54 protein-coding genes (1 of these 54 only partly in view) are annotated in these 57,003 nt (G+C 60.7%); 37 read left to right on the plus strand and 17 right to left on the minus strand.

Annotated features, from left to right (window positions below; translation table 11 throughout):
- Positions 1-563 precede the first annotated feature (563 nt).
- From P5205_16265 to P5205_16285, 5 genes are all read right to left on the minus strand, one after another.
- A complete protein-coding gene (locus tag P5205_16265) occupies positions 564-3,683 on the minus strand; it encodes a PA14 domain-containing protein (GenBank protein ID HSA11916.1) in 3,120 nt (1,039 codons plus the stop codon).
- Positions 3,684-4,561: 878 nt separating this feature from the next.
- Entirely contained in the window at positions 4,562-6,982 is a 2,421-nt protein-coding gene (locus P5205_16270; protein ID HSA11917.1) for a tetratricopeptide repeat protein, read from the minus strand.
- Between the two features lie 12 nt (positions 6,983-6,994).
- Positions 6,995-8,734, minus strand: a complete 1,740-nt coding sequence (locus P5205_16275; GenBank protein HSA11918.1) for a tetratricopeptide repeat protein — start codon at positions 8,732-8,734, stop codon at positions 6,995-6,997.
- Positions 8,735-8,839: 105 nt separating this feature from the next.
- The gene (locus tag P5205_16280; protein HSA11919.1) at positions 8,840-11,239 is read right to left on the minus strand and encodes a tetratricopeptide repeat protein; all 2,400 of its coding nucleotides are present in this window, start codon (positions 11,237-11,239) and stop codon (positions 8,840-8,842) included.
- A gap of 10 nt (positions 11,240-11,249) precedes the next feature.
- Positions 11,250-13,676 (minus strand): tetratricopeptide repeat protein, encoded by a 2,427-nt coding sequence (locus P5205_16285; protein ID HSA11920.1) that lies wholly within the window; start codon positions 13,674-13,676, stop codon positions 11,250-11,252.
- A 370-nt stretch (positions 13,677-14,046) separates the two neighbouring features.
- Here P5205_16285 and P5205_16290 point away from each other — a divergent pair, with 370 nt between their 5' ends.
- The 5 genes from P5205_16290 to P5205_16310 all read left to right on the plus strand — a co-directional run bounded on the left by P5205_16290 (position 14,047) and on the right by P5205_16310 (position 20,321).
- Positions 14,047-15,105: an SGNH/GDSL hydrolase family protein gene (locus P5205_16290; protein ID HSA11921.1), complete on the plus strand. Its 1,059-nt coding sequence runs from the start codon at positions 14,047-14,049 to the stop codon at positions 15,103-15,105.
- Between the two features lie 363 nt (positions 15,106-15,468).
- Positions 15,469-15,957 carry a transcription termination/antitermination NusG family protein gene (locus P5205_16295; protein HSA11922.1) on the plus strand — a complete coding sequence of 163 codons (489 nt, stop codon included), beginning with the start codon at positions 15,469-15,471 and terminating at the stop codon, positions 15,955-15,957.
- Between the two features lie 91 nt (positions 15,958-16,048).
- Positions 16,049-17,509: a replicative DNA helicase gene (gene dnaB, locus P5205_16300; protein HSA11923.1), complete on the plus strand. Its 1,461-nt coding sequence runs from the start codon at positions 16,049-16,051 to the stop codon at positions 17,507-17,509.
- A gap of 10 nt (positions 17,510-17,519) precedes the next feature.
- The gene (bamA, locus tag P5205_16305) at positions 17,520-19,958 is read left to right on the plus strand and encodes an outer membrane protein assembly factor BamA (protein HSA11924.1); all 2,439 of its coding nucleotides are present in this window, start codon (positions 17,520-17,522) and stop codon (positions 19,956-19,958) included.
- A gap of 189 nt (positions 19,959-20,147) precedes the next feature.
- A complete protein-coding gene (locus P5205_16310; protein HSA11925.1) occupies positions 20,148-20,321 on the plus strand; it encodes a hypothetical protein in 174 nt (57 codons plus the stop codon).
- Between the two features lie 190 nt (positions 20,322-20,511).
- Here the strand turns inward: P5205_16310 and P5205_16315 are convergent, their stop codons facing one another.
- Entirely contained in the window at positions 20,512-20,898 is a 387-nt protein-coding gene (locus tag P5205_16315; GenBank protein HSA11926.1) for an NADH-quinone oxidoreductase subunit A, read from the minus strand.
- Between the two features lie 112 nt (positions 20,899-21,010).
- Here P5205_16315 and P5205_16320 point away from each other — a divergent pair, with 112 nt between their 5' ends.
- Both P5205_16320 and P5205_16325 read left to right on the plus strand, forming a co-directional pair.
- Positions 21,011-21,853 carry a hypothetical protein gene (locus tag P5205_16320; protein HSA11927.1) on the plus strand — a complete coding sequence of 281 codons (843 nt, stop codon included), beginning with the start codon at positions 21,011-21,013 and terminating at the stop codon, positions 21,851-21,853.
- Between the two features lie 94 nt (positions 21,854-21,947).
- Positions 21,948-25,181: a glycoside hydrolase family 2 TIM barrel-domain containing protein gene (locus tag P5205_16325; GenBank protein HSA11928.1), complete on the plus strand. Its 3,234-nt coding sequence runs from the start codon at positions 21,948-21,950 to the stop codon at positions 25,179-25,181.
- A gap of 56 nt (positions 25,182-25,237) precedes the next feature.
- On the opposite strand, the gene P5205_16330 is transcribed toward P5205_16325, so the two are convergent.
- From P5205_16330 to P5205_16340, 3 genes are all read right to left on the minus strand, one after another.
- A complete protein-coding gene (locus P5205_16330) occupies positions 25,238-26,641 on the minus strand; it encodes a hypothetical protein (protein HSA11929.1) in 1,404 nt (467 codons plus the stop codon).
- 555 nt (positions 26,642-27,196) lie between these two features.
- Positions 27,197-28,066: an ABC-2 family transporter protein gene (locus tag P5205_16335; protein HSA11930.1), complete on the minus strand. Its 870-nt coding sequence runs from the start codon at positions 28,064-28,066 to the stop codon at positions 27,197-27,199.
- Between the two features lies 1 nt (position 28,067).
- Complete coding sequence (locus P5205_16340) at positions 28,068-28,874, minus strand: ABC-2 family transporter protein (protein HSA11931.1); 807 nt, start codon at positions 28,872-28,874, stop codon at positions 28,068-28,070.
- Between the two features lie 162 nt (positions 28,875-29,036).
- Between P5205_16340 and P5205_16345 the strand changes: the two genes are divergently transcribed.
- From P5205_16345 to P5205_16355, 3 genes are read left to right on the plus strand one after another with little or no spacing between them, the layout of a single operon-like run.
- Positions 29,037-29,513: a hypothetical protein gene (locus tag P5205_16345; protein ID HSA11932.1), complete on the plus strand. Its 477-nt coding sequence runs from the start codon at positions 29,037-29,039 to the stop codon at positions 29,511-29,513.
- 43 nt (positions 29,514-29,556) lie between these two features.
- On the plus strand, positions 29,557-30,627 hold the full coding sequence (locus P5205_16350; GenBank protein HSA11933.1) for an NUDIX domain-containing protein: 1,071 nt from the start codon (positions 29,557-29,559) through the stop codon (positions 30,625-30,627).
- A gap of 10 nt (positions 30,628-30,637) precedes the next feature.
- Positions 30,638-30,994, plus strand: a complete 357-nt coding sequence (locus P5205_16355) for a dihydroneopterin aldolase (GenBank protein ID HSA11934.1) — start codon at positions 30,638-30,640, stop codon at positions 30,992-30,994.
- 12 nt (positions 30,995-31,006) lie between these two features.
- Here the strand turns inward: P5205_16355 and P5205_16360 are convergent, their stop codons facing one another.
- From P5205_16360 to P5205_16375, 4 genes are all read right to left on the minus strand, one after another.
- Positions 31,007-31,453, minus strand: a complete 447-nt coding sequence (locus P5205_16360; GenBank protein HSA11935.1) for a CBS domain-containing protein — start codon at positions 31,451-31,453, stop codon at positions 31,007-31,009.
- Positions 31,454-31,507: 54 nt separating this feature from the next.
- On the minus strand, positions 31,508-32,284 hold the full coding sequence (locus P5205_16365) for a sulfite exporter TauE/SafE family protein (protein HSA11936.1): 777 nt from the start codon (positions 32,282-32,284) through the stop codon (positions 31,508-31,510).
- 182 nt (positions 32,285-32,466) lie between these two features.
- Positions 32,467-33,267 (minus strand): SDR family NAD(P)-dependent oxidoreductase, encoded by an 801-nt coding sequence (locus P5205_16370; protein ID HSA11937.1) that lies wholly within the window; start codon positions 33,265-33,267, stop codon positions 32,467-32,469.
- 30 nt (positions 33,268-33,297) lie between these two features.
- Positions 33,298-33,618, minus strand: coding sequence for a hypothetical protein (locus P5205_16375; GenBank protein ID HSA11938.1), 321 nt, complete (start codon positions 33,616-33,618; stop codon positions 33,298-33,300).
- Between the two features lie 268 nt (positions 33,619-33,886).
- Between P5205_16375 and P5205_16380 the strand changes: the two genes are divergently transcribed.
- Positions 33,887-36,136, plus strand: a complete 2,250-nt coding sequence (locus P5205_16380) for a DUF1343 domain-containing protein (GenBank protein ID HSA11939.1) — start codon at positions 33,887-33,889, stop codon at positions 36,134-36,136.
- Positions 36,137-36,336: 200 nt separating this feature from the next.
- Here the strand turns inward: P5205_16380 and P5205_16385 are convergent, their stop codons facing one another.
- Positions 36,337-36,894, minus strand: a complete 558-nt coding sequence (locus tag P5205_16385) for a hypothetical protein (protein HSA11940.1) — start codon at positions 36,892-36,894, stop codon at positions 36,337-36,339.
- Between the two features lie 778 nt (positions 36,895-37,672).
- Between P5205_16385 and rplB the strand changes: the two genes are divergently transcribed.
- The 25 genes from rplB to rplQ all read left to right on the plus strand — a co-directional run bounded on the left by rplB (position 37,673) and on the right by rplQ (position 51,059).
- Positions 37,673-38,527 (plus strand): 50S ribosomal protein L2, encoded by an 855-nt coding sequence (rplB, locus tag P5205_16390; protein HSA11941.1) that lies wholly within the window; start codon positions 37,673-37,675, stop codon positions 38,525-38,527.
- A 12-nt stretch (positions 38,528-38,539) separates the two neighbouring features.
- The gene (gene rpsS, locus P5205_16395) at positions 38,540-38,821 is read left to right on the plus strand and encodes a 30S ribosomal protein S19 (GenBank protein ID HSA11942.1); all 282 of its coding nucleotides are present in this window, start codon (positions 38,540-38,542) and stop codon (positions 38,819-38,821) included.
- Between the two features lie 4 nt (positions 38,822-38,825).
- Positions 38,826-39,179, plus strand: a complete 354-nt coding sequence (gene rplV / locus P5205_16400) for a 50S ribosomal protein L22 (GenBank protein HSA11943.1) — start codon at positions 38,826-38,828, stop codon at positions 39,177-39,179.
- Positions 39,180-39,182: 3 nt separating this feature from the next.
- Positions 39,183-39,848, plus strand: coding sequence for a 30S ribosomal protein S3 (gene rpsC / locus P5205_16405; protein HSA11944.1), 666 nt, complete (start codon positions 39,183-39,185; stop codon positions 39,846-39,848).
- Between the two features lie 25 nt (positions 39,849-39,873).
- On the plus strand, positions 39,874-40,296 hold the full coding sequence (gene rplP / locus P5205_16410; protein HSA11945.1) for a 50S ribosomal protein L16: 423 nt from the start codon (positions 39,874-39,876) through the stop codon (positions 40,294-40,296).
- A 22-nt stretch (positions 40,297-40,318) separates the two neighbouring features.
- A complete protein-coding gene (gene rpmC / locus P5205_16415; GenBank protein ID HSA11946.1) occupies positions 40,319-40,525 on the plus strand; it encodes a 50S ribosomal protein L29 in 207 nt (68 codons plus the stop codon).
- Between the two features lie 9 nt (positions 40,526-40,534).
- Positions 40,535-40,837, plus strand: coding sequence for a 30S ribosomal protein S17 (gene rpsQ / locus P5205_16420; GenBank protein ID HSA11947.1), 303 nt, complete (start codon positions 40,535-40,537; stop codon positions 40,835-40,837).
- A 42-nt stretch (positions 40,838-40,879) separates the two neighbouring features.
- Positions 40,880-41,245: a 50S ribosomal protein L14 gene (gene rplN, locus P5205_16425; protein HSA11948.1), complete on the plus strand. Its 366-nt coding sequence runs from the start codon at positions 40,880-40,882 to the stop codon at positions 41,243-41,245.
- Positions 41,246-41,262: 17 nt separating this feature from the next.
- Entirely contained in the window at positions 41,263-41,541 is a 279-nt protein-coding gene (locus P5205_16430; protein HSA11949.1) for a 50S ribosomal protein L24, read from the plus strand.
- Between the two features lie 24 nt (positions 41,542-41,565).
- The gene (gene rplE / locus P5205_16435) at positions 41,566-42,174 is read left to right on the plus strand and encodes a 50S ribosomal protein L5 (protein ID HSA11950.1); all 609 of its coding nucleotides are present in this window, start codon (positions 41,566-41,568) and stop codon (positions 42,172-42,174) included.
- Positions 42,175-42,180: 6 nt separating this feature from the next.
- The gene (rpsN, locus tag P5205_16440) at positions 42,181-42,450 is read left to right on the plus strand and encodes a 30S ribosomal protein S14 (protein HSA11951.1); all 270 of its coding nucleotides are present in this window, start codon (positions 42,181-42,183) and stop codon (positions 42,448-42,450) included.
- 5 nt (positions 42,451-42,455) lie between these two features.
- Positions 42,456-42,842, plus strand: coding sequence for a 30S ribosomal protein S8 (rpsH, locus tag P5205_16445; GenBank protein HSA11952.1), 387 nt, complete (start codon positions 42,456-42,458; stop codon positions 42,840-42,842).
- Between the two features lie 62 nt (positions 42,843-42,904).
- Entirely contained in the window at positions 42,905-43,441 is a 537-nt protein-coding gene (rplF, locus tag P5205_16450) for a 50S ribosomal protein L6 (protein ID HSA11953.1), read from the plus strand.
- 46 nt (positions 43,442-43,487) lie between these two features.
- Positions 43,488-43,853 carry a 50S ribosomal protein L18 gene (gene rplR, locus P5205_16455; GenBank protein ID HSA11954.1) on the plus strand — a complete coding sequence of 122 codons (366 nt, stop codon included), beginning with the start codon at positions 43,488-43,490 and terminating at the stop codon, positions 43,851-43,853.
- A gap of 21 nt (positions 43,854-43,874) precedes the next feature.
- Positions 43,875-44,525: a 30S ribosomal protein S5 gene (rpsE, locus tag P5205_16460; GenBank protein ID HSA11955.1), complete on the plus strand. Its 651-nt coding sequence runs from the start codon at positions 43,875-43,877 to the stop codon at positions 44,523-44,525.
- Between the two features lie 6 nt (positions 44,526-44,531).
- Complete coding sequence (gene rplO, locus P5205_16465) at positions 44,532-45,020, plus strand: 50S ribosomal protein L15 (protein HSA11956.1); 489 nt, start codon at positions 44,532-44,534, stop codon at positions 45,018-45,020.
- A 72-nt stretch (positions 45,021-45,092) separates the two neighbouring features.
- A complete protein-coding gene (gene secY, locus P5205_16470) occupies positions 45,093-46,484 on the plus strand; it encodes a preprotein translocase subunit SecY (protein ID HSA11957.1) in 1,392 nt (463 codons plus the stop codon).
- Positions 46,484-47,260, plus strand: a complete 777-nt coding sequence (map, locus tag P5205_16475; GenBank protein ID HSA11958.1) for a type I methionyl aminopeptidase — start codon at positions 46,484-46,486, stop codon at positions 47,258-47,260. The genes secY and map overlap by 1 nt, the downstream gene beginning before the upstream one ends.
- Complete coding sequence (infA, locus tag P5205_16480) at positions 47,221-47,451, plus strand: translation initiation factor IF-1 (GenBank protein ID HSA11959.1); 231 nt, start codon at positions 47,221-47,223, stop codon at positions 47,449-47,451. The genes map and infA overlap by 40 nt, the downstream gene beginning before the upstream one ends.
- Positions 47,448-47,561: a 50S ribosomal protein L36 gene (gene rpmJ / locus P5205_16485; GenBank protein HSA11960.1), complete on the plus strand. Its 114-nt coding sequence runs from the start codon at positions 47,448-47,450 to the stop codon at positions 47,559-47,561. The genes infA and rpmJ overlap by 4 nt, the downstream gene beginning before the upstream one ends.
- A gap of 39 nt (positions 47,562-47,600) precedes the next feature.
- Positions 47,601-47,996 carry a 30S ribosomal protein S13 gene (rpsM, locus tag P5205_16490; protein HSA11961.1) on the plus strand — a complete coding sequence of 132 codons (396 nt, stop codon included), beginning with the start codon at positions 47,601-47,603 and terminating at the stop codon, positions 47,994-47,996.
- 47 nt (positions 47,997-48,043) lie between these two features.
- Positions 48,044-48,706, plus strand: coding sequence for a 30S ribosomal protein S11 (gene rpsK / locus P5205_16495; protein ID HSA11962.1), 663 nt, complete (start codon positions 48,044-48,046; stop codon positions 48,704-48,706).
- 37 nt (positions 48,707-48,743) lie between these two features.
- Positions 48,744-49,352: a 30S ribosomal protein S4 gene (rpsD, locus tag P5205_16500; GenBank protein HSA11963.1), complete on the plus strand. Its 609-nt coding sequence runs from the start codon at positions 48,744-48,746 to the stop codon at positions 49,350-49,352.
- A 169-nt stretch (positions 49,353-49,521) separates the two neighbouring features.
- Positions 49,522-50,550 (plus strand): DNA-directed RNA polymerase subunit alpha, encoded by a 1,029-nt coding sequence (locus P5205_16505; GenBank protein HSA11964.1) that lies wholly within the window; start codon positions 49,522-49,524, stop codon positions 50,548-50,550.
- 59 nt (positions 50,551-50,609) lie between these two features.
- Positions 50,610-51,059 (plus strand): 50S ribosomal protein L17, encoded by a 450-nt coding sequence (gene rplQ, locus P5205_16510; protein ID HSA11965.1) that lies wholly within the window; start codon positions 50,610-50,612, stop codon positions 51,057-51,059.
- A 428-nt stretch (positions 51,060-51,487) separates the two neighbouring features.
- Here the strand turns inward: rplQ and P5205_16515 are convergent, their stop codons facing one another.
- Complete coding sequence (locus P5205_16515) at positions 51,488-52,819, minus strand: hypothetical protein (GenBank protein ID HSA11966.1); 1,332 nt, start codon at positions 52,817-52,819, stop codon at positions 51,488-51,490.
- Positions 52,820-54,147: 1,328 nt separating this feature from the next.
- Positions 54,148-55,512: an IS1380 family transposase gene (locus tag P5205_16520; protein HSA11967.1), complete on the minus strand. Its 1,365-nt coding sequence runs from the start codon at positions 55,510-55,512 to the stop codon at positions 54,148-54,150.
- 223 nt (positions 55,513-55,735) lie between these two features.
- Here P5205_16520 and P5205_16525 point away from each other — a divergent pair, with 223 nt between their 5' ends.
- Positions 55,736-56,476 carry a hypothetical protein gene (locus P5205_16525; GenBank protein HSA11968.1) on the plus strand — a complete coding sequence of 247 codons (741 nt, stop codon included), beginning with the start codon at positions 55,736-55,738 and terminating at the stop codon, positions 56,474-56,476.
- A gap of 72 nt (positions 56,477-56,548) precedes the next feature.
- Here P5205_16525 and P5205_16530 read toward each other — a convergent pair whose 3' ends face one another.
- Positions 56,549-57,003: the 3' end of a M64 family metallopeptidase gene (locus P5205_16530; protein ID HSA11969.1), read on the minus strand. 1,009 nt of this gene lie beyond the right edge of the window; 455 of the gene's 1,464 nt are visible here — the last part of the coding sequence; the start codon falls outside the window, past its right edge — the gene reads right to left on this strand; it ends in the stop codon at positions 56,549-56,551.

Consider the following 57,003-nt stretch of genomic DNA (forward strand, 5'->3'; position numbering starts at 1 on the left):
CGTCCGGTGGTGTGGGAGGACGGTGAGGTTCTAACCCTCACCTCCTACCCGATTTGGACTTGCTGTATTCCGAGCCGCCGGCGGAGATCCACCAGCAGGGCGGGTCCCAGGTGCTCCCGCTCGAAGAGCTCTTTCGCGCGCTATAGACGTGGGAAACCTGCGCTGGAGCGGAGGCGATGCTCCAGGCGAGGAGTCCAAGTGCGAATAGCGAAGTTTTGAGGGTAAGCGGGGGCCATTCTGTTTTCATAGTGGAGCAACGCAATGATGGATTTCAGGGTTATAGCCATGTGTTTGCGGGCAACCGAAGTCCAGCATGGCCGGCCGCGGATTGCTCCCGCACTGTTGCACGGCGAGGGATCTTAGGCCGCCGCAGCCACGGCACAAGGAATTTCTGAGCGAAGTTGAGGCCGTGGGCCGCGTGGCTGCGACGAGGCTTCGGGCAGATGGCCGGAAGCTCGGGGAAGGGGAGGGCGCGCTGGCGATGGGGGATGATGCCAGGAGACAAGAAGGGCCGGGTCTGGCGACCCGGCCCTTTGAATTGGCTTCGTTAGCGAAGCTGCGGGTTAGTTGCTACGAATGGTGTAGAACTCGTTGTCGCCCGCCGGCGTGAAGATAAAGCTTCCCGGCGTGTCGGACTGGTCGGTGCCGACCGCAGTCCAACTATCCTTCCCAGGGGTCGGGATGGTGGCGGACTTGAGCAGGGTGAACGACGCGCCGCCGCCACCGGTGTAGCTGATGGTGACGGTGCCGTCGCCGTTCTTAACGATGCCAATGATGGTGACCGCCGCCTTCGGGTTGGCAACGACTGTCACCGAGCTAGGGCTGGAGGTCTCCCTCGAGCTTTCGTTATACACCACCTTGGCGGTGACGGAATGATTGCCAGCCGGCGCCGCCCACGAGTAGGAGTAGGGCGCGGTGGTATCCGTATTCAGCAAGGTTGTGCCGTTGTAGAACTCGACTGCTTTCACAATGCCGTTGTTGGCCGTGACGGCAGCCGACAGCGGGACCGGATCGGGCAGCGTGACGTTGGCCGGCGCGGTGATGGCAACGGCGGGCGGTGTCCAGGTGGCCAGGTTGGCGTACAACTGCTGGGGCGGAATAAGGCTGGTGGGAATAGACCCGCCATTGTTGGCCCAGTAGAGTTTCGCCGTGGCGGACCCGTTACTCTCGAAGAACTCCAGCAGAATGTCATGCTTGCTGGTGTTGAGAGCGACGGGGGTCGCCACGCTGGAGCTGGCGTACCTGTTAGTCCAGGCGTCAATGACCAGCACATTGTCAATCCAGAGCCGGCAGCCATCGCCGGTGTAGACGGAGAACGTGTAGGTGTCGGCGACGAGAGGCTGGACCTGTCCGTACCAGCGGACGCCGAAGTAATCGGCATTGACTCCCGGTGCGGGCGAGGCGCCGAGCCACTCGAAGTTGACCTCGAGGTCCTTGCGGTTGTTAGCAGGCGTGCCGGCCCAGGACGGGTTGTTGGCGAAGTCCCCGCCGATGGCTGGATTCCAGGACGCCAGGTTGAAGTAGTTGCCGCGGAGACCGTCGCCGGTGCCAATGACCACTTCGCCGGAGACAACCAGCAACGAGACAATGCTGCTGGTGGTGGAGCCGTAGCTGCCCTGGACGATCACGCGGTAGTTAGCGGTGTCGGTCGTTTGAGCACTGGTAATGGACTCGCTGAGGCACGGGGCGGTCGTCTGGGCAAACCAAGTCGGCTCGCCGGCGACGTATTTCTCCCACGTGTAGTATTGGATGGCGTCACCGCCCGCCGGGGCGTTGGTGGCGCCGACGCAGATGTTGGCCGGCTGGCCGGCCTGGACGACCGTGCTGACCGGCTGGTTGGTGATGATGGGCACCGCGGGGGCGAGGTGCAGCATGACGGGAGTCGCGCTAAAGGTGCACGTGCCGTCGCTGATGGTCACGGTGTAGGGGCCATCCGTTTCCTGGTCGGGCAGACCGGTCTTGGTGTAAGTCCGGGTTTGGACGCCTATGGCGCTGCCCTGGTAGTACCACTCATAGGTGTAGGTTCCACTGCCTTCCACATCGGCTCCCAGCGTGACATCGCCAAATCGGTAGAGCGGAGTCGTGTTGGTGATGCCTTTAATGGAGCCGTTGAACTTGTGGGCTTCCTCAACGAACGGAGGCAGGACCAGCACGCTCATGGTGACGGCCTGGGTGGTGCTCACCTGCGGATAGATCAGCGGGGCCTTGTTCATGAGGAGCCGCGCCCAGCGGATATTGGCATTATCCACGAACTGCCATTGCACACGCAGCGAGTTGGTTCCCAGGTAGGCTTCGTTTTGGGAGATCGCGGCGGACATGGGCGAGCTGAGGAAGTAGCCCGAGGGCGGGGTCGCCGTGGCGTTGGCGTTGGCGAAGTTGACATTGGGCGTGCCGTTATCGTAGCCCTCGAAGTCGGCGAGGATATTGGTCCCCTGCACGATCGAGTCAATGTAGATGTCGTAAGGGCCGCTGTCGAGGTCGGCGCCGTCTATGCCAATGGCGATGGATTCCAGCACGGCAAACGGGTGCGTTTCGTCATAGTCGAGGTTGCCGAGCCAGGCGCGGCATGGGTCAGTCTGCCAGTTGAAAGATATGGTTTGCCAGCAGCCGTTGGGGGTGAGTTCCCAGCCGCCGACAGGGGCGGTGGCGGAGAGGTTGCCGGCCGTCTGATCGGCCTTAACCCAGTAGAGGGTGTCGGTTCCGGGGCTGGGGGTGGCTGTGCCGATGGGGCCGGCGAGGTTAAGATTCTTCTGACAGCCGAGCGAGATGACCATTTTGGGACCACCGCTGCCGACGCCCGGGCCGGAGGGCGGTTGCGTGCCCTGGCAGGGGATTCCCTCCGGGTTGAGCACGAGCTGTGAGGCGGTGATGAGCTGGCCTCTTTGGAGCAGGACGCCGGGGTTCAGGGCCACCACCACGCGCGCGTCGGCGCCCGAGGGAGAGAAGCCGGCGGCGTTATTCGTGCTGGCGATGACGGTGTTTTGGTTGGCATAAACCGTGATGTTGGTGGCGGTGAGCTTGATGCCCGTAACGGTCACGTAATTGCTGCCGTCGGCCAGCGGGCCGGTGATGCCGGGCTGAGTCGCAACGCCCGCGCACGGTTCAATGCGTTGGAAGCGCACTTCGTCAAAGTAGGTGCGGCCAGTACCGCCAGCCACGCGCTCGAACCTGATTCGGGGATTCGCCACAGTGTTACTGATGATGGCGACAGGGTACCACTGGTTCAAGTAAGGCTGTGCGAGGTAAGGCGTGTCAATTTGTGTTTGGGCGACGCCGTTGGTGTCATAGAGGGTGCAGCCACTGACAGCGGTGACTCGCACAACGAGGTCCGCGGGGCAAGAGCCGGTGGTGCCCTTGGTCACATAGACCCTATAGCCCGGGTTGTTGTCGGTGGCCAGCGCGCTTGGGTTACCCGCAGTAGGTTGGACTTCCCAATTGGCGTTGGCGGCGGTGGTATAGATGGACTTACGCGGGGCGACGCCGGCGGGCTGCGCCGTTGAGTAGGTTGAGGAAGTTGTGGCTGCGCTAGCGCACGAAGGCGGACAGCTTCTCAGAGTGCCTCCTAGGTCTGTGGTGGCGGTAATGACGACATCTTCGGCGTGGAGTGACACGGCGCCGAAGGCGAGCAAAGCCAGGACTGCGAGGAGCAGGCCGAGCAGTGGAGGGGATTTGGTTTTATGCATAGGAGTTGGTACTGTTTTGTTTTTCATGTTTGCGATTAAAGAGTCGGGTGACTCATACGACTTTGGCCATTTTGAGTAGAACGGCGTCTGGGGTCAACACTTTTCTTTGGGGGGGGGTCACATATCAATGTGAAGGTTTTGCGGGAGAATTGCGCTTGTTTGGGTGGGCAAGGGAGACATGGGTCGCTGTGTGGTTGTTACGATCATGGCTCCGAAGTGCTGGCACCCCTCCGGGGTGCGTTGCGTTCGTGCGTCGCTCCGGTGGTCGGCACCCTTCGCCCCGGCCGACCACCGGCTACCTTCTGCCAACCCTGCGGGTTGGCTTCCGGTGGTGGGGTACGGGCAAAGTGTCCGAACTCCAACGAGCTTCCGAGCCGCCCTGGAGTCTGGCAGTGCTGGGTTGGTCAACCCGAAGGGTTGCCAGAGGGTAGCCGGAGGTCGCCGGGGATTTGGAGGCCGGCGACCTCCGGGTAACGGCGCAGCAAGAGTCCCGTACCCCGGGAGGGGTGCCAGACTCGTCGCCGCGGAGCCTGATCGCGATTGGCGTTGTCACAAAGAACCGAACTGGCACCCCTTCGGGGTGCGCGACCATCCGATGCGCTTTCCCGGTGGTCGGCCCCCCTTTGGCCCGGCCGACCACCGGCTACCTTCTACCAACCCTGCGGGTTGGCCTCCGTCGGTGAGTTCCGGGCAAAGTGGCCAAACTCTAACGGGCTTCCGAGCCTGCCCTGGAGTCTGGCAGTGCTGGGTAAGTCAACCCGAAGGGTTGCCAGAGGGTAGCCGGAGGTTGCCGGGGATTTGGGGGCCGGCGACCTCCGGGTAACGGCGCAGCAAGAGTCCCGCACCCCGGGAGGGGTGCCAGACTCTTCTCTGCCGGCCTACGGCTCGCGGAAAGGTTGGCCGGAGCGGTAGAGGTCAAGGCGGCGTTGGAAGCGGTCAGCGAGGTTGGTCTGCTCTTGCGTCGTGGCCAGGCCACAGACCTTCTGCTGGGTGGCGACCGCATCGGGAAACCGACCTGCCTCCGCGTAGGCCGCCGCGAGTGTGGAGAGGAACCAGAGGTTGGTTGAAGCGGTCAACTGGCAGGCGCGTTCGGCCAAAGTTACGGCTTTGACCCCGTCCCGCAATTCCGCGCTGGGCTGGGTGGCGAGCAGCCAGGCCAGGTTGTTGAGGACTTCGGGCCAGTCGGGCGCATGGCGGAGGGCGGCCTCGTATTCCGAGCGGGCTTCGCGGAAACGGTTCTGGCTCTTGCAGATCGCGGCCAGCACCTGGTGCGCGTCGGGGCTGCCGGGTTGCAGGCGCAACGCCTCGGTCACCTGGGCTTCGGCCTCCGCGAATCGCCTCAGGCCGGCGAGGGCTTTGCCCAGGCCGAGCCGGAGCGCGGGCGAGTTTGGCGCCGTCTTTAAGCCCGCCTGGTAGTGGGCCGCGGCGGATTCGAGTTTGCCTTGGAGGAACAGAGCGTTGGCCACCACAAGATGGGTTTCCGCCGAGTTGGAGCTGAGGCAGAGCGCAGCCAGGCCGCGTTCCACGGCCGGCTGCAGCCTCCCTTGCGCCAGCAGCAGGCGCGCCAGGTCGCTGTGCGCCTGGAATCGGTCGGGTTGGAGGCGGATGGCTTCAAGGTAGTGAGCGATGGCATCGTCCGCCCGGCCCTGGCTGGCGAGGGCTGCCGCCAGGTTGGAGTGAATTTCGGGATCCCGGGGCCGGCGTTGGAGGGCCTTTTGGAACCAGTCGGCAGCGGCGGCGAAGTCACCTTCGTTGAACGCGAGTTTGGCTATATTGGAATAGGGGTGAGCGAAGTCCGGTTTGAGTGTTATGGCGGCGGCGAATTCGGCGCGGGCTGGTTCTCGTTTGCCCTGTTCGGCCAGCGCGTCGCCCAGGTTGTCGTGCGCCACATAGTTGCCGGTGGTTACCGCCAGGGAGTGCCGGAACAGGGTCTCGCTGTCCTTCCAGTAGCCGGCCTGCATGCGGGCCAGACCGAGGCACAAGGCCACCACAGCCACGCCTGCCGCTGTCAGGGCGGTTGGGCCCAGCCGCCAGCGGCTCAACGAATCCGCCAGCAGCCAGGTCACCAGCACAAACAAGCCGATCAGCGGGATATAGGTGTAGCGATCAGCCATGGCCTGGGGTCCGACCTGCACCAAACCGATCACCGGCAGCAGGGTTGCCAGAAACCAGCACCAGCCCACCGCGACGTAAGGCCGGCTGCGGGCCCACCGCAATGCCAACACGGTTATCCCCACCAGCGCCAACAGCGCTAACAGGACAAGGGCCAGCGGCCAGCCTCCCGGATATGGATAGGGCAGGGCCAGGTGGCTGGGCCAGAACAGCTTGCCCATATACCGAAGGCAGGCCACCAGCGCATTGGAGAGTCGCGGCCAAAGCGGCAGGGATTCGACCGACAGCAGTGCCTGGCCCTGCTTCTGGGCCAGCACGGTGATGAGACTCGAGAGGGCGGCGAGGGCGAGGAAGGGCAGTTTCTCCAAGACCAGGCGGGGGAGAGGCTGGCGGCTGGAGGCTGGAGGCTGGAGTTGGAGGCGGTGGAGGGGCCAGTAGTCGAGGAGGAGCAGAAGGAAGGGGAGCGTGACCAGCATCGGCTTGCTCATCAGGCTCAGGGCGAAGAGGCAGAGGGAGAGGAGGTAGTTGAGCCAGGCTGGAGGCTGGAGGCTGGAGGCCGGAGGCTGGAGGTTAGGGGGTGAGGTGGTGCGTGGTGCGTGGTGCGTGGCGGGGAGACCCGCGACCCTGGGCCCGGGAGACTCGCTGCGCAGTGGTGACGCCGTAGAGGGTTGGACCCCAGACTTCCGAGCGTAGGCGGCATACGCCCAGATTGCCAGCAGACCGAAGAAGGTGCTGAGCACGTCCTTGCGCTCGGATACCCAGGCGACGGATTCCACGTGCAGCGGATGCAGCGCAAAGAGCGCCGCGACAAAGGCGCTACGCCACCGAGCTCCGGCCATTGTTTCGAACAGCAGGAACAGCAGAAGGGTGTTCGCGGCATGGAAGATCAGGTTCATCAGGTGATGGGGGCCGGGGTGTGGCCCGAAGATCTGCACGTCGAGCATGTGGGAGAGCCAGGTCAGCGGATGCCAGTTGGCCGAATGGGCTGTTGTGAACGCCCAGACGATCCCGGGCCAGGTCACACCCGACAGGACGTAGTTGTTCTGGGTGACATAGTCCGGGTCGTCGAAATTAATGAAGGCAAAGCGTGTCACCGGCCAATACACGGCGACCGTGACCGCCAGCAAGCCGAGGCAAATCCACAGCCTGGTTCGCCGATGAGTGACTTCAAGGTCGGTGACAAGCATTCTCGAAAGAGCCTACTTCAACCGGCGGCGCGCCAGGGCCGCCTCCAAATTTGTGCGGGCGGGGTGGTACCGTGGGTTCAGACGGAGCGCGCTTTCGTATTGGGCAATCGCTTCGTCCCAATTACCTTGCCGAGCCGCCACTGAGCCGAGCCGGCAGCGGATCGCCACGTTGTCGGGAGTGACTTCCAGGATCTGCCTGAGCACGGCCGCAGCCACGTCCAGTCGTCCTTCGGCGCAGAGGGCTTCGGCCATATTCGCCAAAGGTTTAGCGAAGGCCGGCCGGAGGGTCAAGGCGCGCGAGAACTCGGCCAGGGCATCCGCCAGCCTTTCCTCGTTCATCAACGCCATCCCAAGGCCGGCGTGCGCCACGGCATTGTCGGCGGTCACCCGCAGCGTGTGCTCGAACAGAGTCACACTGTTGCTCCAGCAGCCGGCCTGAACTCTCGCCAGACCCGCGCACGCCAGAACCGCGGCTGAGCCTACCGTCGCCAGCGCGGTCCGGCCATGCCGCCGGCTCTTCAACCAGTCCGGCACGAGCCAGGCGAGCAGCACAAACAAGCCGATCGAAGGAACGTAGGTGTAACGGTCCGCCAAAGCCTGCGAACCAACCTGCACCAAACCGATCACCGGCACCAGCGTCCCCACGAACCAGAACCACCCCACGGTCAAGGCCGGCTGCCGGCGCACCCGCCACAAGGTGACGACGGACACGCCCACCAACACCAGCCCCGCGGCCAGCACTGCGACCATCGGCCAGGATTCCGGATACGGGTAGGGCAACGCCAAGTGGCTGGGCCAGACCATCTTGGCCAAATACCGAAGATAGGACACCAGCGCGTTGCCGATCCGCGCGCCGAGCGGCAGGGCATCCACTGTGAGGAGCGCATGGGCGGCTCGCTGGACCAGAATGGTGATCACGCTGGAAACGACGGACAACAGCAGAAACGGCAGCTTCTCGCCAAGAGTTGCGAGTCGAGCGTTTAGGGTGGAGGGTCGGAGGCGGTTGAGCGGCCAGTAGTCCAGGAGCAGCAAGAGGAACGGGAGCGTCACCAGCATGGGCTTGCTCATCAGACTGAGGGCGAACAGCAGCAGTGACAGGAGGTAGCAAGGCCAGCCTGGAGGTTGGAGGCCGGAGGCTGGAGGGGTGAGAGCAGAGGAAGGTGAGTGGGGAGTTGGAACCTTGAACCCTGAACGCTGAACGTTGAACCTTGAACCCTGACCGCCGGACTTTGGGCTTTGGGCTTTGGACCGCTGCACGTAGCGAACATATGCCCCGAGGGCGAGCAGGCCGAAGAAGGTGCTGAGCACATCCTTGCGCTCTGAGACCCAGGCGACTGATTCCACGTGCAGGGGATGCAAAGCAAAGAGCGCGGCGACAAAGGCGCTTTGCCATAGGGCGCGGGTCATCCGGTCGAAAAGCAGGAACACGAGGATGGTGTTGGCAGCATGGAACAGGAGGTTGACCAGGTGGTGCAGCCCGGGCGTGAGCCCGAAGAACTGAACATCGAGCATGTGGGACAGCCAGGTCAACGGGTGCCAGTTGCCGGCGTGGCCCGTTTGGAGCGCCCAAACCACCCCCGGCCAGGTCAATCCCTGCAGGACCGGCTGGTTTTCGATGACATAGTCCATGTCGTCGAAGGTGATGAAGTCGGCGCGCGTCACTGGCCAATAGACCGCAAAGGCGGCAGCCGCCAGAGCCAGGCAAATCCACAGTCGTGCTCGCAGGAAAGTGGCTTGATGGGTGAAGGGCATGGCCGGAGCGCGGCAGTTCAAGCCGGCGATGCCAAACCTCCGCGTGGGGGCCTAATCGTTGAGCGGCAGCCAAAGGGTGCTCGCGGGTTTGGGGCCGGCATGGGATTATCTGACGCGGGTCTCACTCAGATCCCGGAAAGGTTGTTGCGAACGGTACAGCTCGAGCCGGTATGGGGCGAACGGCGGCTGGCCGGTCAGATGATACGCCGCCGCCAGGTCACAAGCCAATTGCTGATAGCTGACGGCTTCGGTGAACATGCCAGCTTCGGCGTAGGCGGCGGCGAGGGTTGCCACATAAGTTGCGTTGGTGCTGCCGGTCAGATTGCAGGCGCGCGTGGCGAGTTCCACCGCCTGGGCGGCGTCCCGTAAGGCCGAGTTGGCATGGGTCGCGCGAATCCAGGCAAGGTGGTTGAGCCCATCCGCCCAGTCTGGGTCCAGGTCCAATGCAGCGGTGTATTCGTTGACCGCCTCGCCGGCCCGATTGGAGGCCGAGTAGATGGCCGCAAGGAGCTGATGCGGCTCGGCGTTGGCGGGTTGCAGGCGGGCCACTTCCTTGAGTTGAGATTCGGCTTCCTGGAGTTTGTTCTGGCTTACGAGTGCCTTGGCCAGGTTCAACCGGGCGTCGAGATTTCCCGGATCAAGCTTCGCGGCGGTGGCGTAATGAGACGCGGCGTCGGCGAATTTTTCCTGGAGGAACAATGCGTTGCCGGCGTTGAAGTGGGCCTGGGGGAAGTCCGGTTTGAGGCGCAGGGCGGCCAAGGCATGAGGGAGCGCAGCCGCGGGGTTGCCCTGGGCGAGGAAAAGGCTGGACAGGTTGTTATGGGCCGGCGCCAGGTTGGGATCGAGGCGCAGCGCCTCAGAGTATTCAGCCATGGCTTCAGTGACTCGTTGCTGATCCGTCAAGGCAACCGCCAGGTTATAATGGGCCGTGGCGTCCTGAGGGCGCGACCGGACCGCTTGCTGATACAGTCGCAAAGAGGCCTCGGAGGTGGTGTTCGTGCTCAGGCGGCTGGCCAGCGAGTTCAGCACCGGAAGGTAGCCTGGGTTGATCTTGACCGCTTCGGCGAACTGAGCCTCGGCTTCCGACAGGCGGCCGCTGGCGGCCAGTTCTTCGCCCAGTTTGCCGTGCGCGAGGAAATTGTCCTTCGTCACAGCGAGCGCGTGCCGGAACAACGTCTCCGTGTTCTGCCAGTGCGCGAGCTGCCGTCGGCTGAGGCCGGCGGACAGCAGCAGGAGAATGACGGCGCCAAATGCGAGCATCCTGGCCGGGCGCGGCCCCCGGCGGGACCATTCGGCCGCCGTCCAGACCAAGCCGAGGAACAGGCCCACCAGCGGGAGGTAGGCGAAGCGGTCCGCCAGGGCTTGCGCGCCGGCCTGGATCAGCCCGATGGTCGGCACCAGCAAGCCCGTGAACCAGAACCAGCCAACGAAGAGATAGGGACGGCTTCGCGCGGTTCGGACCACCAGCGCCGTCAGCGCCAGCAGCAGCAGGCCGGAAGCGGCGACAGTCCAGAGGGGCCAGGCGGCCGGGAACGGGTAGAAGACTGCGAGCTTCGCCGGCCAGAGCGCGTTTCCCAGATAACGAGCATAGGATACCAGGGCGTTTTCGAGACGAAATCCCAGCGACGGACCGGAGCCCGGATCCAGCATCCCCAGGCCGCGATGGGCTTGAACCGTAATCACGCACGAAGCAGCCGCCAACAGTAGAAAGGGGAGCTTTTCGAGGACCAAACGGCGGATCGGGGCGCGGGGTAGTGGAACCTGGGCGTGCTGGAAATTGGGGAAGCCCCGGCGGTTAAGGGGCCAGTAGTCGAGCAGCAGCAACGCGAAGGGCAGCGCCACGAGCATCGGCTTGCTCATCAGGCTCAGGGCGAAGAGGCAGAGCGAGAGAAGATAGAGGATGGAGAATGGAAGATAGGAGGTGGAAGGGCCGGGCGAAAACCTCAAACCTTGAGCCTTGAACTCCGAATTTCGAGCGTCGGATTTCGGATTTGGCGGCGACTTCTGGCCCTGGTTCCTGGACCTTGTCACATAAGCCGCATAGGCCCAGATCGCCAGCAGTCCGAAAAGGGTGGCCAGCAGATTCTTCCGTTCGGCCACCCAGGCGACGGTGTCCACTTGCAGCGGGTGGAGGGCGAAGAGCCCCGCCAGCACTGCGCACCGCCAGAAGGCTCCGGTCATCCGCAGGAACACGAGGAAAAGCAGCGTGGTGTTGAGCAGGTGGAACAACACGTTCATGAGATGATGGCCGGCGGGTTTGAGGCCGAACACCTGGCAATCCACCATGTGCGAAATCCAGGTCAGCGGATGCCAGTAGGTCCGCTCTCCGTGGAGTCGGCCGAAGGCCCAATTCACTCCCGCCCAGCTCAGTCCTTTGGAGACGTGTTGGTTTTCAGTGACATAGGAAAGGTCGTCATAATTGATGAATGCGTGGCGGCTGACCGGCCAGTAGACCGCAACGATGGCAGCCGCCAGCGCCAGGCAGAGCCACGGTTTCGCCGACATGGAATTGACTTTACGGACGGTGGTACGCATGTCCAGAACGATACACTTCAAGCCGCTGGCGGAGCGACTCGGCCTGAGCGGTATGGCCTTGAGCGATCGCGAGGTCACAGACTTTTTGTTGCGTGCTCACCGCATCGGCAACTCTTCCAGCCTCGGCATAAGCGGCCGCCAGCGTGGATAGCATCGATAAATTGGTGCCCCGCGTCAACCGGCAGGCGCGCTCCGCGAGGGGAACGGCCTGAGCGCCGTTGCGCACCTGCGGATCAGAGTGGGTCGCGAGGAGCCAAGCCAGGTTGTTTTGCACTTCCGGCCATTCCGGATTCAAACGCAGGAGTTCCGCATACTCCCGGGCCTGCTCGCGGGGGCGGTTTTGAACGGAATACAGCGCCGCCAATACACGATGGGCTTCGATGCAGTCAGGCCTTAAACGCAGGACTTTGCGAAGGTGCGTTTCCGCTGTGTCGTGCTGCCCCAGGTCTTGAAGGACCTGTGCGCAGTTCAGATGTGCCTCCCAGAAATCCGGGCTGACGGCGGTAGCGGCCTGATAGTGGGCGACTGCTTGTGCCGGCTTGCCCAGAAGTGTCAGGGCTTTGGCTGCATTAAAATGCCCCATGGGCGAATTCGGATCGAGGCGGAGAGCCGCCAGACCGTGCGTCAATCCCACATCCGGTTTACCGCAAGCGATGAGATGCGCTGCCAAGTCATTCCGGGTGTCCAGGCAGTCGGGATCGATGGCAATAGCTGCCTCGAAGTGCCTCGTGGCGTCATTCGATTCGCCCTTTCTGGCCAGAATCCCGGCGAGCAGATAATGAGCGGGCGAGGTTTGCGGATTCTGCGCGAGGGTTCGCTCGAAGAAGGCGGCTGCTTCTTCGTCTTTTCCGGTCTTCACGAGAAGCCTGCCCATGTCTACGAGCGCCGGGAGGGCATCCGGGTGGATTTGCAGAGCGGTGGCAAGCTCGGCTCTGGCCTCGTCGTGCCTGCCTTGAGTCAACAGGCCAGAACCAAGCATGCTGTGGGCCAGGAAATTCCCGGAGGTGACTCGCAGCGCATGCCGGCAAAGCGCTTCGGTACTGCGCCAATGGCTGAGTTGGCGCAGGGTTGCCGTGAGGCAGGCGAGGAGAGCGATTGAACCCAGCACAGCAAGAATGGCTTGCCGACCGCGCCACCGATGTAGGAGTTCGGATGCCCCCCAGACAACGGCGCAAAACAGCCCTACCAGCGGAAGGTAACCGTAACGGTCTGCCATAGCTTGAGTGCCGGCCTGGACCAATCCAATTGTCGGCACCAATGTTCCCAGAAACCCAAACCAGCCTACAGCGCAAAAGGGCCGTCGGCGGACTGATATCAGCGCCACTACCGACAATGCTAACAAGAGCAGGCCTGCCGACAGTACTGCGCCAGTGCTCCAGTCCTGGCGATAGGGATAGAACATGGTCAGGGAGTGGGGCCAGAATGTCTTGCCCAGGTAGGAGAGATACGCCATCACCGCGTTGCTGATGCGTTCAAGCATTGGAAACTCCTCCGAAGAGCCAACCGCGCCTCCCCGGCGCTGGGCGATGAGGGTGACGGTGCACGAGAATGCCGACAGTGCGAAGTAGGGCAGTTTCTCAAGAACCAAGCGCAGTAATAGAGTGGAGGCAGGAGGAGTGTCGCGTGTTGCTTGTTGGGTGTTGAGTTGGAGGCGGTTGAGAGGCCAGTGATCGAACAATAGCAGAAGGAAGGGGAGTGTTACGAGCATCGGCTTGCTCATCAGGCTCAGGGCGAATGAGAGGAGGGAGAGAAGGTAGTAAGGCCAGGCTGGAGGCTGGAGGCTGGAGACTGCAGGCTGGAGGATAGGGGATGAGGTGGTGCGTGGTGCGTGGTGCGTGGCCGGGACTCCCGTGGTTTTGGAATTGGGAGTCTCGCCGCGTGCTGGCGACACTGCGGCGGGGTGGACCCCGCACTTCCGGGCGTAGGCGGCATACGTCCAGACTGCCAGCAGACCGAAGAAGGTGCTCAGGACATCTTTGCGTTCGGACACCCAGGCGACGGATTCGACATGGAGGGGGTGGAGGGCGAAGAGGGCGGCCACAAGCGCGCTGCGCCACAATGCTCCGGTCATTCCCTTGAGCAACAGGAAGAGCAAGAGCGCGTTGGCGGCGTGAATGCCAAGGCTGACGAGGTGGTGCGGCCCGGGTTTTAGTCCGAAAAGCTGCACGTCAAGCATGTGGGAGAGCCAGGTGAGCGGATGCCAGTTGGCGGCATGGTCCGTTGTGAAAGCCCAGAGCATGCCTGCCGGCGTCACCCCGCGACGAACGTGAGCATTCCGGGTGACATAGTCCGGATCGTCCAAGTTGATGAACCCGTGCTGTGTCACCGGCCAGTAGACCACGAAAGTCACGCCAACCAGCAAAGCGCAGACAAGAGCCGGTTGGAAATGTCGGTTTCCGCCCGCCATACTCAAGCGCAGTCATAATGCAAGGGCGACGGACCCTGCGCAAGAGGGGAAGGTCTCCTGCTGCTTCCCGCGGGAGCACTCTTCAGCGCATGATCCTGTGACGGCGCTGCCAAGCTGGCTTTGCAACGGAGGCCTATTACCCGAGAGCAATGAATGGGCAGCAATTGAGTCCGGGTGCTGATCACGGAGGCTCAGCGCGTATGCAAGAAGCTGCCGAAGGCGCGCGGGCATCCTGCCCGCTTATCTGGCCCGCAACCCGCGAAGCGGGCAAGGCCCGCGCGCCTTCACGCATACGCGCTGAAGGAGGCTAGATGAGGGCCGATTGGATTTGACCCCGTCCCGCGCGTCCCAATAGCTTGCGCTTGCCAGCATGAATGTCACCGAACATTGGGGAGATAACCTGATCTACGCGATATTCCTGTCGCTGCCGCTGTTAAGCGGAGGGTTGCTGCTTTGCCAGGTGCGTTCTTGGGTGCGCGCTGGACGTCCGAGGAAGGGGCCCGTGGTGATCCTGGGCAACTTGACATTGCTGGTTTTCCTGTCGGCACTCACTCTTGCCGTTGCGGAAACCTGGCACCGGTTCGGGGTGGATACAACGGACTCGTTTGGTCGCACCCGGATTAACATGCGGTGGTTCGAACGGCACTGGAGGTTGAATCAGATGGGATACCGTGACAGCGTGACGGCCTACCTCCTCCAGCGTCCGCCGGGCAAAAGGCGGCTCAGTTTCCTGGGCGATTCCTTCACTGCTGGCCATGGGGTGGCTGAGGTTGAGGATCGTTTCGCCAACCTGATTCGTAACCGGGGTGGCGACGAGGTCCACGTTTGGGCCGACCTGGGCTACGACACGGGCCACGCAATCGAACTGGTCCAGAGTCTCATCACCAACAGTTACCAATTTGACCGGGTGATACTGGTGTACACTTTGAATGACATAGGCGATCTTTCACCGGAGTGGAGAGCAATGGCCGAGGCGATTCGTTCCGCGCCGCCGCCACCATTCCTGGTCAGGCACAGCTTTTTCCTGGACACGTGGTATTATCGGCTCCAGGGGCGGCTCAATCCCGACATTTCCAACTACTGCCAGTCTATGCTTCAGTATTACGATGGTCCGCTTTGGGCGCAGCAAGAGCAGCGGCTCCAGACTTTGCGCCAACTGGTGGAAACCCACGGCGGGCAGTTTTTGGTGGTGACCTTTCCATTCCTCCAACATCTGGGGCCGGCGTATGAGTTCCGCTCCGTCCACGCCCGGCTGGGAGCCTGCTGGCACGCGCTCGGAGTGCCGCACCTCGACCTCCTGCCCCTTTACGATGCGCACCGCGGCGAGAGATTGACCGTTAACGGTCATGACGCTCATCCGAATGAGCGCGCCCACGCTTTGGCGGCTGATGCCATCAAGGAATTCATTGAGCGGAACAGCCGGCAGTAGGGCGCGCCGTTGTGTGCGCGTTTGAGCACTTCCCGAACCCCGCAGTCCAATTTCGCAGCTCGGCGACGAAGCTGGACCAGTCCAGTTGGACGCAGAAGGCCAGGTTTTCGCGCAAATTAGGATGAGCCACCAGGCACCGGCCATTACGGTACTGCTCCACGGCGGCAAGCAAATCGTGCCTTTTGAGGAGGAATAGCTGCCGGGCAGTTCGGGCGGAATCCGCCCGTGCCCCACCAGCAAAGGACACAGGGCGCCAGCTCCAATTGGTGCGCAGGCAAACAGGACATCAGCGTGCGCGTTCAATTGCGTCGCGGTCGTAGCTTCGGATTGACATCTTTGGTTTGGGCCAGAATCCTCCGCTCCATGACGGAACTCCGGTGGTTCGTGGCGCATACCAAGCCCAGAAGAGAGAAGAAGCTGGTGGAGCATTGCCGGCGGCAGTCTATTGCCGCCACCTTGCCTTGCTACGATTCGGCGCACAAGTATCGGGGCAAGACCGTTGTGTTCCAGAAGCCGCTTTTCCCCGGTTACGTCTTTCTGCAGCTGGAGCCGCAGAAGAAGGACTCGGTGCGTCAGAACGATCACGTGGCCAACCTGCTCGAGGTTTTCGACCAGGAGACCTTTCAACGGCAGTTGCAGGACATTCTGCAGGCCCTGGACGCGAAGGTCGGCGTGCGGCTGGCGCCCGCCATCGGCGAGGGCATGCGCGTGCGCATCAAGACCGGTCCGCTGCAAGGCATCGAGGGCTGGGTCGAGCAACGCTATGGCATGACCACTGTGCTGTTGCGACTGGACTTCATCAACCAGGCGGCTGCTGTCAAGATTGATGCGGACTCGCTCGAGCCGATTTGAGCGCGCACCCCATTCTGCTTGTTAAGAACGTGTCACTAAGATTCAATAACTCCGAATTGCTCACTGAAGAAGAATCCCGTTTGGTCGTGGCATGATTGACTCGGTCTCAGACAGCGCCGGCGCGGCGCCGGATTTGAAACGCGCTCCACGACGGAAGCTGCCGGTCGTCCAGGCCGCGAGGGTGGATCGGTTGCCGCCGCACGCGCCCGAAGCCGAGCAGGGCGTCCTGGGCTGCGTACTGCTCTCGCCCAACGAATGCATGGGCGAGTGCATCGAGAAATTCAAGCACGGCGCCGAAGTCTTCTACGACCTGCGCCACCAGACTATTTTTACCACGCTGGTGGAGATGTACGACAGCCGTGAAGCGATAGATGTCATTACTCTCCAACAGCGGCTCAAGAACAAGCAGCGGCTCGAGGAAGTCGGCGGCATCCCGTATCTGGCCTCTCTGCCCGACACGGTGCCTTCGTCGGCCAACCTGAGTTACTACCTGGACATTGTGCAGGAGAAGTTTCTGCTGCGGAAGATGATCCATACCTGCACGGAGGTCGTCGGGCGGGTCTATGACTATGAAGGGGACGTGGACGCGCTGATGGATGAGGTGGAGCGCGACATCCTGCGCATCAGTGAATCGCGGGTGCAGAGCCAGACCACGACGATCAAGGACCTGGTGAAGAAGGCGATCGGCACCATTGAGGATTTTCACCAGCGCCAGGGGGTCCTCACCGGGGTGGCCACGGGTTTTGTGGACCTGGACAAGATGACCAACGGGTTGCACGGCGGGGAGATGGTGGTGATTGCCGCGCGTCCGAGCATGGGCAAGACGTCGCTGGCGATGAACATCGCCGAGCATGCCGCCATCGAGCAGCGGTTGCCGGTCGGCGTGTTCAGCCTGGAGATGACCTCCGATTCGCTCGTGCTGCGCATGCTGTGCTCGCGCTCGCGGGTGAACCTGCGCAACGTGCGCGAGGGGTTTCTGGCCGAACGCGACTTCCCCAAGCTCACCGGCTCGGCCGGCAAGCTGGCCAACGCTCCGCTGTTCATTGACGACTCTTCCGCCCTATCGATCCTCCAGCTCCGCGCCAAGGCGCGCCGGATGGCCCAGCAGCACGGCATCAAGCTTTTCGTGGTTGACTACCTGCAGTTGCTCCACTCTACTTCGCGCCGTGCGGAAAACCGGCAGCAGGAGATCGCCGATATTTCCAGCGGCATCAAGTCCCTGGCCAAGGAATTGAATGTGCCGGTTATCGTGCTGAGCCAATTGAACCGGGAGATTGAGCGGGAGAAAGGCCGCCCGCCGCGGCTGTCGGACCTGCGGGAATCGGGCGCGATTGAGCAGGACGCCGATGTGGTGGGGTTGCTGTACCGGCCCAAGGCCGACGACGACGAAGACGGGTCCGCCGGCGTGGCAGATGAAGACGCGATTCCGATGAACCTGCTGCTCGCCAAGCAGCGCAATGGCCCGACTGGCGATGTGAATTTGACGTTCCTTAAATCCTATACACGGTTCGAGAGCGCCGCCAAAGTGGGTGACGAAGATGTGCCAAACTAACCGGGCGACGATGCGACTGCGGCTTTGCTATTGCGGGCTGCTGCTGCTCCTGCTGGCATGGGTGCCGGCCGGCTGGGCGCAGTACGCTGGTCCCAAGGTCGTGCGGATTGAGATCCAGCACCAGGGCCCGCCGGCGACCAGCGATGAATTGGTCCGCTCCAATCTCCGTCTCAAGCCGGGTGAGCCCTACCTCCCGGCCGCCGTGGACGATGACGTGCGCAACCTGTATGCGACCGGCTTCTTCTACAACATCCAGGTGGCGGCTGAAGAAACCCAGGATGGGATAGTGCTGATTTACAAGGTCCAGGGCAAACCCAGCCTGATCGACATCAGGTTTCAAGGGAACACCAAGTTCAAGAGCAAGAAGTTGCTGAAGAAAATAACGTCAAAGGTGGGAGACCCGCTGGATGAGCAGAAGCTCTTTACTGATGCGCAGGAGCTCCAGAAGCTGTATCAGAAGAAGGGTTATCCGCGAACGACGGCTAAGTACATCCTCAACATTGACGAGCAGGCGGGCCGGGGGACGGCCACGTTTCAGATCGCGGAGAGCCCCAAGGTGAAGATTCTCGAGGTGGATTTCATCGGCGCCAAGGCGTTTCCGGTCAAAAAGCTCCGCCGGGTTATCAAGACCCGGAAGCGCTGGATGTTTTCCTGGCTCACGGGCAGCGGTTATTTCAAGGAAGACAAGTACGAAGCGGATAGAGAAAAGCTGACGCAGTTCTACCGCGACAAAGGCTACATTGACTTCGAGATCAAAGACGTGCAGTTCGTCAATCCGACGCCGCGGACGATGGTGATCCGCTTCGTCATATACGAAGGAACGCAGTACAAGGTCGGCTCGGTCAAGTTTGCCGGGAACAAGTTGTTCAGCACGCCGGAGCTGGTGGCCGGGCTGCAGTCGCTGCACGAGCGCAACCGCGGCACGGGCAGCGTCGGGCCAAACGGCCTGCCCATGGACGCGGGCGACATCTTCACTCCCGGGGGCCTGGCCAAGGATATTGAGGCCGTGGAGGATTTTTATGGCACGAAGGGCTACATTGATGTCAGGAGCAGCTCGGAAAATTTGAGGGTGCGCAAGGTTCCGAATACCGAGACGGGCACGATGGACCTCGAGTTTCTAGTCGAGGAAGGTCAGAAGTCTTACATCGAGAAGATCGAAATCAAGGGCAACTCCAGGACCAAGGACAAAGTCATTCGCCGTGAATTGGCCGTGTCGCCCGGCGAACTGTTCGACATGGTGCGCGTCAAACGCAGCAGAGTCCGCCTGGAGGGGCTGGACTATTTCGAGCGGGTGGAAATGCAGCCGGAAACGACGGATTTGCCCAACCGCAAGAACCTCGTGGTGGACGTGGAAGAGAAACAGACTGGCTATGCGTCGCTGGGAGCCGGATTCAGCAGCGTGGACTCGCTGGTTGGCATTGTGGAATTCAACGAGGGCAACTTTCAGTGCCCCTGGTTCCGCGGCGGCGGCCAGAAGCTCCGCCTGGTGGCGACCGTTGGATTCGAGCGGCAGGACTATGAGGTCATCTTCACCGAACCCTGGTTTCTCGGGCGCAAGCTGACTTTCACCGCGGATTTCTTCTACCGCACCTACTCCTTCTTGAGCCCGGAGGACCTGTATGATCTGCGTCGCGGCGGAGGCAGGGTCAGCCTGGAGCGCGCTTTGGGGAGCGACTTTCTTCGCGGAGGGGTCACCATGACTCTTGAAGACGTGGATATTGACCTGACCAGCGAAGCGGTATTGCCCTACACCGATCCGGGCCCGCCCCCCGTACTCATGCCGGGGAACGTGCCGCCCGACATCCGCGACGAAACCGGCGGCCACGTGCTGGCGCGTTTCGGCGCATCGCTGGCCTACGATACCCGGAACAGTGTCCGTTTGCCTGACAAGGGCCAGCGGACCTCCATCGAGGGTGAGATCGTGACGCTCGACGAGCAATTCTATCGGCTGGAGCTGAAGAGCGGATGGTATTTCAAGGGGCTGGCCAAAGGCCATGTGTTGGAGCTGGTTGGACGCACCGGGGTGATGCAGGCGTTGGACTCTTCCGACGACGTGCCGTTCTTCGAGCGTCATTACCTGGGCGGGCCGTGGTCCCTGCGCGGCTTCGACTTCCGTGAAGTCAGCCCGCGGCAGCCGGGCTACAAGGAACCTGTCGGCGGTGACACCTTCTGGTTTGGCTCAGCGGAATACAGCATCCCAATTTTCGAAAAGGAGGGTGGCGTCGGGGTGCGGATCGCGCTCTTCTATGACATTGGCAGCGTAGGGAGCAGCCCGTACAACTTCAACGTGGATAATTATAGCGATAACTGGGGTATTGGCCTGCGCCTCAACCTCCCGCGCCCCTTTGGCCCCATGCGACTCGATTATGGCATTCCCATCACTCACGACGAGTACAACAACGGGTCTGGCGAGTTCCACTTTAGCGCGGGTTGGACGCGACAATTCTAACATCCATCCAGCTCGGTGATCCGTTGGCAGGGACAGCTCGTTGAGGCGTCTGAATCCGCGCAAAGATAGATGCTTCGGGGGAGCATCCCCACCCAACCGAAGACCTTGATCCGGCCGGAAAACCGCTTGGACCCAAAGAAAAGGCTTGCCAGAAAGTGGTGAAACTCGTAAAAGCTAAGTTACCGGGCTATGGTAACGTTAGTTCAACCGCTGCTGGCCGATGCCGTGATCAACGGCATGGCAGTATTTTCAATTGCCTTTGTAGGCTACCTGTTCTGGCTGCGTTTTCGAGAAGGGCGTGAGCAGCGCAAGCTGCTGCGAGATCGGGCGCGCTTCCGCCGCAACCACTGGGGTTACGAGTAGGACGGGTAGTTCGTGGCACTTCGATTCAGGTTGCGGAAGCGTCTGACCAGGTAAATTTTGCTTGGCAATGAATCGCGCCGCTGGCTAAGTTCCTAGACCGTTGTTCATTTGTCCGGGTGGCCTACAGCCTTTGCCTCCCAAGGGGTTCCCCACCCCCATACCTGCCAAGGCGTAGGCTGCCCGGACTTCCTTAATTCTTCCAGTCGAACGCCCGCTTCTTAACGGCGTAGAGGTAGCCGACTAACAGCACGCCCAGGAAGGACACCATCGCCCCGAGGATCATCCCGGCGCTATCCTTGAGCATATCCCGGTAGATCACCGCCCAGGGATACAGAAAGACCACCTCGATATCGAACAGGATGAACAGCATCGCCACGAGGTAGAACTTGACCGAAAGCCGCGTGCCGCCTTCGCCCACCGGCACCATGCCGCATTCGTAGGGAGTGTCCTTGACGGAAGTGCGTTTTCCGCGCTGGCCCACGACCACCGACATCACCAACATGCCAAACGAAAACACCACCGCCAGCACCCCGAGCATCAGCACCGGGAGATACTCCACCAGTTGTGATTGTGCCATGAATCGAATCTAGAACGCCGACGCCTTATGGCAAGTTCAATTCCCTCGCCTCGGCCGTTGCGGCCATTTTGGAAGTGCATTCTTCCTGCCGCTGCGCTAGATTCATGCGGGTATGGATCCACTGGTCGTGACTAAAGATCCAACTGCTGTTGCGGTGGAGGTGCAAGCCGCTTACCGGGCGATGTTTTCACGGTCGGACCCCTTGTTCGTGCCCCGGGTCTTCGGCTGGGCCATCGAGTGTTTTACCGGCAACTTCCACGACTATCAGTCGCTGGATGTGCTTTACCACGATTTCGAACATACGCTCCAGGGCACTCTTTGCCTGGCCCGCCTGCTGCATGGACGGCACCGGGCCGGAGCCCAGCCTCGCCTGACGGAGCGCATGTTCCAACTCAGCCTTGCGGCCATCCTGCTCCACGACACCGGTTACCTTAAGAAACGCGATGATACCGAGGGCACCGGAGCGAAGTACACGCTGGTTCACGTTCGGCGCAGCGCCGAGTTGGCGGGTGACCTTCTTCACGAGAAGGGTTTAAGCCCCGCGGAAATCAAGTCGGTCCAAAACATGATCCTCTGCACAGGTGTCCATGCCGCCCTGAGTGTCATTCCCTTCCAGAGCGAGCTGGAGAAAGTGGCCGGTTTCGCCCTGGGCACCGCCGATTTGCTGGGGCAAATGGCTGCGGCTGATTACGTGGACAAACTGCCCATTCTGTATGCGGAGTTCGCGGAGGCGGCGAGTTTCTCCAAGGACGGCGCCGGTTTTGTCGCCATGTTCAGCAGCGCTGAAGATTTATTGCGCAAGACGCCGGATTTCTGGGAGAAATCCGTGCGGGCGAAGCTGGACCACGATTACGGCGGCGTGCATGTTTTCCTGAACGATCCCTATCCGTCCGGCCCGAATCCTTATGTTGAGCGCATCGAGGCCAACCTCGGTCGCCTCCGCCAGCGCATCTGAACAATTCCGGTCGGGCGGCAGTCGCCTCAAATGGCGCTGATCAGGCTGTCCGAGACTTGCATCGGGGATGCGGCTCAACCAATCTGGCGGCGAAATGACATCATTCACGTTGCCGCGCAGCCAGGGGATTGCGGTGGCCCTGGCGCTCTTGGGCGTTGCTTCAGGGACCTCCGCGCCCGGTGAACAGCTCAAGGACTGGCAGGACCCGAAGCTCACCGGCCTGGGCCAGCAGCCGCCTCACGCCACCATTGTGCATTGTCCCGATGCGCGCACGGCCCGCCGCATTGAGTTTGCGGTCAACGGTGAGCGAGTTAAATCGCCGTTCTACCGCTCGCTCAATGGCGATTGGAAATACCATTACGCGGCCAACCACACCGGGCGCGTCCCCGCGTTCTGGGAACCCGGTTTCGATGACCGGAACTGGGCGACCATCCCGGTGCCGTCCAATGTCGAGCTTTGTGGTTACGGGATCCCCATCTACGTCAACATCCGCTACCCGTGGAGACAGGACGGGTTGAAGCCCAACCCGCCCTTCGTGCCGGAGGACGATCCCAACAACACGGTCAACTCCTACCGCCGCAAATTTGCGGTGCCCCAAGATTGGTCGGGCCGCCGTGTGCTCCTGACCTTCGACGGTGTGAACTCCTTCTTCTACCTCTGGATCAACGGCCAGAAAGTGGGTTTTGGCAAGGATAGCCGGACGCCGGTCGAGTTTGACATCACGCGCTATCTTGCGCCTGGCGAGAACTTGCTCGCGGTGGAGAATTTCCGGTGGTGCGACGGCTCGTATCTGGAGGACCAGGACATGTGGCGCATGAGCGGCATTTTCCGGGATGTCTATCTCTGGTCCCCGCCCGATGTGCATATACGAGATCTGGAGGTGAGGACGGATTTGGATGCCGAGTATCGCGACGCCACACTCGGCGTACGGGTCGAGCTGGAGAACGCCGGCCCGCAAGCGGCGGCGGTCAGCTTGGAAGGCGCGCTGCTGGATGGCGCCGGCCGGCGCGTGGCGGCGCCGGGGTTGGAGGCGCGCCTGGAGGTGGACGGCGTCGCCGCGGAAGCGAGGCTCGCAGCCTCTATCCCCAACCCGCTCAAATGGTCGGCTGAAGCGCCCAACCTCTACAAACTGCTGCTCACCCTCAAAGACGCGCGGGGCGCCGTGCTCGAGGTGATTCCCGTCAACGTCGGCTTCCGCAAGGTCGAGATTCGCGAGGGCAGCCTGCTGGTCAACGGCCGGCGTGTGCTCTTCAAAGGGGTCAACCGCCACGAGAGCGACCCGGACCGGGGACAGGCCATCACGGTTGCCAGCATGGAGAAAGACATCCGGGTGATGAAGCAATTCAACGTCAACGCCGTGCGGTGCTCGCATTACCCGAATCAAACCGCATGGTACGACCTGTGCGACCGCTACGGCATTTACCTTATTGACGAGGCCAACATTGAAAGCCACGGCATGGGCTATGGCCCGGAGACGCTGGCCAGGGACCCGGATTGGGCCGCGGCCCACATGGACCGCACAGTCCGCATGGTCGAGCGCGACAAGAACCATCCCTCCGTGATCATCTGGTCGCTCGGCAACGAGGCCGGCGACGGCCCGAATTTCGAGGCGACTTCAAAGTGGATTCGTCAGCGCGATCCCAGCCGTCCTGTCCACTATGAACAGGCCAAGCGCAATCCGCACACCGACATCGTCTGCCCGATGTATCCGCGCCCGCGCGTGCTGGAGGCATACTCCGCCGAGGCGCAGACGCGCCCGTTCATCATGTGCGAGTACGAGCACGCCATGGGCAACAGCTCGGGCGACTTCTGGTCTTATTGGGGCCAGATCTACAGCAAGCCCCACCTCCAGGGCGGGTTCATTTGGGATTGGGTGGACCAGGGCTTGCGGCAACGGCAACAGCCGCTTCCGCTGGCGCGCTTCCAGCAGGTCAAGCCGGGCGACAAGACGTTCTGGGCCTACGGCGGCGACTTCGGCCCGGCGGGCACGCCGAGCGACGACAATTTCTGCTGCAACGGCCTGGTCACGCCCGACCGCGAGCCGCATCCCGGCCTGCACCAGGTTAAGCATGTCTATCAATACATACACTGCCGGCCCGGCGATCTCGCCAGCCGCACCGTTGAGGTCAAAAACTGGCATGACTTCACGAACCTGAAGGACTTTGCGGCCGGCCAGTGGCGGCTCAAGGCGGACGGCCGAGTGATCCAGAGCGGACGCCTGCCCGAGTTGGACCTCCCCGCGGGGGCCAGCACACGCCTCACCATTCCCACAAAGGCGTTCCATCCCCAGCCGGGCGTGGAGTACTACCTCGAACTGACCTTTTCGCTCCGCCACGATCAACCCTGGGCCAAGGCGGGCCATGAAATCGCCTGGGACGAGTTTAAGCTGCCGGACTTCGCGCCGCCCCGACCGGCGCCGGCGGAGAAATTGGTGGCGCCTGAACTGGCGGAGAGCGGGGCGACCATCACCGTCAGCGGCCGGGACTTCGAGATCGTATTCGACAGGCGGGCCGGCGGGCTCGTGTCCTGGCGCTTTCGGGGGCGGCAGTTGATCCACAGCCCTCTGCGGCCCGATTTCTGGCGCGCCCAGATTGACAATGACCGCGGGCGCGACATGGTCAAGTCTCAAGGCATCTGGCGCGGCGCCCACCAGGGCGCGCAAGTCCGCTCGGTGACCGTCCGGGAGCAGCCGGAGGCGCGCGCGGTGGTGGTGAAGGTGGCGACGGCGCTGCCGAAGGTGGACGCTGATTGGGAGACCGACTATACGGTCTCCGGGAATGGCGATGTGCTGGTCGAGGCCCGATTCAAGCCGCACAATCTTGATTTGCCCAAGCTCGTGCGCCTCGGCATGCAGATCTCCCTGCCGGCCGGTTTCGAGCGCATCACCTGGCTGGGCCCGGGGCCGCAGGAGACTTACTGCGACCGCAAGGATGCGAAGTTCGGGCTTTATACGGGAACGGTGGAAGGCCAGTTCTACCGGGATTACAGCGAGCCGGGCGAGACCGGCAACAAGGTGGATGTGCGGTGGCTTGCGCTGGCCGACGGCAAGGTCGGCTTGCTGGCAATTGCCGGGCGCCCCGGGCTGCTCAGCGCCAACGCGCTCCATTATGGCACCGCGGATCTGAATGCCGGCAAGCACGCCTTCGAATTGCCGCGCCGTGAGTTCATCACCCTGAACCTCGACCTCAAGCAGCAGGGGGTCGGCGGGGACAACAGTTGGGGCACCTGGCCGCACGACGAATTCCTTATCCCGTGCCAGGAATACAGTTACAGCTTTCGCCTGCGGCCGTTTGCCGCCGGGCAGGACCTTGCCAGGCTGGCGAGGTAAACGCCTGCCCGGCATACGGTTTCCGGGGGGAGTTGACTACTGCGGCCGGGCCGTGCTCACGCCGCCGGCGGGGCGGGGGAGAAATGGTTCCTGCGTGGGTCGGTGGCGGTGATGACGACGCTGACGGCAGTCTGGTTGAAGCCTTTGAAGCCGCCGTGCCGCTGGAGGTTCTCCAGGTGGCTGCCGAGGGCGCCTTCCCTGATGAACCGGTCAAATTGGTCGCGGGTGATCAAGCCTTCGGACAGCAGGCGCTGGGCCCGCACCCGGCGCACCGGCCAGCGTTCGCCTTCGGTGAAGGCCTGCCGCAGGAACGGGAAATCCGAGAACGGATTCATCGTGCTCACGCCCGAATCCTTGAGTTGGTCGCGAAGCAGGTCAAATTCGAAGCGCGCTTCGAGGTGGTGCATGCCGGCTTCGAGGAAGCTCTCGCCATGCAGCCCGACCCAGAGGCCCACGGTGCCCAGGCGCGGGGCGGGAGGAAGTTGCTGCGTGGAGAAATCAACCTGCGTTTCCTCCGGCAGCAGGTCCACGTCGGCAAACACGACGATGCCGGTGACCGGTTGTTCGGACACCTGGGCGCCCCAGCCGGCCTCCGCGCCGGCGTAGTAGCGCTCGCGTTTGGCAAAGCCCAGCTTCAGCAGGAACTCCACCAGGTCCACGAAATGCCTGCGGGAGCAGCGGAACGTGTGGTGGTCGTGGTTGCCCCAGCCGAGGCCGAGCCGGTCCTGCCGATGCTTCTGAATCCGCGCGGCGCGGTTGCGGCTCTCCCAGTACGCGCGCTCGGCTTCGAAGAAGAACTGGCAGGCCAGGTCGCGCCCGACCAGGCGCAGGATGCGATCGAGGATGACATTGGCCGTCTGGAAACCTTCGGCATCCTCGGCGAACGAGCGGGGGCGTGTGCGCCAGAGTTCGCGCGCTTTCACGAGGTTGCGGAGTTCGCTCGGCGCGAGCGGCGCGGGAACGAAGCCCCGATAGGCGCGGCGCTCGACCGCCTCAAGCTGCGTGCCGTTCTCCGCGGCGACAACGATGCGGCGGTAGCGCGAACACGGCTCGCCTTCCGGCCGGCCGGACAGGTTATGGCTGGCAATAAAGTCAGCCACGAATTCGGGCCGCAAAGCGATCACGGCGGGACCCGGCCGCAGCAGGACTCGCGGCAGCGTGGCCCGGGGATATTCAGAGACCGCCTCGCCGTTGGGCGTTTCCGCATTGGGATCGCGCACGAAGCCCGCGAGAGAAAGGGCGTCCTGCTCGCCCGGCGGCAGCACGAAATGGTCAACCCACTCAAAGAAGTCGGTCCCGGTCTCATCGCGCATGCGGTCGGCGAGTTGGCGGGCAAAGCTGTTCCTGTCCAGGAACACGTTGATGTGCTGGCGGAGCAACTGTTCAGCCTCGGTAGCCAGCGGCCAATCAAAGGGCAGGGGAGCCTCAGGACTGGAGGCGGGTTCGGTCGCTGCTTGCATTGGCTTCCTCGCGGGGCGTCTTTTCGTTGTGGTGGTCATGGTTGTTCTTGCAGCTAAAGTAATCGAAAGTCGCTGCCTCGCAACCGGCTGCCACCATCGGGAGCTGGGGCATCCTTCGGGGGGAACCCTGATGGGGCAGTGGTTTGATGCCTGCCTTACGAACTGGCTACGGATGGGTGCTTAAACCAGCTACTTGCGCCGGCCTTCTTTGGCTGGAGCCGTCAATTTGCGTAAGCAGCCTGACTCCAGTGGGTTAGGCGGTTGAACCTACGGTGTGGATACGGTGTGGATACGGTGCGGATACGGTGCGGATACGGTGTGGATACGGTGTGGTTCCGTCGCGCGGCGGAACCTGGTTCCAAGCCTGGTTCAACGGAATGGCCAGGTGCCTTGGATTGCAGGTATTTGGAAGCGCGCCACTTGTGGGTGGTTTCGGGTGTAAGGGGCATAAACGCAGTGCGTTGGGCCGGGAGCAGTTGCGGCGGTTCCGGCTATGCGGACGCGAGAGTTGGGCCTGGCGCTTCGGACAACCCGGGCTGGCATCTCCTTCGGGCATCAGGAGCTGGCGCTGGTGTAGCGACGCACGGAGGTGCGCCAGCCGATTTCGGAGATGACGAAGCAAACCACGCTCATGCTCAGCAGCAGGAATATAGGCCCGGGCGAGCTGAGTTTGTCGGCCAGCAGCCGCACGGGCACGTTTGAGACCAGGAGCATCGGCAGGGCGAAGGTGAAGACCGCCTTGAACAGGCCGCGAAAGGCTTCGTCGGGGAGGCGGGCGATGTTGAACAGGTTGTAGTAGCCCCAGACAATGCCTCCGGCGCGCACGGTCCAGAAGCTGATGCTGGCCAACAGGAACATCAGCGAGTAGTGAATCGTAATGCCGGCCGCGCAGAGCGCCAGGAAGCCCAGCACCTGCAGGGCGCTTGGGGTTAGCTGCAATTGGCGCGCGGCGTAGGCCATCACCGCGACAGCCGACGCGGCGTTGACGAACGCGCCCAGGTCCACCTGCCGGAGCGACACGACAAAGCGCGTGTTGACCGGCAGCAGCAGCAGGAAGTCGAGCTTGCCGTTGCGCACCAGCTCGGAGAGGTTGGTGCAGTTGATGAGAAAGAAGGCCTGGAAGATCTGCTGGATAAAATGGCTCGCGCCAATCAGCAGCACCACCTGCCATTGGGTCCAGGTGCCGATGTGCTCGGTGTGCAGGTAGAGCACGTTGATGAAGCAGAGTTGCATGCCGAACCAGAGCAGCTCCACGATGATCCAGAGGATGAAGTTGCTCTTAAAGGTCATCTCGCGTGTGACCGAGTTCTTCCACAAGGCGGCGTAGATGGCGAGGTAGCGCGACGCGTGATGCGCGATGCGTGCAGGGAAGGGCGTGGCGCCTGGCGCCTGGCGCGTGTCGTGGTTCTCCATTTCGGATTTCATTTCACCCTCCCACCGCCGAGTATCTTTTAATGCCGCGTCGCCATGCGAAGCGGGCTATGCAGTAGGCCGCGATGACCCATAGTCCCTGGATTACCAAACCGCTGAGCAGGCTCGCGCCTGTGGTCTTGCCCATGTAGATGCTCACGGGAAAATAGAGCTGATAGGGGAACGGGGTGTAATAGAGCGCCTGCTCGAGGCCACGCGGGAGGATGTCCAGGGGGAACAGGTGGCCACTGGCGATGTATTCAAAGGCGAAGAGGATGAAGATGAACGTTGAGACCTCCAGCACCCAAAACGCCAGCATCGCCATCGCATAGGACATGAAGAACTGGAGCAGTGCCGTCAGAATCACCGAGAGCAGAAAGGCGCCGAAGGCGGCCCAACTGGGCGGCAAGGCAACGTATTGGTGGAGCGACACGATGAAGATCGTCAGCGGCGTTACCGCCACGGCGAGGTAGGTCACCCGGCCGGACAGGAACAGGCACAGGCGATACCAGAGATAGTCAATCGGTTTGAGCAGGAACTGGCTGATGTTGCCGTCCTTGATGTCGGCGGCGATTTGCCAGTCATCTTCGTTCACGGCCGTCAGCGCGTCCACGACGGTCGTAAGGAGATAATATGAGATCATCTCCGCCAGCGTGTAGCTGCCGACCATCGTTCCCGGGCCCTTGCCGGCGTAGATGGTGCGCCAGACGTAGAGCATGGCAATGAGCGGGATCAAGCCGAACACCGCCCGCGCCAGAAAGTTGAACCGGTAGGTCAGGTTATTCTGGACTCCGATATTGATGACATGCCAGTACTTCTTCATCCGGCTGCGTGTGGCTGACAACGTATCGCCCGGCGGGTGGTTTGGAAAGGGCTGATCCAAGTGTCATGAACGGGCGACCGCGCGTTGGGGAGGCCAATTAAGGCTGGCGTTTTCGCGCCGGCCGGCTAATGATTGGTCCGACCGTTCGACAACCCTACAACTATGATGCGCCAGAAGCACTGCCCGATCTGCAAGACACCAGCCGCAACCGGATGCAAGCACCTCGCGGTGGCGGTGGAAGGACGCGACTTTGTCCGGCGCTGCGTGGAGTTGTGCCAGGGGGAAAAGCAGTGGCACGCCCTGTGCGAGTCGCGGCGCCGGCAGCGGCTCGCGACGGGTGAATGGTCGCCGGAACGGGAGGACTACACCTGGCTGGAAACCGCGTTTTGCGATGAATTCCTCAAGCGGCTGACGTGGTTCGGGGGGATGGAATATGAATGGCGCTCCGGGCCGAAGGCCAAGCAAGCCGGATTCTGGGTGTTGCTGTGGTCGAAGGATCCGCGGCGGCTCTGGTGGGAGTTGCGGGACGACATCGAGCGGCAGGCGAATCAAAATTGGTCGCGGCGCCCCGCCCGACCGAGGTCCGAAGCCCGGACGCGCAAGTCTGCGGGCCGGAATGGCGTTTCGCTGCCGTTTTGAAGCGTGAGGTTGCCGTGACGGGAAAGGCGGCTACACTCACCGCATGATTCGGAACATCATCTTCGACTGGTCGGGCACGTTGGTGGACGACTTGCCTGCGGTCTGGGAGGCAACCAATTATGTGCTCACGCAGGCGCAGCGGTCGGAGATGAGCCTGGAGCAGTTCCGCGCGGAGTTTTGCCTTCCTTTCACCATCTTCTATGACCGCTACGTTCCGCACATCCCGCTGCCGCAACTCGAGGAGTGGTTTCACAGCCGCTTCCGGCAGGTGCAGAACTCGGTCTGCGCTTTGCCGCACGCGCGGGAATTCCTGGAGTATTGCCGCGCGCGCAACCTGCGCACCTTCCTGCTCAGCACGGTCAATCGCGAGCATTTCGCGGTGCAGTCGGCTGTGACGGGGTTTGGCTCGTTTCTCGAGAAGCCGTATTTGAACGTGTGGGACAAGCGTCAGAAGATCCATGAAATCCTGGAGGAGAACGGACTGGCGCCGGATGAGACGCTTTTCATCGGCGACATGCAGCACGACATTGAGACGGCGCGGCATGGGGGCGTTCATTCCTGCGCGGTGCTCACGGGCTACAACACGCTGGAGCAGTTGCGGGCGGCACAGCCCGACCTCATCGTGGAGCACTTGGGCGAGCTGCGCGACCTGTTGCGGCAGAACGAGCTTCACCTCAAACCGCCCGCGAAACGATTTGAAGACAGCCACCCGCCCATCGTCACGGTGGGTGGCCTGATCTACAATGCGGCGGACGAGGTGCTGGTGATTCGAACGCACAAGTGGTCGAACCTTTGGGGCATTCCCGGCGGCAAGATCAAGTGGGGCGAGACTTCGGTCGAGGCGCTGCGCCGCGAACTCAAGGAGGAGACCGGGCTGGAGATCGCCGGCATCGAGTTTGTGCTGGTCCAGGACTGCATTCGCTCGAAGGAATTTTATCGCGATGCGCATTTCGTTCTGCTGAACTACACCTGCCGGTGCGCGGGCAAGCCGGCGGTGAAGCTAAACGACGAGGCTCGTGAGTTTCGCTGGGTGACGGCGGCGCAGGCCCTCGAAATGCCCATTAACCAGCCGACGCGCCAACTGCTGTTGACCGTGGCGGGAGCCAGGCGTTGAAGGACGACGCATGTCGAAGATTACTATTGTAGATCTGGAAGTGCATTATTGTGTCGGCGTGACCGATGAGGAACGCGCCGAGCCGCAGCGCCTGCTGCTGACGGTGGATATGAACTTTGATTTCTCCTCCGCCGCGGTGAGCGACCGCATCGAGCGAACGATCAACTACCAGACCGTCGCGGAGGACATGCTGAAATTCGGCGAGGGCCGGAGCTGGAAGCTGGTGGAGCGGGTGGTGGACAATATCGCCGACCGGATTCTGGCCGAGTACAAGCCCCAGGCGGTGCTTGTGGAAATCAAGAAGTTCTCCATTCCCCAGGCGCGGTTCATTTCGGTCAGCACTGGCAAGACGCGCACGCCGGGCTGAGGCGCAGCCGGCTCAGCCGGGCACGCCGGTGATGTAGGTTTGCAATTGGCTGATGGTGGTGTGCTGTGCCGAGATGATCCAGTTGACGAGGTCCCCAATCGAGACAACACCGATTATCTTGTCGCCTTCCAGGACCGGCAAGTGGCGGACGTGGTGATCGGTCATCAGCCGCATGCATTCCTCGACGGTGTGGGCGGGGCTGACGTGGATGACATGGCTGGAAAGGACCTCCTTCACCGCCGTTGTCTTGGAGGATTTGCCCTTGAGCACCACTTTGCGCGTATAGTCCCGCTCCGAGATGATGCCCACCAACTTGTCATTCTCTGTCACCAGGACCGCCCCGACGTTCTTGTCGGCCATCAGTTGAATTGCCTCGAAGACGGTGGCGTCCGGCGTGGTGGACCAGGCGGCGTTGCCTTTGCGGCTTAGTATTTCGCTGATCGTGCTGTTAGGATTCATGGCTGAAATAGCATATCACGCCTGGGCGCGATTGGCAGCAGAATTCTCGCGCCTTCAGCGGAGGAACTGCTCGTAGAAGGTCACGGCGGCCAGGGTGAAACCGATGAGGGTAATGATCTGCCGCACGCGCTGCTGCGAAATCTGCTGGGCGTAATGGGAGCCGAGGAAGTAGCCCAGCAGCGCCCCCGCGGTCATGACGCCGGCCTTGGGCCAGTGAATCAGGCCGGCCCAGATGAACCAGCCGGCGGCAACCAGATTGATGAGTGAAGCGAGGATGGTCTTGAGCGTGTTCATCTCGTGGATGTTGCTCAGGCCGATGAAACCTAGCGACGCAAGCATCAGGATGCCGATGCCTGCGCCGAAGTAGCCGCCGTAAACGGCCACGCCAAGCTGGAACAGGATCGCGCCCCAAACCGCTTGATGCGTTTCGCCGGGGGTGGTCTGGCGGTCAAGATTGGCGAACCGGCGGAAGGTGCCTTGGGCCAGGAACAGCAAAGTGGCAAACAAGATCAGGAAAGGCACCAGCATGGAGAAGGTCTTGTTGCTGGTGCAGGTAAGCAGGACGGCGCCAACCAGTCCCCCCAACACGCTGACGGGCGCAAAGCGCCACAACCAGGGCCTGACCGGCGTCAGGTGCTTCCGGTAACCGTAAATGCCGCCCGAGGTGCCGATGACCAAAGCCAGGGTGCTGGTGGCATTGGCGACGACCGGCGGAGTGCCGAACAACAGCAACGCCGGAAAGGTGATCAGCGTTCCGCCCCCGGCCACGGCGTTGATCGCCCCGCCCGCAATTGCGGCGATCATCAGGCCCAGGATTTCAGTCACCGTCATCTTCGGCGGGCGAAGATAGAGGGGGACGGCCTTAACTCAAGCCCAACCTGCTGCTCGACGATTTCAGGTAGCGCGTGTGCATGAAGCTGCCGGAGGCGCGCGGGTATCTTGCCCGCTTTGCGGATTACGGGCCAGGCGAGCGGGCAAGATGTCCGCGCGCCTTCATGCATACGCGCTGGATTTCAGGCTGGGCGGCGATGGACCTTGTGCACGGCCGCCTGATCGGTGGGCTTCACGAGCAGTTCGTCAATGTTGACGCGCGGTGGCCGGCTCGCGACCCAGACGAGGATCTCGGCGATGTCTTCGGCGGTGAGAGGGTGTGTGCCCTCATAGACCTTCCTCGCGCGGGATGCGTCGCCTTTAAAGCGGACGAGGGAGAACTCGGTCTCGGCCAGGCCGGGATCAACGGTGCAGACGCGGATGCCGGTGCCGTTGAGTTCGAGTCGCAGCGCGCGGGTGATCTGAAGTTCGCCTGCCTTGGCGGCGCAGTAGGCGGCGCCGCCTTCATAGGCGACATGGCCGGCCACGGAGCCGATATTGATGATAGAGCTGCCCGGGTTGCTCAGCATAAGCGGCAACGCGGCGCGGGTCATGCGCAGGACGCCCAGGAGATTGGCCTGGAGCATGGTCTCCCAATCCGCATCTTTGCCCTGGGCCACGGGATCCAGGCCATGCGCGCCACCGGCGTTGTTGATAAGGACATCCAGACGGGCGTCGGAGGGTTGGCGAAGGGAAATGGTTTGGCGCGCCCATTTCACGAAGTCGTCCACGCTGGGGGTTTGGCTGACGTCGAGGGCGTGGAAGTGCGCACCGGCGGCGCCAGCTCGGCGGGCTTCCTGGGCCACTTGTTGGAGACGGTCGAGCCGCCGGGCGCCGAGCAGGAGGTTACAGCCTTCGGCGCCGAAGGCACTTGCCGCCGCGGCGCCGAAGCCGCTGGACGCGCCGGTGATCAGAATCCATTTGCCTGTGAGTGGTGAGGTCATGCAGAAGTTGTGGTGTCCGGCAGGGGCGGTTCAGTGGGTGGTTATGTACCACGCCCAGAGGGCAAGAGACAGCACTGGGATCAGGCCGCCGACTGCCCCGCCCACCATCTCCGCCGAGCGAGAATTGAGCTTCTCTCCCAGCCGGGGGCCGATCTGGCCACCGAGCACCCAGCCGATTGCCCCGCAGAGGAAGAAGCTCAACAGCCCGAGTATTGGCGTGCTGAACAGTAGAGCGAGGTTATGCCAGAGAAATGCCCGCACGAGGCCGATGGCGAACAGGCCGCCGATCGAGCCAACGATCGCCCCGATTAACGCGCTCAATCTATATTCACGCTGCGGAGGCTCGTTCATTTGCAGGGGAGAGCATTTCACAGGCGGTGAGCAATTGCAACGCCGCAAGAATGCAGTTGTCGGCCTGGAGGAGGCAGGGTTAAATGGGGAATCTATGATGAAAGCTGCGCGTTGCCTGGCTGCCGGTCAGTGGTGCTTGTCCCTTCTTCTCATATCGTGTCTGGTGTCATGCAAGAGCGCGACACCTCCCCGGAATGAACCGTTGTCGCAGAGCGCCCCGCCAGCAAAGGCCGCGGCGCCGTCGTTCCGTGAGGACAAACTGGCCGAGATGGACGCGGCCATAACCCGGGCTATCGCGGACAAGAAATGCCCGGGCGGCGTCCTTTGGCTCGAGCATGGGGCGGCGAACTATCACAAGGCTTACGGCCAACGCGCGCTGGTGCCCGCGCCCGAGCCGATGACCGAGGACACGATTTTCGACGCCGCGTCGCTGACGAAGGTGGTGGCGTGCACCCCGGCAATGATGCTGCTGGTCGAACGCGGTTTGGTGAATCTCGATGAGCGTGTGCAGGCCTACATTCCGGAGTTCACGGGCGACGGCAAGGAGAACATCACCGTGCGGCAGTTGATGACGCATACGTCGGGGCTGCGTGGAGATATCGAGACCAGGACCGACTGGCGCGGGCAGCCGGCGGCAATTGAGAAAGCCTGCGCCGAGAAGCTGCAAAGCAGCCCGGGCACGGCGTTCCGCTATAGCGATATCAACTTCTTCCTGCTCGGGGAGATTGTGCAACGGGTGAGCCATCAGCCCCTGGAGAAGTTTGTGGCGCAGGAGGTGTATCGTCCGCTGGGGATGGTGGATACGGGTTACCTGCCGTCAGCCGACAAGCTGTCGCGGATAGCCCCCACCGAAGTGGTGCAGGGCAAGCCTTACCGGGGCACGGTGCATGACCCGACGGCGCGCAAGATGGGCGGCGTGGCGGGCCACGCGGGCTTGTTCACGACGGCGGCAGACCTGGCGCGCTACGCCCGAATGCTGCTCAACCGCGGTTCGCTGGACGGGGTGCGCATTTTCAAGCCAGAAACGGTGGACTTGATGACCAGCGTCCAGACGCCGGAGTCACTGACGGTGCGGCGCGGGCTGGGGTGGGACATTGGTTCAGGCTACAGCGGCCCGCGCGGGAAGCTGTTCCCCATTGGATCGTATGGGCACACCGGCTGGACCGGCACTTCGATCTGGATTGACCCGTTTTCGCAGTCTTTCGTCATCTTCCTGTCCAACCGCAATCATCCGGATGAGAATGGGAACGTGAGCGCGCTGCGGGCAGGCCTTGGGACGCTCGCCGCAGAGGCGATCGAGGATTTCAACTTTGCCTACGTGCCGGGCGCTCTGGGGCCGGCGCCGGACGTGGAAGCGGGGGCGGGGCGGGACCGGGTCGAGGCGAAGGTGACGCAGCTCAAGACGCTCAATGGGATTGACGTGCTCGTGCGGCAGAAGTTCGCCCCGCTCCAGGGGCTGCGTCTGGGGCTGATCACCAACCACACCGGCGAGGACCGGGACAGGAACCCGACGATTGACTTGTTGAAGAACGCGGCTGGGGTGCAGTTGAAGGCGCTGTTCAGCCCGGAGCACGGCATCCGCGGTACCGCGGACGAAAAGCTGGGCGACGGCGTGGATGAGAAGACAGGACTGCCCATCTTTAGCCTTTACGGCCAGCGATCGAAGCCGACGCCGGAGCAACTCAAAGACCTGGATGCCCTGGTGTTCGACATTCAGGATATTGGCTGCCGGTTCTACACCTACACTGCCACAATGGGCCTGACCCTCGAGGCGGCGGGCGAGAACGGGAAGAAGTACTTCGTGCTGGATCGCGTCAACCCGATCAACGCCACGACCGTAGATGGGCCGGTGCGGCTGGGCAAGGAGACCTTCGTGGCTCATCACGAAGTGCCGTTGCGCTATGGGATGACCATTGGCGAACTGGCACGGATGTGCAATGTCGAGCACAACTGCAAGGCCGACCTGACGGTCATCCAGGTGGAGAATTGGCAGCGCGATATGTGGTTCGACCAGACAGGCCTGCCTTGGACCAATCCCTCGCCCAACATGCGCAACTTGACTGAAGCGATCCTCTATCCGGGCGTTGGCCTGCTGGAGAGCGCGCTGTCGGTAGGGCGGGGAACGGACACACCGTTCGAAGTGATTGGGGCGCCCTACGCTGATGATGTGCGGTTGGCCGGGGTGCTCAACGAAGCCGGGCTGCCGGGCGTGCGCTTCGTGCCCATCCAGTTCACGCCGACCTTCAGCGTTCACAAAGGCAAGCTCTGCAAAGGAGTTTACATCCTGCTCACCGATCGCGATCAGTGCAGCGTCGTGGACGTGGGCCTGTTGATGGCGCAGACGCTGTTTCGTCTTTACCCGAAGGATTTCAATCCCGACAAGATCAGCCACCTGCTGCTGCATCCGCCCACAATGGAGGCGATCAAGGCGGACAAGCCGCTCAAAGAGATTCGCGCCCTGTGGCAGAAGGACCTTGACGAGTTCCAACAACGCCGGGCAAAGTACCTGATCTATTAGCAGCAAGTCCCCGGCGACTTCGGAGCCGTTTCACCCGCCCGCTGGGGCGGAGCGGCGGGGCGTTCATTGTTAAGCAAGAAGCAGCGCTTGGAGATTCTGCAAGTCTGCGGTGCTCCCCCTTTCCAATTGCTCGGCCATGGCCAGGCTGATTCGTGTTTGTGCGGTCCTCGGCGCGCAAGATGTGGACGGCATGACGCGCCTTACCTGGCGGGCTCTGAGGTGGCCGGCATTGCTGTGGCGCGGGGAAGGGTGATTGTGCTGTTGGTCTGCCAGGCGTGTTCCTGGCGGTCGAGGATGAGGGTTCGGGGGAGCAATTCAATCTCATGCCCGAAGAGTTGGAGTGTGACGGTGCCCGGCAGGAAGGTTGTGTCCAGGAAGACGCATTTGCCGAAGGGGAGGTCGTAGGGCACAGGTTGTGGTTGGGCGAAGAGGTGTGTGGTGGAGTTTGTAGAGCGCGGGCGGGTTTCCCCTGCGAAATGTATCTGGACGTTGGTGATGGCGAGCTTGGGGTGGTTGATCACGATGGCCGGGGCGCCGGTGGCGGTGCGGGTGAAAGTGACCTGCCAGGGGCCTTTCCGGGTGCGCCGATACTCAATGCTCTGGTAGATGAGAATGTAGCCAGCCAGCGCGAGCAAGAACGCAATCAAGAGGTGCTTGAGGACGCCTTGTGGTTTCATCGGCGATTCCAGCGTGGTTGGATCGAGCGCCACTGTCAAGCGCTCGACACAGGCGATCAAGATAAGTTGGAACGGTCTCACCGGGCAGGGGGACTGAAGGCCTGCGTCACAAGCCGTGCGTATTCGGCCACAACCACCGACAGGCTCTCAGGTTTTCGGCTCCGCCCGCCCTCCAAGCCTGAGGCGCTCCATGCCCATTCCGGCTATGGCGTTGGGACGGTGTCAATCCGGCGAGACCCCGGTGTGGTTCCCATGGGGGTCGGCCCCCATGGGAACCACACCGGGGTATAACGGGTTTCACAGCGTTGTCGCTCCGGGGAGGCTATTCGGTCCTGGAATAGGGGACTGTAATGGCTGATTGTGCTACAAAGTCTTGGTCGCAGAGGGGAGCCAGGGTGGAGGGAATGTGACATGACATGCGGTGCCCCTATGGTACCGGGGCGGTACGCCACTGGTTAGTCAGTGGTGAGCCGGCAGCCCTGGAAAGACTGGAGATGGTCACCAGACGTATCTCCCTGTTGCCATAGTCTATCCTGCCTGAGGGTGTCGGCGGCAGGCCCGACACGAGTTCGGGCTACTACTTGTATCCGCGAGTTCATGGCAGATAGCGCGGGATTTGTGAGTTGGGGCGGGCGCTGAAATGGGGCTGGCGGCGGTGAAAAAAGCCTGTTTAGAGGAGTGTTAATTTTTTTGAAAATACCTATTGCGCTCAAAATTGAGTCTGCTATATTCGCCGCTCCGTTTGGCCCAAGTGGGCCCGGACAGCATAACCTGCGGAACCGATAACTGACCGCCCATCTGGGGGCAGGATTAATGGCTTCGCACTCCAAGTAGCTGACTTGGGAAACGTTGTTGATTTATGCCAGTACATACATTGAGACCGCTGACGCCGTCATCGCGCTACATCGCGTATGCGGACTTCAGCGACATTACGAAGACCAGGCCGGAGCGGCACCTGGTCGAGACGCGCAAGCGTACGGGCGGGCGTAATGTGTATGGTCGGGTGACGGCTCGCGGCATTGGGGGCGGTCACAAGCAAAAGATCCGGTTGGTGGACTTTAAGCGCAGCAAGCACGGGGTCGAGGCGACGGTGAAGGCCATTGAATACGATCCGCGTCGGACAGCCCGGCTGGCGTTGCTGGAGTATAAGGATGGGGAGAAGTGTTACATTATCGCTCCGGTCGGTCTGCAGGTTGGCGCGAAGCTGCTGAGCGGGCCGACAGCCCCTGCGGAATTGGGCAACAGCCTGCCGCTGCGAGGGGTTCCCGTTGGCGTGCCGATTCATAATATTGAAGTTGTCCCGGGGCGGGGGGCGCAGATGGTGCGAACCGCAGGCGGCGCGGCGACGCTGATGTCGCGGGACGAAGGGTATGCGCAGATTCGGCTGCCATCGGGGGAGATCCGGCTCATCAACGAGAATTGCTACGCGACCATCGGCCAGGTCGGCAATACGGACCACGAAAACGTAATTCTCGGCAAGGCGGGGCGCTCGCGTCACTTGGGCATCCGGCCCATTAACCGCGGGGTTACGCGCAACCCGGTGGACCACCCGAATGGCGGCGGCGCGGGCAAGTCGAAATCCGGCGGCGGCTGGCAGCAGCTCACTTCGCCGTGGGGCTTGCTGGCGAAGGGCTACCGGACGCGCAACAAGAAGAAGTATTCGAACCGATTTATCCTGGTCCGGCGCGACGGACGGCCGATGAAACACAAGTAACTTTGACGCATTATGGGACGCTCAATTAAGAAAGGCCCGTTCATTGACGGCCATTTGCTGGAGAAGATTACCGAGGCAAAGGAGAGCAAGTCGAAGGCGCCGATCAAGACTTGGTCGCGACGCTCGATGATCACGCCCGATTTCGTGGGCCTGACGTTCAACGTGCACAACGGCAAGATCTTTAACCCGGTGTTCGTGACCGAGAACATGGTGGGGCATCGGCTCGGCGAATTCTCGCTCACGCGGACATTCAAGAAACACGGCGCGCATACCGCCAAGGCCGAAGCGAAGTAATTCTATGGAAGTCCACGCCATAACCAAGAACGTGCGGATGTCCGCCCAGAAAATGCGCGAGGTGGTGCGCCAGATTCAGGGATTGCCCGCGGCGCACGCCCAGGCCGTGCTGGCAGTGGTGCCGCGCAAGGGCGCCCGGTTTGTCGCCAAGACCCTCAAATCGGCGGTGGCCAACGCCGAGGACTTGAAGGAGCATAAGAAAGAATATGCCGGGTTGAGAACCGACCGGCTGGTAATCAAGGAAGCGCTGGCCCAAGCCGCGTCCACTTTCAAACGGTTTACGCCCAAGGCCCGAGGCTCCGCGGGGCCGATCCTGAAGCGCAATTGCCACATCAAGATTGTTTTGTCAGACGAATAACCTATGGGACAAAAGACCAATCCAATCGGCCTGCGCGTCGCCGTCAATCATGACTGGCGGTCGAAGTGGTTTGCCGGCAAGAAGGAATTCGGCCGGCTGCTGACCGAAGACCGCGAAATTCGCGAGCTGCTAAAGAAGAAGCTGGAGTCCGCGTCCGTGCCGCAGATTCTCATCGAGCGTGCTGCCAGCCGGTGCCGGATCACAATCATGACGGCGCGCCCGGGCATCGTGATTGGACGAAAAGGAGCGGAGATTGACAAGCTCAAGGAGGAGCTGAGCCGCATGACCGGCAAAGAAATTTACGTGGACATTGTCGAAGTCAAAACGCCCGAACTCGATGCCCAACTCGTGGCGGAGAACGTGGCGCTGCAGTTGGAGCGTCGAGTTTCGTTTCGCCGGGCGATGAAGAAGGCGCTCCAGACGGCCAAGGATTTCGGCGCGGAGGGAATCAAGCTTCGTTGCGCCGGGCGGCTCGGAGGCGCGGAACTGGCGCGGGTCGAACAGTATCACTGGGGCCGGGTGCCGCTGCACACGCTGCGGGCCAACATTGACTACGGTTTTGCGGAGGCTAGGACGCTTTACGGCAAACTGGGGATCAAATGCTGGATTTGCAAGGGAGACACCAAGGCGGAGAAACTCCAGCCGCAGCCGGTAACTTCCACGAATTGAATTTGCGCAAAAGGACTGAGCTGATATGCCATTGATGCCCGAAAGAGTGAAGTACCGGAAGATGCACCGCGGCAACCGCGCCGGCCTGGCGATGCGCGGCCAGACGGTGGCCTTTGGCGCGTACGGATTGATGGCGCTGGAAAGGTGCTGGCTGGATACAAAGCAGCTTGAGGCGGCCCGCGTGTCGATCGCGCGCAACATGAAGCGTCACGGCAAGTTGTGGATTCGCGTTTTCCCGCAGAAATCCTTCACCAAGAAGCCGTTGGAGACGCGCATGGGCAAGGGCAAGGGGCCGCTGGAATCCTGGGTCGCGGTGATTCGTCCGGCCAACGTGCTGTTCGAGGTTGATGGCGTAACCGAAGCCGTGGCGCGGGAGTCGTTGCGCCTGGCGGCGACGAAGCTGCCGATCAAGACAAAGTTCATCTCGCGGCATAGAATGGGCCGATAGACGAGCACCGCTCAAACCGGTTATGAAGAAGACGCAACGGAAAGAAATACAGGAAAAGACACTGGCGGAACTGCTGGCGGATGGGCGGAACTGGCGGCAGGAGATTTTTAACCTGCGTTTGCAGCAGGCCAGCGCGCAGCTCGAGAAGCCGGCACGTCTGCGGACCCTGCGGCGCGACATTGCGCGCATTGAAACCCGCATTTCGCAACTGCGGCACAAGACGGCATAAGTATTTTGTATGGCTGAAACCAATAACACTGCGACGGTTGCCCGCGCCAAACGTAAAGAGCGCGTGGGCGAAGTCATCGCCAACAAGATGGCCAAGACCATCATTGTGCGGGTTGAGCGGCGTTTTCCGCATCCGAAGTTCAAGAAGATCGTCACCGGCCACAAGAAACTGTATGCTCACGACGAGAAAGGCCTGGCTAAGGTGGGCGACCGTGTGCGGTTGGAAGAGACCCGCCCACTCTCCAAGACCAAGCGCTGGCGTTTGGTGGAGGTCGTGGAGAGCGGCTCGGGGGTGGCCCCGGTGGCAGCCTGAGACGGTCTCAGGCCTGGGCATTAGCCGACCATAATAGAATTTATGTTACAAGTACGGTCCATCTTAGATGTGGCGGACAATACCGGCGCCAAGCGGGCTGCGGCGATCGGAGTTCTGGGCCGCAATCAGCGCTACGCGCACGTGGGCGATATTATCAAGGCCCATATCAAAGAGGCGGCACCCGACGGCACTGTCAAGAAAGGCGAAGTGGTGGACGCGGTGGTGGTGCGCACCCGGCAGGTGATTCGCCGCGATGATGGCTCCTATCTGCGGTTTGACAGCAATGCAATTGTCCTGATTGACAAAGAATTGAATCCGCGCGGCACGCGCATTTTTGGCCCGGTGGCGCGCGAGCTTCGGGACAAGAAGTTTATGAAGATTGTTTCGCTGGCGCCGGAAGTTATCTGATGGGCCAACACCAGACTATGCGCAGATTTCATGTAAAAAAGGGCGATGAGGCAGTCGTGATTGCGGGGGCGGACAAGGGCAAGCGCGGCCGGATTATCACGGTGGTCGCCAAGAAGCAGCGGGTCATAGTGGAAGGCGCCCACATGATCAAGAAACACATGCGTAAGAGCCAGCAGTATCCGCAAGGCCAGATCGTGGAACGGGAAGGCTCGATCCATATCTCAAATGTGATGAGAGCCGAGGACTACGATGCTCGCGCCGCTCGGCGCGGCACCGCGACTCCTGCCCAGGCGTGAAGCAGGGTTGGAACCTGAAACGAAATGAAAGCCAGACTTTACGACAGATACGTTAAAGAAGTGGTGCCGGTGCTCAAGGAGAAGCACAAGTACACCAATGTGCATCAGGTGCCCCGGATGGAGAAGATTGTGGTCAACATGGGGGTGAGCGCATCGTTGGAGAAGAGCGCTGTGGATGACGCGGCCAAAGATCTGGCGCTGATCACTGGCCGGAAGGCGGCCATTAGCAAGTCGCGACACAACATCGCCAATTTTAAACTTCGCCGCGGGCTGCCAATTGGCTGCCGGGTCACCCTGCGCCGCGACGCGATGTATGAGTTCTTTGATCGGTTGATTGCGACCGCTCTTCCGCGAATCCGCGATTTCCGCGGTCTGTCGCCACGTTCCTTCGATGGCCGGGGCAATTATTCGCTGGGAGTGGGCGACCAGACAATTTTCCCGGAGATTGAATTGGACAAGATCAAGCGGCAGCAAGGCATGGATATTACAATTGTGACCAGCGCGCGCACCGATGATGAAGCGCTGGATCTGTTGAAATTGATGGGCATGCCGTTTGCCGAAGTCCGGCAGGTCGAGACCAAACAAGCCAAGGCCGCTGAGAGCGGACTCGATCAGCAGAGCAAAGGAGGATAGTTTCTTATGGCAAAGATAGCATGGGTCCAACGTAACAAGAAGAAAGCTGAGACCGTCAAGAAGTACGCGGCGATAAGGGCCGAGTTAAAGGCCAAGCGCGACTATGCCGGGCTGGCCAAGCTCCCGCGTAATGCCAGCCCCTCGCGGGTGGTCAACCGGTGTTCCATGAGCGGCCGTCGGCACGGATACCTCCGTAAGTTTGGCTGTTCGCGCTTAACCTTTCGGGAAGGGGCTCTCGGCGGGCTAATTCCGGGCGTGACCAAGGCCAGTTGGTAAAGTTTATGAACGATCCGATTTCTGACATGCTGGCGAGGATACGCAACGCCAACCGGGCACTCTTGCCGGCAGTCGAAGTGCCGCACTCGAAAATAAAGGAAGGCATCGCAGCGATCCTGAAACAGGAGGGCTACGTTGTTGATTTTGCTGTGGAAGGCAAGCTGCCGCGGACAATCAAGTTGAAGTTGAAGTATCAAGGTCGAAAGAGCGTCATCGAAGGGCTGCGCCGAGTGAGCACCCCGGGATTGCGCCGTTATGTCGGCGCTGCCAAGATACCGCGTGTGCGCGGCGGTCTGGGGGTTGCTGTCGTTTCCACCTCAGATGGGCTGTTGACCGACACACAGGCGCGCCGAAAGAACATCGGTGGTGAGTTGATTTGTTATATCTGGTGAGACGATGAAGCGGACCTTCAGAGGCAGACAATCATGCCGGTGCCGCAAGGTATTTTGAGTTTATGTCGCGAATTGGAAAGCAACCGATAGCCATTCCCACCAAAGTAAAGGTGGAGGTCAAAGGCCAGCAGATTTTCATTGAGGGGCCGAAGGGCAAACTCAACTGGGAGTTGCCGCGCCGCACCAGCCTGAAAGTGGAGGACGGCAAGATCGTTGTCAACCGGGAGGGCGATGACTCGCGAGCTAAAGCCCTGCATGGTCTCAGCCGCGCTTTGGTGAACAACATGGTGCGAGGCGTTAGTGAGGGCTTCGTCAAGAGGCTTGAAATTCAAGGGGTTGGATTCAAGGCTGCCGTCGCGGACAACAGCGTCAATCTGAGTTTGGGATACTCACACCCTATCGTATATAAAATCCCGTCTCAGGTCAAAGTGACGGTTGAGGAAAACACAAAGCTGGTTGTCGAAGGTCCCGACCGGCAAGTGGTGGGTCAGGTCGCAGCGGAACTGCGCAGCTTCTACCCGCCCGAACCTTACAAAGGCAAGGGGGTACGATACGCGAACGAGCGGGTGATTCGCAAGGAAGGCAAGACGGTACAGTAATGGGTTACGGAACAATGAGTAAAGTAGTGACTGCTGACGAATTGAGATGAGAACTGAGAAAAAGCACAAACTGGCGCTGCACCGGCGCTGGCGCGTTCGCCGGAAAATCAGTGGTACAAAAGACAGCCCGCGGATGAGCGTTTGTTTTACGAACAAGAATATTCATGTCCAGTTTGTTGATGACACCGCGGGGGTGACCCTCGCGGCAGTTTCTACCACGAGCAAGGGGACGCCGGATCGAAAGAAGTCCGCGGCTAATCTGGCGAGCGCCAAAGTGATCGGCGCACTGGCCGCGCAAAAGGCCCTTGAGAAAGGTATCAAGAGAGTAGTTTTCGACCGCGGTTCCGCGGCGTTTCATGGCAAGGTTAAGGTCTTGGCGGACGCAGCGCGTGAGGGCGGTTTGCACTTTTAACGCATGATGGAAACAAACATTGTGGCTGAACCAACCAAAGTAGAGAGCGGCGAGCCCAGGCCGCAGCGCGGTCCGGGGCGGGGGCGGCGGAGCCGGCCGGAGCCGGAACCCATCATTGACGCCCAGTCCGGGCAGGAGTTGACCGAGAAGGTCGTGTTCATTAATCGCTCCGCGAAAGTCGTCAAGGGCGGACGTCGGTTCAACTTCAGCGCGTTAGTTGTCGTCGGCGACAAGAGTGGCCGCGTCGGGGTGGGGCTGGGCAAGGCGGGCGAGGTGGCGGATGCAATTCGCAAGGGTGGCGAGATGGCCCGTTCGCAGATGGTCAGCGTCTCATTAAGGGAGGGGACCTTGCCGCATGAGGTGTATTCTCAATATTGCGGAGCTAAGGTTCTGCTGCGCCCCGCGTCTCCAGGCACGGGCATCATTGCAGGCAAGTCCGTACGGGCTGTGCTCGAGTTGGCCGGCGTTAAGGACGTCTTGACTAAATCGCTCGGGTCAAAGAATGCCGCTAACGTGGTCAAGGCTTCACTCGACGCGCTGCTGAGCCTTAGGTTGCGCGAGGATATTTACCTCGGACGCGGTTTGGAAATCAAGAAGGCGGCAGCGCCCAAGGCTGCCGAGACAGCATCATCGCCAACTACCGTTTCACCGGATGCTGCACCAACCGCCTAGCTTTTTATGCGATTACATGATCTAAAGCCTCGTCCTGGAGCCCGCCACCGTCGCAAGCGGTTGGGTCAGGGAGAAGCCAGTGGGCGCGGCAAAACCAGTGGCCGGGGCGGCAAGGGCCAGACGGCGCGGTCAGGCAGTTCTATTCGTATCGGTTTCGAAGGTGGCCAAATGCCATTGATTCGGCGAATTCCCAAACGGGGATTCAACAACGCGCGCCATACAACTCGGTACCTGCCGGTGAACGTAGAGGCCCTCAACCATTTCGATGACGGTACGCGGGTGGATGAAGCAATTTTGAAAAAAGCGGGCCTGGCGAATGGCTGCGGGGCTGGCATCAAGATTCTTGGTGCTGGGGAACTGACCCGCAAGCTTGTGGTGAGCGCGCATGCTTTCAGTGCGTCAGCGAAAGCCAAGATCGAGGCTAAAGGGGGAACGTGTGAGCCAACCAAGCCCAAGAATGTCGAGAAAGCAGCGCCTGCACCTGAAAAGAAATGATCCCTTTGATACTCTCGGAAGCAACTCATAACTCGACGGGTGGAGTCTCGGACTTCTGAGGCTAATGGTAACATGCTATCTGCCATTTACAATACTTTCTGCAATTGCTTTAAGATTCCGGAGCTAAAGTCTCGGATTCTGTTCACTTTGATGGTGCTGGCTATTTGTCGCCTGGAGGCAGTCGTGCGGATCCCCGGGCTGAATGGCACGATCCTGCAGAATTATTTTGCCAGTCAGGCTGGTTCGGCGGGCGGAGGACTCTTAGGCATGTACAGCCTCTTCACCGGAGGCGCCTTGGAACACTGCGCGGTGGGCGCTTTGGGTATCATGCCTTACATCAGCGCTACGATCATCATCCAGCTGTTGACGGCGGTCATTCCGACTTTAAGTAAACTTGCCCGAGAAGAAGGCGGTCGCACCAAGATCATTCAATATGGTCGGTATCTCACTGTTCTTCTTTGCCTGGGGCAGGGGATGGTAATGGCTATAGGTTGGGAGAATCCGGAAAAGCTCTTTCCACAATGGAACACGGCAGACCGGTTGGTGCTCTACTCTGACGCGCACATTTGGTTCTATCGTTTACAGACGCTGCTGATGTTGACAACGGGAACTATGCTGCTCATGTGGCTCGGCGAACAGATCACCGAACGTGGGATTGGCAACGGTGTTTCGCTTGTCATCACCATTGGAATTCTAGCTCGCCTGCCGCAAGCGGCTGTCGCCCTTAAAGACATGTTTTTCCCCGGCGCTGGGGTCGAAGCCAAGTTCAATTTTGGACACGCCATCGCTCTGGTGCTCTTGCTGGCCGGTGTCATCGCTGGCGTCATCGCGATCACCCAGGCGCAGCGGAAAGTGCCCGTGCAGTACGCCCAGCGGGCAGTCGGCCGCAAAGTCTATTCGGGGGGCACTTCGTTCATGCCGCTCCGGGTGAATTACTCGGGTGTCATGCCGATTATTTTTGCTCAGGCGATTCTGATGTTTCCCCAGAAGATATTTCTATTTCTCGGGCAGAGCCTCAACATCAAGTTCTTCGGCGAGATTGCTCGTGCGCTGGCTGAAGGGGCGTTTCTCTATATGGTGGTATACGGTCTGATGATTCTCTTCTTCTCCTATTTCTGGGTGGCGACGCAGTTTAACGAATTGCAAATCGCCGATGATTTGAAGAAGAACGGAGGCTACATTCCTGGCGTGCGTCCGGGACAGGCGACGAGCGATTACCTCCACAATGCCATGAGCCGCATTACACTGGCGGGCGCGATCTTCCTGACGATTATCGCTTTGATTCCGATCTGGTTGTACAGTGAACTTCAGATCCCTTACCCAGTGGCCACCTTCTTCGGTGGCACGAGCATGCTAATTCTTGTTGGCGTGCTGCTGGACACTATGCGCCAGATGGAAACGCACCTGCTAATGCGCCATTACGACGGCTTCCTGAAGAAGGGGCGGCTCCGGGGCCGGTTCTGATGATCATTCTGAAGAGTGAGAGGGATTTAGAGGCGATGCGGCCGGCGTGTGCGGTGGCCGGTACCGTTCTGAATGAGGTGGCGGCGTTTGTTCAGCCTGGCGTGACGACGAAAGAGGTGAATGATTTTGCCGCGTCTCGGATCAAGCATTTTGGCGCCAAGAGCGCTTTCTTGGGCTATCGAAAATATCCGTGCCACATATGCATTTCGGTTAATGATCAAGTCGTGCACGGCCTGGCAGGTTCTCGGGCACTGCAGTTTGGCGACATCGTGAGCCTGGATGTTGGCGTGATTTACAGCGGATTCATTGGGGACACTGCGCGGACGGTGGCCGTGGGAGGGTGCGGTGTGCTGGCGCAGAGGCTAATAGATGTTGCCGAAAAGGCTCTCTACCAAGGTATCAGTCAGGCGTTGCCGGGGGGGAGGGTGGCTGATATCTCGCGGACCATACAGAATTACGTGGAAGGCAACGGTTTCAGCGTGGTCCGGGAGTTTGTGGGCCATGGCGTGGGGCGGACAATGCACGAAGAGCCCCAGATTCCGAATTTCGTAGATGGCAAGTCCTCTCCGAAATTGCGACCTGGGATGACCCTGGCGATCGAGCCTATGGTCAACGCTGGGGCGGCGGGCGTAAAAATATTGAATGATGGCTGGACAGTAGTGACGCAGGATGGTTCACTGTCCGCTCATTTTGAACATACGGTACTGATCACTGAGGCTCAACCCGAGGTTCTGACATGGCCCGAGAAAGTGCCATCGAAGTTGAAGGTGCCGTAGTTGCAGTTCTGCCGAGGAAGATGTATCGAGTGGAATTGTCTAATGGGCATCGGTTGTTGGCGTATGTCGCAGGGAAGGGACGTCTGAAGGTTACTGCCTTAGCGCCGGGGGACAACGTCCGGTTGGAAGTGTGGCCTTATGACTTGTCGGTGGGGCGTATTGTTGTGAATGCAGAAACGAATTTGATATGAAAGTCCGTGCATCGGTTAAGAAACTTTGCGAGAATTGCAAGATTATTCGCCGCAAAGGAGTCATTCGCGTGATCTGTACCAATCCTCGCCACAAACAGCGGCAGGGTTGACCTGTGGCGCAACCTAGACATTAGTACCTCAAAGAATTTATGGCTCGCATTATTGGCGTGGAAGTTCCACCAAACAAGCGCATTGATATTGCGTTGCGCTACATCTACGGCTTGGGCCCCAGCAACTCGAGAGTAATTCTGGCCAAGGCGAATATTGACCCTAGTGTGCGCGCGAAGGACCTAACTGAGCAGCAACTCTCCCAAATCGTCCACGCTATCCAGGACGGAAAATACGTCATCGAGGGCGACCTCCGACGCGAGATTGGCATGAACCTCAAGCGGTTGCAGGGCATTAAGTGCTATCGCGGCATCCGCCATCTGCGTGGCCTGCCGGTTCGCGGGCAACGCACCCAAACCAATGCGCGCACCCGTAAGGGGCCGCGGAAGACTGTCGGCGTCGTTCGCAATCCGGCCGCCAAGACGGGTATCCACTGATGGCCGCTACACTACCATCTAACATTCCATAACGATTCAACTAGCCCATGGCTGACGAAACCCAAAAGAAGCCCACTCCCAAGAAGGAGGGCAAGGCCGCGGCAAAATCTGCCACTGCCGCTGACAAAGCACCCGACAAGGCTGCAAGCAAACCTGCAACCAAGCCGGAGGCTGGCGTTGCTCCCGGCAAAGTTTCGAAGAAAGCGTCTTCTCCTGCCGGGGAGGCTGCCACTCCCGCTGCCGAACCACCCAAGCCCGCCGAAGGCGCTGTGCCGGTCGCGGCGGTAGCCGCGCCGACTGCGGCGGAGTTATTGGCGGACGATCTTGCCGGCAAGAAGATCATTAAGGCCAAAGGCGCCAAGAATATCGTCAGTGGCATTGCCAACATTCTCGCGACGTTCAACAATACGCTGGTCAGCATCACCGACATGCAAGGCCACGTTATCGGTTGGTCGAGCGCCGGTCGAGTTGGATTCAAAGGGTCGCGAAAGAGCACCGCCTATGCGGCTCAGCAGGTTGCTCAGGACGCCGCTCGTCAGGCAATGTCTCATGGCATGCGCGAAATTGAGGTGCGCGTCAAGGGCCCTGGCTCAGGTCGTGAGTCGGCGATCCGGGCGTTCCAGGCCATCGGTTTAGAGATCACTATTATAAAGGACGTTACTCCGGTGCCGCACAATGGCTGCCGTCCGCGCAAGAAGCGCCGGGTCTGACCCTCAACTGAAAACTCCTAACCCTACATCTTAGCAAATGGCTCGTTATACTGGCCCCCGTGTTCGCATAAGCCGCCGCTTTGGCATTCCCATCTTCGGCCCCTCAAAGTACCTCGAGCGTCGCAATTACGGCCCTGGTGTGCACGGCCCGAAGTCTCGCCGCAAGCACACCGATTATGGCTTGGGACTCATTGAGAAGCAGAAGCTTCGCTATTATTACGGCCTGCTTGAGCGACAATTCCGGGGGGTTTACGAGCGCGCCCTAAAGCGCCGCGGCGTCACTGGCGAGCAGATGCTGCAGATCTTGGAGACCCGCTTGGACAACGTCGCCTATCACCTCGGCTACGCCAATACGCGTGCGGCGGCTCGGCAGTTGGTGGCGCACGGCCATGTCAAGGTGAACGGCCGCAAAGTCAACATTCCGTCCTTCGGGTTGAAGGTCAACGATGTTATTGAGGTTAAGAACTCCAACGCTTCGCGCCAATTGGCGACCAAGAACCTGGAAACTGCTGGTAGCCGCGCCGTTCCGGACTGGCTCTCGCTGGACAGAGAGGCCCTTAAGGGCGTGGTCATGCGTGTTCCCACGCGTGACGAGATCCAGCCTATTGCTAACGAGCAGGCAGTTGTCGAATTTTATTCCCGCTAAGCCAATGAAACTGGATTGTTGGATGACTGGACGAGCAGCCGCGCACCGATCGCTCAGACTTTCGTGCCCTGCCTCCGTCACTCTAACGATTCTTAACAATTACACGGGCTCCTTGGGCCGGCGGGAATAGAGGCCTCAGGGGTCAGATTAAAATTGTTGAAAGGAACATATGCCAGTACGTCTAGGACGTTTCGAAATGCCCAAACGGTTGGTCAAAGAAGATGCGACCGCCACCGATACTTATGCCAAGTTCGTCGCCGAACCTTTTGAAACGGGTTACGGTTACACCATTGGCAATTCACTGCGCCGCGTGCTCCTCTCCTCCCTGGAAGGTGCTGCCATCTCCTCGATTAAGATTGACGGCGCAATGCACGAATTCACCACTGTTGAAGGCGTGGTGGAGGATGTTACGGAGATTGTCCTTAACCTGAAAAAGGCTTTGTTCAAAGCCCATACGCGTGATCCCCAGACTCTGTTGCTTTCCGTTAACAAAGAGGGCGAGGTCACCGCTGCCGACATCCAACTCAACCAAAACGTCGAGTTGGTCAACCCTGACCAGCATATTTGCACTCTGGACAAGAAGAAGAAGTTCGAGATGGAGCTGGAGGTCAGAGTTGGCCGCGGCTTCCTGCCGGGCGAGGAGAACAAGAAGCCAAATCAAGCCATCGGTGTTATTGCCATTGACTCCCTCTTTTCACCCGTGACCCGGGTCCGCTATGCCGTCGAGAGCGCCCGCGTCGGGCAACGCACCGATTATGACCGCCTCATATTGGAGATTTGGACTGACGGCCGAATCTCGCCGGACGACGCTCTTACTCAAGCCTCTGCCATTCTGCAGCGTCACCTCGATGTCTTCGTTGGTTACGACAAGAATGCCGTGGAGTTCGAGGAAGTCGTGGACAAACAGGACGAGGAAAAGACCAAGACAAAGAAGCTCCTCAACATGAGCGTTAACGAGATTGAGCTGAGCGTGAGGGCGGCCAATTGTCTTAACAATGCGAACATCACCACTGTTGGGCAGCTAGCCATGAAATCGGAGCAGGAAATGCTCAAGTACCGCAATTTTGGCAAGAAATCGCTCAACGAGATTAAGGATAAACTGGCGGCGCTTGGCTTAACTCTGGGCATGACATTCGAGGCTGACCTGCTGGAAGCCACCAAGGAACAGACTCCTGCCGGGAGTCCCGGCGCTCAATAGCACTGGCAGACTAGGCGTGTGGCCGTGCCTGCTGGACATCTGATTACCAGTCACTTTTTATGAGACATCTTAAGCGAACTGCCAAATTGGGGCGCACTGGCGAACACCGGAACGCAATGCTCGCCAACCTGGTCTGCAGCCTCATTAAACACAAGCGCGTTACCACTACCGTGGCCAAGGCCAAAGCCGCCCGTAGTGTGGCCGAAAAGCTGGTCACCTTGGGCAAACGGGGGACCCTCCACGATCGACGCCGGGCCGCCGCCCGTCTCCATCAGGAGGACGTCGTGAAGATTCTCTTCAACGAAATTGCTCCTGCGCAAAAGGACCGCCGCGGCGGTTATACCCGCATCATTCGCTTGGGACAACGTCAGGGCGACGCCGCCCAACGTGCCATCCTGGAGTGGGTGGACCTCGGCGTTGTTACTGAAGCCCCGGCTAAGGAAGCGCCGGGCAAGGAAGCCAAACCAGCCGCATCCAAGACCGAGGCCAAAGCCGAGGCGGCCAAATAGCTTTCCGCGATTTAGCCTGGTTTGATCGAAGTAGATTATTCCCTGCCTTTTGTGCGGCAACATGTTCCCGGACCGATGCCGGCACCACGCGCGAAAAGTGCAGCGGCTAGGGCGATGCGGATGCGCTGGCCTTCCAGCTCCAATCAAGAGCGGCAGGAACTTCACCAGGGCGCCTCATCTGCCAATCACTTGCGCTCATGGAGTATGGATTGTACTGCCACTATTGCAGCAGGGTCCGCCACGGGAGAGTGGAGCTTAAGTGGCCTGTTCTTTCAGTTCCATTAACTCACATGGGGCTACCTGTGGGGGCGTTGATTAACCGCTGTGAAGCGGAACGCAATACTGACAGGGCAGGCGATATCCGATCGAACACCGGTGTCTTGCGAAGCCATCCCGCCCTTCGTGGCGGGTCGTTTCTTGATTGGTGTTCAGTTCGGAGGGCCCAAAGGAGCGAGCGCTTCCGCAACCAGCACTTTTTCTTCGGGCAGGAGTTTGGACGCTTGGGCGATGCCTAAGTACTTACCAGCCTGGTTGGTTTGGCCGGTCGCGGATAACAGGAGTCCGTAGTAGAGGGCCACAGATGGTATTTCAAGTGCCTCGGGTTTGAATTTCTGGAGTACCGTCAATCCTTCCTTGGTCCGCCCTTGGAGATGAAGCGAAAAGGCATAGGTGGAGGCAATAATGGTCTCCTGCGGGTTCTGTGTGAACAGTTCCTTTGCCAGGTCATGTGCCTTGGAAAGGTTGAGTCTCAACAGCAGTGATGTTGCGGCGAGGTTGTTCTGAGCGGCGATGTTCTTTGGGGCGTAGCCCGCCATGGCGGAGTACAGCTTGTTGAGGCCGGGGGTGTTCCCGGCCGCCAAATAGAGGCGCTCCAATTCACGCAGCGCCCAGCGTTCGTTGGGAAAGCGCTGGGCAATTAGCCAAAGCATGTCTTCTCTGGCTTGCTCCCGCCCCCAGGTAGCAGCCATGTTCAGCAGCGCCGTCAAAGGTCCCAGGCGCTCGCCGGCGTTTCGGACAGCGGTTCGCCAGTGGACTTCGACAGCCCGCTTCTGATTGAGCTCGGCTGCCGCACGCGAAAGAAAAGCGAACCGCAGGAACTCGAGGTCGCCCCATTTCTGTTCCTGGAGCAATGTCTCCAACCCAAGCCAGTCTCTTGTGGCAAGATAGCAGTCCACCAGCGCCAGCGGCACCGGCTGCTCGGCCCGCAACTCGGTCGGGCAGGATGTCAGCCAATTAAGCGCGTCATTTGCATGACCATTGGCAATCATCCATGCTGAGAGAGCATAAACTTCCGCAGCATTTGTGATGGCGCTGCCCTGTAGCGTGCTGAGGTAATCTCTGAACCCGGGGTCCTGTGCGCGTTGGAGAACAGAGAGGTGCTGCAACCGGTCGTCCGCCACTGAACGTGGGTCGGCAAGCAGTTGTCGGGAGAACGTTCGTGCAGTGGCAAGATCATCTCGTCCGAGGCCGTCCGCCACCAGCCAGCGGAGGGCAATCGCGCCGACATTGGTGCTGGCACGCAGGCGATCGAGCGTTGCGCGCGCATTCGCAGGAACGCCTGAATTGGTAGACTGGAGCTGCAGGACCGCCAGATTCAACTGATGCAGTTCATTGGTCGGTTCGAGCCGGCTGGCCCGCTCAAATCCAGCGATGGCTTCAGTGGTCTTCTTGAGGCGAAGCGCCAACTCAGCCGCCACAACGTGATAGGCGGCGACATTGGCAGCCGAGCTCTTGAGTTCTTCCAGAATTTGCGTAGCCAAAGGGTAGGGGGGGCTCTGCAGCCGCAGGGCGGTCGAAGCAAGCATGAGTCTGTCTTGGACGGTTGGAGCAGCTTCAACGATGCGGCGGCGCCAGTCTAATACGTGCGGTGAGCGGGCTCTTTCGGCCAAATCGGCCATGATTCGGCAGGCATCCAGGTTGTGGGGATTCACCTGCAAAGCCCGGCGGGCACTGAGTGAAGCATTGCGAAAATCGCCTTTCGCAAGCCACTGTCTGGCTTGTTCAACCGCCCGGGTTTCTTGGTGTCGCCGGTAAGCGGGACGCCCCCAGAACCAAATAACCAGGCAACCGGCTGCCACAACGAACCCCGCAAGGATGACCTTTTTCATAAACACGCTGCCTGAGAATTAAATTCGGGTTGGTGGGTTTTCGTCAATGGCAATCAGCTTAGGGTGGCTGCCGTGGGTCGAGCCTCGCATTGTGAATCCGTGGTTGCGGAGTGAGGAGCGGAGCCGTGCGGGTCTGTTGCGAAGCAACGGGTAGGGCGACAGACCAGAAAGGTATTGGTGGAGGGGGACTGCAAAGGTCCTATCTCTCGTCAGGAGTTTCCAGCTAATAAGGTGGCAGGGTAGGAGGCAGGGCAGCCTTCTGCTCAGGCTCCTCTATACACTCTCCGTTGGCATCGGCCCGTGCCACTAGGCGACCCGCGCCCTGGCTGTTATCCTCACACCCCGTCCTGGCCCCGAAAGTTAGCCGTAGAAGGCATCTTCATACCTGCCTGCCCATCCGAAGCAGGTCGGACCGCCCGCCCTACAGCCGCAGATGGCCGGGTGCCAAATTTGGCCCCGGCCATCCAGTGGCCGTCTGGTGGCCGTCACTTGGCCGTTTCGGTGCCGCTCTCACGCCGTCCGTTAGGCCGTTAAGGCACTCAAACCGTTCCCAACCGACCTTGTCGGCGCAGTCGGCCATGTCGTTTAGCAGCGCAGCCGTCAGGGCGCCATCCAGCGTGCCCGCGTCCAGCCGCTCAATCCCGAAACCAACAACCAGATGGGCGCCCGTCAGCTCCTCGATTCTTTGGCCGCGGGTTGGCGCGGCTTCACTGATGAAAACAGGGCGCTCTCGCCGAGAGCGCCGGGAACCGGCGGTTTGGGGCGAAACCGCCCCACCTTCGCTACGCCGTAACTATTCAGTAGGACTCAAAAGTTGAGCAGACTCCACCGGTTTGCTCGCTTTCGAGAAAACCCAATCCCTCGAAAGGCACGGCGCCCCAAGCTGTTCCTAACGCAGCCGCTGCGGCAGTCTATTTTTGAATTTCAGCGCGGTTTTTTCTTGATCCGCATACGCGCAATGGCCTGTGCCACCAAGCCGATCAGGGGCATTGTGCTACTGCATTGCAGTTGGGAATCAGGCTGATGGTTTTCTCCAGCAACCGCCGCCACCACGCCCTTTCCTCTGGTTCCCGCACCGCCAAGCGAATCGTCGTCACCTCGCCGGTCTGGCTGATAATGCCCCCAGTGGCGAACAGACGAAAACGCAACGTGTTGGCCGTCACCCGATCCATCCAGCCCAGATGACGGTGGAAGAGTTGGGTCAGGTTATATCTCAGGATGGCCAAGCTCAACGCCGCCTCGGTGCCCCAGAAGTTTTTGACGCACAGCTTGGGCAGCGCAAAATCGGCGTCCAATTGCTTGATCACCTCCTCGCAGCCCGCTCGCGGGTTATATTGCCGCCAGACTTCCACCGGCGGCACGCTGGCAGGCACGTTAGTGACCAGGGCCTGGTAGAGGTAACCCGGACAATCTACCAAGGTCTTGCCGCCGGTGCGTTGCTTGGCCGTTTGTTTCTCGTCTATCCGATGCCGCAACAGAATCAGCCGGCGCGGCTGCCGCCAGCTGGCTTCCTGATGCCAGACTTCGGCCACTTCGGTGCCCGGCACCTCCGTCGGCTGCCAAATCATGTCCTTCTTGAGCAGGCGCTGCACCGGCTTCAATAGCCGCGCCACCACGATGTACGAGGGCTTTTTGAGTTCCAGTAGGTCCATCCATTCGGGCGCGCAAAAGCCCGAATCGGCCCGCACCAACCGCAGCCGGATCCAGGAGGGCAGATTGGCCAAGAGGTCCAGCGTGAAAGCCACCACGTTGTTGGCGCAACTGGCGTTGCCCGGTCGCAACCAGAACTCCACCACCAGCTCGGCCTCCTCCAACACCGCGAGGAGCGGATGCAAACACGGTTTGGTTCCCAGGCGGGTGTAGCCGGTTTTAACTCCTTCTTGATGGCCGTCCTCGTGCAATAGGCGCGTCGAATCCAAATCCAGGGCGTAGCCCCCGGCGAGGCTGGGCAGCCGTTCCAGGCACCAGCGCCACAGACAGCGGAAGGTGCCGAGATTTTTGCCCGCCGTGTTGAAGCCCTGGAAAAGGCAGGTGAACGTCGACTGGCTGCCAATCCGTTTGATGGCCAGGAGCGCTGGCAGCATGACGTCGCTGCGCAGATAGGCCACCTGTGCCAGCCTCTGCGCCCCGGCCAGGATGCCGGCCAGAAATCCCACCGCGAGATCGGCCGCCGGAATGCCGCGGGTCTTGGCGTGGGGCAGCACTTTGGCCAGAAGCTCGCTGAATCGGTGCCAGTGCAGAAAACCGGCGAAAGTCAGCAGTCCAGCCCGACCGCTGACTTTCTGGTCCGTGAAACCGATTTGGATGGTCTCCTGAGGCGTTTTGAGTTTAATGAATTCGGTCACTGTTTGGTGACCGGATGTTCCGGAATGATTGGATGTTATTACATGCATCCATACGTCATTTGCAAACGGTGGCCGCTTTGGCTAGTGAATAGTTACGGCTAAGGATTGGGGGTAATCGCAGAAAAGGTGAGAATGGTGTTGACATAGCGTCCGATGCCGATAGTATTCGGCAAAACCGGTCAATGCTCGTAGTGCCGAGTTTAAGCATACTGTAAACCAAATTATGAGAACGATTGCCAAGGCGGGAGTGCTGTCAATCAGCGGTTTGTTGTGCGTGACTCCAATCCTGCCGCTCCAGGGGCAGACAACGATCTACGACAACAGCGTTGGTGACCTGACAACCCGCTACAACCCAGGCACGGTAGAGATAGGGGACAATGTTGACTTGGACGGCGTTGAGCGGAATTTGACCTTCTTCTCTTTCGAATATTGGGGGACCAATTCTGCAGCGCCGAATAATTCCGCATTCGCCGGTAATGTGGAGGCTCGCGTGAAGCTTTACCTGATGGACGGCGACCTCGACCCAAACAATCACGTTCGCCCCGCAACCGAGTTGTTCAACAGTGGCTGGTTCGGCAGCGACGATGTGCCAAATTTTGGCCCGACTCCGCGAAGCACATTATTCTTCACGGCAGGAATAGACTGGGCTGCCGCCGGGCTCCACATCCCTGCTAACACGATAACCTGGAGCGTCCAGTTCCGCGGGATGGAGGAGACGGACTCGGTGGGCGTGGATATTTATTGCCCACCAGTGACGGGGGGTAATCCGAACTCCTATTGGGAGAATCGCGGCACCGAATCGGCTCCTGATTGGATTTTGCTCTGGAACTCTGATGCTCCAAACTATCAGATGAATTTTGGGGCTTTGATGCTGGCGGTGCCTGAACCTTCCGTCATGGCGCTCTCGCTCATTGGGGGGCTGTGTGTATTGCTCCTGAGTCGCCGGCTGCGGCACAAAGAGTAGCGGAGGGGCGGAAGACTTTAAGGGGCGCGAGCATTGGCTCGCGCCTTTTGCTTTACGAACGGATTCAGCAGGTCAGGGAGGCGTGACTGCCCGGTAGAAAGTCCGCGAATTGCTACTGGCGCCGGAATTGGTATGCCAGAACTGGCCTGCAGCCAGGGCATTTGTTGCAACCCTGAACCAGTTCAGCAAGTTGGTGGAACTCTGAATGACGACGCCCTGCGGCGCATTACCGGTGACGCGAAAGGCAATGCGGCCCCCAGCCAGGCGGGTCAGCGAATCTAGCTGCAATTGCGAGTGGTTGACATTCAGCGACCAAGTAAGGGTTTGACCCAAGAGGGCGGTGGGATCGGTGCGCACCAGGGGTGTGTTGTCCGTGACCAGGGCAGAGATCCAATTGCTGCCGAAGGGAAGCGTTTGAGGGGGCAAAGTCATGTTGGTGTTGCTGGCCCCGAGGTAAGGCGCACCATTCGTCAACCATTGGACACTCAGACTGTGCGAAACCGGTTGGAGAAGGTTTACGCTGAAGG

The organism is Candidatus Paceibacterota bacterium, assembly GCA_035452965.1.
Classification (GTDB): domain Bacteria; phylum Verrucomicrobiota; class Verrucomicrobiia; order Limisphaerales; family UBA8199; genus UBA8199.

What these genes read in the sequence shown, in the direction of transcription:
- rplB (HSA11941.1), top strand. Translation starts at nt 37,673, where the DNA reads ATGCCAGTACATACATTGAGACCGCTGACGCCGTCATCGCGCTACATC.
- P5205_16370 (HSA11937.1), bottom strand. Translation starts at nt 33,267, where the DNA reads ATGACCTCACCACTCACAGGCAAATGGATTCTGATCACCGGCGCGTCC.
- P5205_16375 (HSA11938.1), bottom strand. Translation starts at nt 33,618, where the DNA reads ATGAACGAGCCTCCGCAGCGTGAATATAGATTGAGCGCGTTAATCGGG.
- P5205_16320 (HSA11927.1), top strand. Translation starts at nt 21,011, where the DNA reads ATGGATCCACTGGTCGTGACTAAAGATCCAACTGCTGTTGCGGTGGAG.
- bamA (HSA11924.1), top strand. Translation starts at nt 17,520, where the DNA reads ATGCGACTGCGGCTTTGCTATTGCGGGCTGCTGCTGCTCCTGCTGGCA.
- P5205_16330 (HSA11929.1), bottom strand. Translation starts at nt 26,641, where the DNA reads ATGCAAGCAGCGACCGAACCCGCCTCCAGTCCTGAGGCTCCCCTGCCC.
- secY (HSA11957.1), top strand. Translation starts at nt 45,093, where the DNA reads ATGCTATCTGCCATTTACAATACTTTCTGCAATTGCTTTAAGATTCCG.
- rplF (HSA11953.1), top strand. Translation starts at nt 42,905, where the DNA reads ATGTCGCGAATTGGAAAGCAACCGATAGCCATTCCCACCAAAGTAAAG.
- P5205_16295 (HSA11922.1), top strand. Translation starts at nt 15,469, where the DNA reads ATGACGGAACTCCGGTGGTTCGTGGCGCATACCAAGCCCAGAAGAGAG.
- infA (HSA11959.1), top strand. Translation starts at nt 47,221, where the DNA reads ATGGCCCGAGAAAGTGCCATCGAAGTTGAAGGTGCCGTAGTTGCAGTT.
- rplO (HSA11956.1), top strand. Translation starts at nt 44,532, where the DNA reads ATGCGATTACATGATCTAAAGCCTCGTCCTGGAGCCCGCCACCGTCGC.
- P5205_16525 (HSA11968.1), top strand. Translation starts at nt 55,736, where the DNA reads ATGAGAACGATTGCCAAGGCGGGAGTGCTGTCAATCAGCGGTTTGTTG.
- rplV (HSA11943.1), top strand. Translation starts at nt 38,826, where the DNA reads ATGGAAGTCCACGCCATAACCAAGAACGTGCGGATGTCCGCCCAGAAA.
- rpsH (HSA11952.1), top strand. Translation starts at nt 42,456, where the DNA reads ATGAACGATCCGATTTCTGACATGCTGGCGAGGATACGCAACGCCAAC.
- rpsC (HSA11944.1), top strand. Translation starts at nt 39,183, where the DNA reads ATGGGACAAAAGACCAATCCAATCGGCCTGCGCGTCGCCGTCAATCAT.
- P5205_16275 (HSA11918.1), bottom strand. Translation starts at nt 8,734, where the DNA reads ATGCCCTTCACCCATCAAGCCACTTTCCTGCGAGCACGACTGTGGATT.
- rpsD (HSA11963.1), top strand. Translation starts at nt 48,744, where the DNA reads ATGGCTCGTTATACTGGCCCCCGTGTTCGCATAAGCCGCCGCTTTGGC.
- rplQ (HSA11965.1), top strand. Translation starts at nt 50,610, where the DNA reads ATGAGACATCTTAAGCGAACTGCCAAATTGGGGCGCACTGGCGAACAC.
- P5205_16325 (HSA11928.1), top strand. Translation starts at nt 21,948, where the DNA reads ATGACATCATTCACGTTGCCGCGCAGCCAGGGGATTGCGGTGGCCCTG.
- rpmC (HSA11946.1), top strand. Translation starts at nt 40,319, where the DNA reads ATGAAGAAGACGCAACGGAAAGAAATACAGGAAAAGACACTGGCGGAA.
- P5205_16350 (HSA11933.1), top strand. Translation starts at nt 29,557, where the DNA reads ATGATTCGGAACATCATCTTCGACTGGTCGGGCACGTTGGTGGACGAC.
- P5205_16335 (HSA11930.1), bottom strand. Translation starts at nt 28,066, where the DNA reads ATGAAATCCGAAATGGAGAACCACGACACGCGCCAGGCGCCAGGCGCC.
- rpmJ (HSA11960.1), top strand. Translation starts at nt 47,448, where the DNA reads ATGAAAGTCCGTGCATCGGTTAAGAAACTTTGCGAGAATTGCAAGATT.
- rplP (HSA11945.1), top strand. Translation starts at nt 39,874, where the DNA reads ATGCCATTGATGCCCGAAAGAGTGAAGTACCGGAAGATGCACCGCGGC.
- P5205_16505 (HSA11964.1), top strand. Translation starts at nt 49,522, where the DNA reads ATGCCAGTACGTCTAGGACGTTTCGAAATGCCCAAACGGTTGGTCAAA.
- P5205_16310 (HSA11925.1), top strand. Translation starts at nt 20,148, where the DNA reads ATGGTAACGTTAGTTCAACCGCTGCTGGCCGATGCCGTGATCAACGGC.
- P5205_16360 (HSA11935.1), bottom strand. Translation starts at nt 31,453, where the DNA reads ATGAATCCTAACAGCACGATCAGCGAAATACTAAGCCGCAAAGGCAAC.
- P5205_16380 (HSA11939.1), top strand. Translation starts at nt 33,887, where the DNA reads ATGGACGCGGCCATAACCCGGGCTATCGCGGACAAGAAATGCCCGGGC.
- P5205_16430 (HSA11949.1), top strand. Translation starts at nt 41,263, where the DNA reads ATGCGCAGATTTCATGTAAAAAAGGGCGATGAGGCAGTCGTGATTGCG.
- P5205_16345 (HSA11932.1), top strand. Translation starts at nt 29,037, where the DNA reads ATGATGCGCCAGAAGCACTGCCCGATCTGCAAGACACCAGCCGCAACC.
- dnaB (HSA11923.1), top strand. Translation starts at nt 16,049, where the DNA reads ATGATTGACTCGGTCTCAGACAGCGCCGGCGCGGCGCCGGATTTGAAA.
- rplE (HSA11950.1), top strand. Translation starts at nt 41,566, where the DNA reads ATGAAAGCCAGACTTTACGACAGATACGTTAAAGAAGTGGTGCCGGTG.
- rpsS (HSA11942.1), top strand. Translation starts at nt 38,540, where the DNA reads ATGGGACGCTCAATTAAGAAAGGCCCGTTCATTGACGGCCATTTGCTG.
- map (HSA11958.1), top strand. Translation starts at nt 46,484, where the DNA reads ATGATCATTCTGAAGAGTGAGAGGGATTTAGAGGCGATGCGGCCGGCG.
- P5205_16315 (HSA11926.1), bottom strand. Translation starts at nt 20,898, where the DNA reads ATGGCACAATCACAACTGGTGGAGTATCTCCCGGTGCTGATGCTCGGG.
- P5205_16355 (HSA11934.1), top strand. Translation starts at nt 30,638, where the DNA reads ATGTCGAAGATTACTATTGTAGATCTGGAAGTGCATTATTGTGTCGGC.
- P5205_16285 (HSA11920.1), bottom strand. Translation starts at nt 13,676, where the DNA reads ATGGCGGGCGGAAACCGACATTTCCAACCGGCTCTTGTCTGCGCTTTG.
- rpsQ (HSA11947.1), top strand. Translation starts at nt 40,535, where the DNA reads ATGGCTGAAACCAATAACACTGCGACGGTTGCCCGCGCCAAACGTAAA.
- P5205_16340 (HSA11931.1), bottom strand. Translation starts at nt 28,874, where the DNA reads ATGAAGAAGTACTGGCATGTCATCAATATCGGAGTCCAGAATAACCTG.
- P5205_16365 (HSA11936.1), bottom strand. Translation starts at nt 32,284, where the DNA reads ATGACGGTGACTGAAATCCTGGGCCTGATGATCGCCGCAATTGCGGGC.
- rpsN (HSA11951.1), top strand. Translation starts at nt 42,181, where the DNA reads ATGGCAAAGATAGCATGGGTCCAACGTAACAAGAAGAAAGCTGAGACC.
- P5205_16265 (HSA11916.1), bottom strand. Translation starts at nt 3,683, where the DNA reads ATGCATAAAACCAAATCCCCTCCACTGCTCGGCCTGCTCCTCGCAGTC.
- P5205_16270 (HSA11917.1), bottom strand. Translation starts at nt 6,982, where the DNA reads ATGCTTGTCACCGACCTTGAAGTCACTCATCGGCGAACCAGGCTGTGG.
- P5205_16290 (HSA11921.1), top strand. Translation starts at nt 14,047, where the DNA reads ATGAATGTCACCGAACATTGGGGAGATAACCTGATCTACGCGATATTC.
- rplR (HSA11954.1), top strand. Translation starts at nt 43,488, where the DNA reads ATGAGAACTGAGAAAAAGCACAAACTGGCGCTGCACCGGCGCTGGCGC.
- rplN (HSA11948.1), top strand. Translation starts at nt 40,880, where the DNA reads ATGTTACAAGTACGGTCCATCTTAGATGTGGCGGACAATACCGGCGCC.
- rpsM (HSA11961.1), top strand. Translation starts at nt 47,601, where the DNA reads ATGGCTCGCATTATTGGCGTGGAAGTTCCACCAAACAAGCGCATTGAT.
- P5205_16280 (HSA11919.1), bottom strand. Translation starts at nt 11,239, where the DNA reads ATGTCGGCGAAACCGTGGCTCTGCCTGGCGCTGGCGGCTGCCATCGTT.
- rpsK (HSA11962.1), top strand. Translation starts at nt 48,044, where the DNA reads ATGGCTGACGAAACCCAAAAGAAGCCCACTCCCAAGAAGGAGGGCAAG.